Origin of the sequence: Caballeronia fortuita, from assembly GCF_001544835.2 — a bacterium.
Lineage (GTDB): Bacteria > Pseudomonadota > Gammaproteobacteria > Burkholderiales > Burkholderiaceae > Caballeronia > Caballeronia fortuita.
Map to the genome: position 1 here is coordinate 1 of NZ_FCNX02000021.1, position 57,671 is coordinate 57,671.

Below are 57,671 nucleotides of genomic sequence, written 5' to 3' on the forward strand. Positions count from 1 at the left end.
CTGTCTGGCAACGAACCTACGTCAAAACGCGACATCTCTACTTGGCGCAAACACGACATCTGAACTTGGGACCTACACACTTAAAATTTGATCATAAACATTATGTCCACTCAAATGCGCGTTCACGTCCGCATCATGCACACCCATCGCGGCGTTCCTGCGCTTCGCGAACACGTTGAATCGCCGTGCAGACGTCATCGCAACCGCAGCGCAAACGTCGAATAAAAAAGCAGCGGCGAGCGGCTTCAAGAGAAACCGCTCGCCGCCGCAGCAAAACCCGCCGACGTACCCGTTCCTTACTTCTGAACGACGACAGCCTTGTTGAGCGAACCACCCTGCGTGATCGCAGCCGCGTTGCCGATGCCGGCCTGATTCACGTAGCCGTAGTTGGCGCTGCCAACCTGGACGATCGAAGCAGTGTTATACGCACCGGCTTGCGTCGCGTCCGCCGAGTTGAGGTAGCCGACTTGCGCCAGCGCCAACTCTTCGTGCGAGCCCGACTGCTTGCCCTTCGCTTCGTTGAACGTGCCGCCCTGACCGGCCAGCAGCGTCGATTCAACCGCGCCCTGCTGCGTCAGATCCATTTTGTTGTTCGAACCGGCCTGAACCGCGACGGCCACGTTGCTGCCGCCGTCCGTCTGGTGAACGGCCGCCGTGTTGCGGTCGCCTGCCTGAACGATGTACGTGCGATCGTTGGCTTCGCGATACTGATCGACGTATGCCGTGTTGTAGGCCGAGCCGCTTTGCAGGATCGTCGTCGTTTCGTTGGTCGCGTTGCCTTGAGTCACCTGCGCGTAGTGCGGTGCGCCGGCGCCGCTCTGGTCGATCGTGGTCACGTTGCCGCTGCCATTTTCCGAATGGACTTGCGCGCGGGCGAAATCGGCCTGCTTGATCGATACGTTGTCGCCGATTTCCGAAATCTGCTCGATCTTGCCGTCGTTATGATCGCCGCGCTGCTCGATGCGCGCCGCGTTGTTGCCGCCATTCGTCTGCGTCACCGTCGCGATGCCGTTCTCGTTACCTTGCAGAATGTCGACGCGATTGCCGACGGTCGTCGTCTGCGTGACGGTCGCCGTTGCGCCGTTGCTCACGCCCGCGGTCTTGCCCGTGCCTTGATCGATGTTGACCGTGTTCCAGCTCGAGCCGGTGCGGTTGATGGTCGCCGAGTCGTTCTTGCCGGATTGCGTAACCGTGTCCTTGTCGAAAGATGAAGCCGTCTGCGTCACGCTCGCCGTGCTGTTGGTGCCCGTTTGCGTGATGGTGGTCTTCTCGCCGATCGCCTGCTGTTGCGTGAGCGTCGCGCTCAGCTTCGATGCGCCCGTACCGCCCGCATTCTGCAGAATGTCGGTCACATTGCCGCCGCCGTAGCTCGACGTGACGGTTGCAGTCGAACCATCGCCGTTTTGCTGAACCTTCACGCGGTCGTAGCTGGACGCGGTTTGCATGACATTGGCAGTATTGCTGTTGCCGTACTGCTCGACGATCGCGCCTTCGCCGATCGATGCGGCGTATGCCGACGTCGATGCCAGTGCTGCCAGACCCATAGCGATGATGATTGCCTTCACTTTCATTTTTATGCCTCGTTGACTTGATGTTTTATGCACGTAGATTAGCCATCCTAACGGAAGTCAGCCCCCGCTAACGTCCGGCCCTGCACCCTCGCACACTCAAACTTCCAACCTGTACTGCCTGGTCTCCTCGCCTGCCTACTTCATCAGAACCGCAGCCCGGGCGCCGCCCGTCTGCGTAACCGATAATCCTGATCCGTTTCTGCTCTGCAAGATCGAAATCTCGTTGTTGTTGCCGAGCTGCGTCACCGACGACGACATCGAATTGCCGACCTGCGTTACCGATGCTGTGTTGCCGCTGCCGTTCTGCACCGCGATCGATCGGTTGTACTGACCCGATTGATATCCGGCGTATAGATTGGCCGCGCCGCTTTGCTGGAGCACGGTCCAGTTGTCGTTACCCGCCTGCGCCGTCACCGCCGCATTGGCGATGCCGGTCTGGTTCGCCATCAGACCGTTGTGCCCTGCCTGAACGGCGTTGAGCCGATTGCCCTGCCCCTGTTGCGCCACACGAGCGACTTGCGTTGCGCCGCCGAAGCCAGGTTCGGGCGGGCCGAAATCCGACACCGACGACAGGTCCGCCGCATACACCGCGAGCGACACGGCCGCGCCGAGCGCCGCGCAGACAGCGACTTTCGATGCGCGCATGGGCGCACGCGATGCTTTCATGCTGATCTCCTTCGTTGATTCTGCTTAGCTGCCGATGGTCTTCGGCGGATCGATCTTCACCGGGCTATACGGCGGGTTCACGTCTTCCATCGTCTGCGCGTAGCCCTGATTTTCCTGCAGATAGCGCTGCATCGTCGGGTCGTACCAGTCCTTCATGTCCCTGAGCGCCCATGTCTGGTTCGCGACGCCCTGCACGATCAGATGCACGAGCGCCGATTCGATCGCTTCGTTCACGCACAACTGCTGCGGCTCGTTACGCGTCATGCCGGCTTCGGCCTGCAACAGATCCTTGAAGCCGATGAAGCGATACACGCCCGTATCGACCTGAATCGAATAGATGGTCTTGGTCGTCGACACGCTGTTGAGTATCGTGCCATTGCGGATATCCACGGCGCGCAGGTTCACCGTCACCTGATCGATACGATATTGTTGGGATGCCGAAATACCCAGATAAGCGACGCCCGCGCCGCCCGTGCGAATGTTCGTGTCGTATCCGACGATGCCGCCTTCCAGCACGATGCTCGCCGGCGCGAGCGCACCGATCTGCGGTATGGCGTTCTTCTTGTCGTCCGGCGTTTCCAGCGCGCGCATGATCTTGCGCTCGGTCAGCAAGTCCTGGAGGTTTTCGCGCTCGACGGGCGTGAACCAGCCGGAATCGCGCATCGCCTTCACGAGAAACGAAGCACCGCCCTGCGTGACCTGCGACGAGAACGAACTGTCCGGCGACGGCTTGTACTGACCCGTCAGATCGCGAAAGCCGTACACGGCCGCGACGATGCGCCCCTTCGGCGGCGGCAGGTGCGTGAGATCGCGCGTCACGCGCGTCGGCGGCGTGAGCGTCGCATTGCCTGCGGATGGCATCGGCGTCGTGACGCAGCCGGTCAGCAGCGTTGTTGCGATGATCGTGGCGCCGAGCGCCGCGCGCGTTGCCAGTGTCGTGATAGCTTGCCTGTTCATTTCGTATGCGCGCTCGCGTTACTGTCCGTTGCCGACGACGAACGTCGTCGAGGCACCCGTGGTCTTGTCGGTCGTCGTCACTTGCAGATTGCCGCCCGTGACTTGCGTGATCGCAATCGAGAAGTTGCCGGTGTTGATCGTGCCGGGATGCAGCGTGCCATCCGTGCCGACGATGGAACTCGATATCGACGATGCGACGCGCGACAGTATCGCCTGCTGCAATTGCGTGTTGAACTGATCGAGCGTGGACTGGCTGCCGGTGCCGAGGTTCGCGGTCGCCGGATCCTTGTATTTGTTCTGGGCGTTCGCCTCGTTGAGCAAGTTGGTGCCGTTCAGCGGATTGCCGCCGAAATTCGGATTGACAGGCTCATAGACAAGCGATGTAGCGTGCGCGGCGATAACCGGCATCGAAAGCGCGCAAGCGAGCCACGCGCGTTTCAAAAGCGCATTCGTTTTCATTGCGTTTCCCCGTATTTTTTTGGCCTTACTGCATCGATTTTTTATGATGCGTTTTTTTATAACTCGTCCGTCGCCATGTCGGCATCGCGAAACAGCAGGCGAGTCAGGTCTGCCTGCATCACGTTCTGGAAGGCGATCTGCGCCGCCCCTTCGGCAATCGGCTTCACGTTCGAGCGCGCGATCGGCAGAAACGCCTGGAACACGCGACGCTGGCCGTATTCCACCCACACGAGACTGCCGTAACGCGGCGATGGCCGCTCATGCACGGAGACGATATAACGCTCCGAAAGCGGAATGCCGCTCCATGCCTGCGCGAACCACGTATAGAAGTCCTGCCCCGCGAGCGTCACCGTGTCGGTCGTGACGACGCCGCCGAGTGCATCGTCGAGCGACTGCTTGCCTTCGACATCGACGGTGCGCGAACGTGGCGTGCCTGCAAGGGTCGCGCTTTTATCGAGCGACGATGCGGCGTTCACCGTGCCGCGCGGCGTGAGCGGCGCGCCGATCGCGGCAGGCAGCGCGCTGGTGTTGCCGACCGGACCGGGAGTCGGCGTGCTAGGCAGCGAAATGAGCGGTTGAGCCTGGGATGTCGTGCTCACGTGCGCAGCCGATGGCGTTTCCGCATCCTGCGCATGCGCATTGATCGCGACGATCGAAATCCCGATGCACACTGCGATGACCCGCCCTGTGACAGGCGCGTTGTTCTTCTCTCGCTGCATGACTTCCCCGTATGTCTTTGGCTGCTATGGTGCTGCCTTCAGACGGTCTGTTTTAAATGCTTTCTTGTATTTGTACGACGGGATGAATTCTCCGTAATAACTTGTAAGCGCAATGTTGTCTGCACCACGTTCGCATGAAGAAACCTGAAAGCGTGCATGCTTCGCGAACCGGGCTCAGTGCTCGTCTTTCATGTCGTCATCCGTTCAAGCCCGTTCGCGGACGAAGACCGTACTAGCCTGCGCGAGTTGCGTGATCGGTCAAACCGCACAACAGCCGCTCGAGTCGCGAACGTTGCGACGGTACGATTCCCGGTGTCGCGCGCGCATTGACGACGCGATTGCGCCAATAAGTTCGACCGAAGACGGAGCTCGCCGCGTCTCCGGTAAGGACGCGCTCGAGATGCTCGATTTCAGAGTCGAGGTTTCGAGGCGTGAAGTTGGTCGATGCGCGTGAGGCTAAGGTCATATTGTTATCGGTCTCTCAGGTTGATGCTTGCGACGGGCCCCCGAACCATTCCGTTCGATCCGCTGGAAGAGTCGTGCTGGCGTGTGCCCCCATTCGCGTTGGCCACTGCGGCGGGATAGGTCCTTGTTTAATCTCGAAGCTCACCTCCTGGTTTTCGTGACACAGCACAATACCCAGCCGTGAGACGAAAGCGTTGTCTCGTCAAGCTGATAACGATTGGGGCCGATCGAGACTCAAGGCGCAGCGCGTGAGCCTATGAAACGCTCCTTGCGGCGGCTCTCCAGCAGCGTGATCGCGCGTTGCAGCACGCGCTCCGCATTGGTCTTCAGATCGATGAACCGGCAGCCCAGAACGGTTCGGTGCTCACCCGTCGGCGTGACGATCTGCCGGGTTGCGACGACCTCCAGACGGACAGGCACGACGCCGAGCCCGCCCACATGAAGCTTCACGTCGTCCAAGACAGTTCCCGCCGGAGCGATTCGAAGCGTGCGTCACGCGCACGCAGCGCCACTCCGCCGAGCGAAAGATCATGCAGTTCGAGCCGGAAAGCGACGCCCGCCTCGTCGGCTCCGCTCGCGACGAACGGATCGAACATGGGCGTATCGACGCGATAGAAATCCCGGCGCTGCACGTAATGAAGCAGCGCAGGAAACGGCACTTCGAATGCCGGACGCCCTTCGAATGTCACCACTACGGCGCCGCCCGTCACGAAATGCGTGCGAATACCCGAAGGCAGGCCGCGAAACGTGAGCGCGTCCGCATCGACTAGCGCGCGGTTGTCTCTCGCCGTGCTGCCAAAATCGAAGAGAAATTGCGCGCGGCGCGAATCGACATCGAGCAGTTGCGTGACGAACTGAGTATCGCCGAACTCGACTGTCAGGAAATCACCGCGCGCAAGCAATGTCCGCAGGCATAACGCAATCTGCAGCGTATGTCGCTGAGCATAGCGCTCGTCGGCCTCCCACGCGTTCATTGTGGAGGCGCTTGCCCCGCTCGGGGTAGGTTCGGCGATCATGGTGCTTTCGTTATCTTGCCGGGCAGCCTCCCGGCGTATCGTCTTTTGCTCTATCTTATCAAATTGATAAGCAAATGGTAGACTGACGGCATCACGGGCTAACGACCCTGAATCTGAGAGACGAGCGGCGCCCCGGGGACAACGGGGTCCGTCAATGATCCGGCGGGGTGTCTGCTTCCGGGCCGCGCGGCATCGGCAGAAAATGCAGGATTGCCTTGAGCGTATAAATGACGATGACGGTTCCCGCCAGGTCGCCGACGAACATCGCGATGAATCTCGACGTGATGTTCTGCGCATCGCCCTGAAGATAGAACCAGATGTTGTGGAGCAACGAACCGGCGATCGCATACGCGACGGTGAGGATCATCAGCCTGCCCGCCGTCAGGTTTGAAAGCGACGCGTTCAGCCCGTAGATTTCGCGCGCCAGCCGATACACCGCATAAGGCGAGGCCGTCGCGATGATGCCGCCGACGAACGACCGCACCGGGTCATTGGGAAAGAAATAGAAGAAGTCGACGACCCAGCTCGCGAGCAGCAGTCCGAGCGCGCCGTCCGCGCCGAGCAAAAGCGTGCTGAGGAGTCGGATGCCGGCGGGAAGATAGACCCAGTTCACCCCGCGCACGAATTCGGAGTGAACGAAGATTTCCTGATTGAGCCAGAGCGAACCGACGAAGAAGAGCGCCGTTCCGGCGACGGAACACAAGCGAAGCAGAAACGAAGACATTGGCGTGACGAGCCCGTAAGCGGCGGACGTATCTTACCGCAGCACTCGTCCGGCTTCACGGGCGGGCGCGTAGCAAACGTTTATCGCGGCCCCTTGGCGAAAGCCGCGCTCACCGCGTGTGCATCGGCTTGCGGAAGCTCACCGTAGCTCGCGGCGGGATCGAGTTGCGCGGCGATTCGCTCGAGCTCGGCGAGCAGCGAGCGCAGCCGTTCCTGCTGGAGCGGAGCAACGGCAGGAGCGTGCCACAGCTCCTCGATACGCTCGCGCCAGTACGACACCGGCCATGCGGCGCTTCGATGCCAGTGGCGTGAACGGATCATCCTCGCGAGATGATCCATTTCCTGCTCGATGAAAGCCGGCGTGATATGAGTAAAATCGCGTCGTTGAACCACCTCGTGCCCCCGATAGCGGCTCGCGCAAGAGAAAGATCGATGTCTTCTGCAAGCCCTCGCTCGCGAATATCTTAGCACTTACTTATCAGTTTGATGAATAACCGGGCCGTCGTCATGATTCGATTTGGCCGATGCTATGATGAATGCCGTCCTCATTCAATCGCTTCTTCATGGCCAAAAAGCGCGTCTTCGATGCTTACTTTCGCTTCCTGAATCTTGCTCAGGCGGTGCAGGCTTTGCCCTCGGTGCCGAAGCTCGATGCCGCCGAGGAACGCTTGCTGGAAGCCCTCACGGCGTCCTGGCATGCGGGCCACACGCTGACGGTCACGGAGACGATGGCCCTTTCGGTGGCGGGCGCGCCGGCCACCGTGCATCGCAAGCTGACCAATCTGCGAAAGCAGGGCCTCGTGTCCGTGGACGAGAGCAGCGACGATCTGCGCACCAAGACCGTGGTGCCCACGCGCAAGGCGCTCGACTACTTCGAAAAACTGGCAGCGTGCCTCGAAGAGGCCAAAAAGCGCTGAAGGTCGCGGCTCGCATATCACAAACATCGGCAACGAACGTTATAATTCGTCGCTTTCCCGCGCCAAGGCGCAGTAAAATTTTCCACCAGGTCGCATTTCCATCGGAGAGCGGAAACGGCCGGCAGTGTCCGACAGCCTCCGTATCGATCGCAGGTGTTGTGCTGCACCCAGTCTGCGATTGTCATGTCCTTCCTGTGTTTCGAGGCCGCTTCCTGCCGTCGTGATTCGACGTCCGCGCGCCATGTCCGTCTCGTTTTCGTGGGTGCGTTCGGGGCTTGCCTCTTTCCATCGTCGAGTGCGTCGGCCGCTGAAAACGATTTAGCCGCGCAACAACTCACGCCGATCATCGTCAAGGCGGAAAGGCAGCCCGCCCCCGAGCAGCGCACGCCGGTTGCCATGAGCGTCTATGGCGATGCCTTCATCGAAAGCACCGGCGTCAGCGATATCAAATCCCTCGCCACGATCGCGCCCGACCTCAACTATGCGCAGGTGCAGACCGTCGTGCCGGTGCTTACGATCCGCGGCATCTCGAGCCGCGACACGACCGAGATCGCCGATCCGTCGGTGGTCGTCGTGACGGACGGAAGCTCGAACAATCGGCCGTATGCGCTGAACGGCACGCTCTACGATCTCGATCACATCTCCGTGCTGCGCGGTCCGCAAGGCACGCTGTACGGGCGCAACGCGGTGGGCGGCATCGTCGATATCGTGACGGCGAAGCCATCGAGAACATTCGAGGGCCGCGCATCGGTCGATGCGGGCAACTACGCCGCACGCAATCTCGAAGCGATGGTGAACGTCCCTGTGAACGACGTGCTTCAGTTTCGCGTCGCGGCGATCTCGCGCCGCCATGACGGCTACGTGAACAACGCGCCGCAGGCCGACGGCGACGACGAGGACACGCGCTCGGGGCGTGTGTCCGTCGCGCTCGAACCGGTTTCGCATTTGCGCATGCTGTTCACCGCGCAACATACGACGCTGAAGGGCGTTGGGCCGGTTTCGCTCGACATTCCCTATCTCTACGATGCGAACGGCAATCTCTCACACGACAAGCCGCCCTTTCCCGCCGATCCGCGCACTTTCACCTATGCGACCGCTCAATCGCAGAGCATCGAAGACACGGTCGCGCGCTGGAGCATCGCGTACGACTTTCCGGGTGTCGAACTCAGCTATGCCGGCAGCTACGACAACCTCACCTGGCGTCATGCCGCCGATAGCAGCCCGAGCTTCGCCGATCCGGTTTCGTATCGCCAGAACGAGTTTCCGAAGACGCAGACGCACGAAGTGCGCGTGAGCTCGCTGGGCGATGAACGATGGTCGTGGCAGGCGGGCGTGTCGTATTTCCACGAGGCATCGTCGCTGTACAGCGCGAACGAGTCGCCGTTCGATGGCGGCGTCTTTCTGCCTACGCTCGCGTTCGACTACGGCATCCGCACGACATCGACGGCGGCGTATGGCCAGTCGTCGTACTGGGTGACTGACAAGATCAGGCTGACCGCCGGCATGCGCGTCACGCACGATAAAAAGAGCCGCGACGGCGAATACTTCTTCGCGAATTCGAGCGAGCCGCCGTTCGACTATATCCATGTGCCGCAGAACGACTCGGGCTCGTGGTCGAAACCGACCGTCCACCTCGCGGCCGAGTACGCGCCGGCGTCGGCGATGATGAACTACGTGCGCTACGACACCGGCTACAAGTCGGGCGGTTTTTCTTCGTCGGGATCGTATGCGCCGGAGACGTTGCGAGGCATCGAAATCGGCACGAAGTCGTTGTGGAACGCGCAGCGCGTGCAGATCAACGCGAGCATGTTCGACTACGACTACTCAGGCCAGCAGATCGCACAGCTCGTGCCGTTCGCGGACGGGCGCGTGGGCACGAAGATCGTCAATGCGGGACGCACGCACATCTACGGCGCCGATGCGGATGTTCGCGCGCTGATCGATCCGGTCGGGCTCGTGACGCTGTCGGTGGCGTGGCTGCACGCGCGCTTCACCGAGTTCGCCGTCGACAACGGCAGCGGCCAGAACGTGCAACTGGCGGGCAACGCGCCGCCGCAAAGCCCGGCCTTCACGATCGGGTTCGGGCTCGAACATGCGTGGACGACAGACGCGGGAAAGATCGTCGGCCGCGTGAACGCGAAGTTTCAGACGGGCCAGCACTTCACGATCTACAACTACGGCGACGATTATCAGCGGCCGTATCTGACCGTGGACCTGTCGGCCGCCTGGCTACCGAACCGCAATAACGTCGAGCTGATGGCGTATGTGCGCAACGTGACCAACCAGCGGGTCTTCACGGCCGCCGAGGAATACACGTTCGACGACTCGTATCGATACGCTTTCGCGGCACCGCGCACGTTTGGCCTGAAGGCGACGTACTTCTGGTGATCGTCGAAGCGTTGCTCGATCGAAGATCGTCCACTGCGCATAGCGACACGGCACGATCGCCGCGCTGCGGTTGCTTGCGGCCGCAAACGTGCGATTCGCGGTGCGTCCACCGCTGCCGTGATTGCCACGCAGATGGTCGCAGTCTTGATCGATCGACTCGCAGCCTCGACGTTCTGCTCCGTATCGGGTATCGACCGTCGGGCTGCGATTTACCCGGTGCCTTGCAAGCGTCGTTCCTTCGAACCACGGCTGCATCGCGCGATCAGTCTTCTTCGAAAAGATGCCGGTATTGATGCGGCTGCGAGCGCAGATACTGCTTCGGCGCACGCACCTGCGCACCTAGCTCCGCCGCGGCGTGCCACGGCCAGCGCGGGTCGTAGAGCGCCGTGCGCGCGAGCGCGATCATGTCGGCATCGCCCGTTCCGACGATGGCTTCCGCCTGCTCGATGCCGGTTATCAGCCCGACCGCGATGACGGGCATCCCGACCGCCTGCTTGACGGCGCGCGCGAGCGGCACCTGATAGCTCGGTCCGACCGGAATGTTCTGCGACGGATGGAGCCCGCCGCTCGATACGTGAATGGCATCGCAGCCGCGCGCTTCGAGCGCTTTGGCGAACGCGACGGTCTGGTCGATGTCCCAGCCGCCATCGACCCAATCGGTGCCGGACACGCGGATCGTCACGGGCCGATCGGCGGGAAACGCGGCCCGCACGGCCTCGAACACTTCGAGCGGGAAACGCATCCGGTTCTCGAGCGAACCGCCGTATTCGTCGTCGCGCCGGTTCGACAACGGCGACAGGAACTGATGCAGCAAATAGCCATGCGCCGCGTGTATCTGAATGAGATCGATGCCAAGACGCGCCGCGCGCGTGGCGGCCGCCACGAACGCGTCGCGGATGCGCGCGAGGCCGGCCGCATCGAGCGCGACGGGCGGCGCTTCGCCGTCCTCGTACGCCACGCTCGAAGGCGCTTCGGTCTGCCAGCCGTGCGCGTCGGCGGCGGGAAGCTGGGCTCCGCCTTCCCACGGCACATCGGTCGATGCCTTGCGTCCCGCGTGGCTCAACTGGATCGCGACCGGCATGTCCGACCATCGGCGGATGCCGTCGAGCGTGCGTTTTATCGCCGCTTCGGTTGCGTCGTTCCAGAGGCCGACATCCGCATACGTGATGCGCCCCTCCGGCAGCACGGCAGTCGCTTCGATGGTAAGCAGCGCCGCGCCGGACAGCGCCAGTTGACCGAGATGAATCAGATGCCAGTCGTTCATGCAGCCGTCTTCGGCGGAGTACTGGCACATCGGCGCGATCACGATGCGATTGGCGAGGTTGAGACTACGCAAGCGCGCTGGTTGAAACAGAGCAGGCTGTGACATGGATAGACTCCTTGGCAGTTGTGATGTCGCGGGGGGGGCGCGATTCATGTCGTCGTCGCCAGCAATGACTATTCCGTGCGACGTGAGTCGAGCGCGCCACGCGACCATCACAGCAGCTTCGACAACACTGGCAGCAGCACGGGCACGACGAACGCGGTGAATACGCCGTTCAGCCCCATGCCGAGCCCGGCGAACGCGCCCATCTCTTCGCTGACCTGAAAGGCCCGCGCCGTGCCGATGCCATGCGACGCCACGCCGAGCGCGAAACCGCGCGCCTCGACATCGGAAACGCGCAGCACGTTGAGAATGCCCCGCGCGGTGACGGCGCCGAACACGCCCGTCGTGATGACGAGCACTGCCGTGAGCGAAGGCACGCCGCCGATTTCCTTCGCGACGGCCATCGCGATGGGCGTGGTCGCGGACTTCGGCGCGAGCGATGCAATCGACTGACGGGACGCCCCGAGCAGAGCCGCCACGGACACGGCGGAAACGATCGCGGTCAACGAGCCGGCGGCAAGACTGACGAGGATCGGCCATGCAAGCCGCTTCAAATTCGCCCATTGCCGATAAAGCGGCAACGCGAGCGCGACCGTGGCCGGCCCAAGCAGAAAATGCACGAACTGGGCGCCGTCGAAATAGGTTTCGTAAGCCGTGCCGCTCGTCTTGAGTACGACGACGACGATGGCCACCGAAATCAGCACCGGATTGGCGAGCGGATTGAAACGGCAAGCCGCGTAGATGCGTTGCGCGATGAGATACGCGAGCAGCGTGATGGTGAGCCCGAGCAGCGGCGTGGCCGCCAGATAGACCCAGATCGCTCCGAAGCGTGGCGCCGGGATCATGCGCGGTCTCCGTGTTCATGGGCGACGCGGCGCCGGCCGCGCAGCATCGCGCGCATGACGAGTGCGGTGACGATGATCGCGAGTGTGGTGCTGACCGCAACGGAGAGCACGACGGCGAGCACGTCGCCGCGCAGCGCGTGCGCCGACACCATGATGCCGACACCCGCCGGCACGAACAGCAGCGACAGGTGCCTCAGCAATTCGAGCGCCGTGGGTTCCAGCGCGATCGCGGCGGCCGGACGCAAGGCGCAGTATCCGGCGAGCAGAAGCATGCCGATGACCGGGCCCGGGACCGGCAGGCTGAAGAGGTAGGAAAGCCCTTCTCCGAGACACTGGAAAACGAGCAAGGTAGCGATTGCGGCGAGCATGGGAAACACTCCTGGTGCATACGATGTTCATGCCTTGTTTCGGCAGCGGACGAAGCGTACCCGAGATGCTCGGGATGCGTGTGACCGGTCCGCATCGCGTACGGTTGAGACGCTCCAGCATGTCCTTTCGATGCGACGGACTGTCCGTATCGATCTATACAAGCGTCGATCAGGTCGCCTTGTCCACGACATCAAGGTCGATAACGTCGTTAATAGAATGACAGGCCTTCGGCTGCGAACTCGTCGCCTGTTGGTCTGTTCATGGCATATCTGTATGCGCGCACGCTCCACCGCATTCGTTATACCTACCGCGGCGATCAAGCCACGATCAGTGCAACGCGGCGATCGCTTCGTTGAAGGCAGAATGCCGCGAGCGAAATACAACATCGGCATTCCGCAAGCTCACCGGTTCTGACCGCACGCGCAAAAAGAAGCCCGCTGAAACGGCGGGCTGAAGCCACGGAGAACGACGCGCCATTCAAGGCGCATTTGCAGTATCGCGTTTTATCAGCACGTCGCGGCCGTACAGAACGCATCCCTGACTATCGTTCAGCACGCCGCGAGATTTCACGGCATGACGATTGCGGCTCATCGCACATGCGAGATGCATCGCTTCGCTCGTCCGTTCGCACCGATCCGGGAGATGAAGATGGCTCACGAAGCAAAGCTACGCGCGCAGTCCGGGCGCCTCGAACACCATCCGCAACTGAAGGCGTGTATCGATCAGCACCTGGAACACACGCTCGGCCAGCAGAAGACCTTGGCCGAGTGCATCGAGCGGCTCGACGGTCAAGAGTCTCGCGGGAAAGATGATGTTGTTTGGCGCAAAGGCTGCTCGAACTCATCCCTTCCATCTGGACCGCTCCGCGTCCAGACAGGACGCGAAGACGTAAGCCTTGCATGAAGCTTCGAATGTTCATTTATCCAGCCGTCCTTACCTAGCCGGAACACATCATGAGCCAGTATTCCTCCACCGACGATCAGCAAGCGAAGGGCCACTCGCTCGCCCTCGGACTCGGATTCTTCAGCCTCGCATTGGGCACGGCCCAGCTGCTCGCGCCCCGGACCGTCGCCCGCATGTGCGGCGTGCGCGTCAGCCCTGATCTGGTCAGGCTGTATGGGCTGAGAGAGATTGCCTGCGGCATCGGCATACTTTCGTCGCGCGATCCGTCTCCGTATCTGATGGCCCGAATCGGGGGCGACGCGCTCGATCTGATGACGCTTGCGACGGCGCCGCGCGAACGCAGTCAGGGCGCGCATACGCGTGCGCTGGGCGGACTATTGAACGTCGCGGGCGTCACGGCTCTCGATGCGCGCGCGGTGACATCGCTGGCCGATGAGCGGGCGCGGCAGCGCAGCGAACGCTCGCAGTATTACGCCGAGCTTTATAGCGACCGTTCGGGCTTCCCACGTCGACCGGACGAAGTGCGCGGCGCGGCGAAAAGCGATGGCTCATAACGGCTGAAGGCGCTGGCAGCCACATGCCCTTCTCTCAGTAGCCGATCCATCGACAGGCCCGACTGTCGCCGGGCACCGTCCCGCCTTCGCCCAACCGCAACGTCGATTGCCAGGCACATAGGTCGCGCCTTCACTGACGAGCGTGCTGAAAGCCTCCATACGATCGATAGCTTCAGTGATCGACATGTCGTCGCTTATCCGGACAGCCGGCCGCAAAAGCGACGACGAGATGTACGACAACGAGCCGCCGCCGCATCCCGCCGCCCGCGCCATCCGTATGGGTAAAAACGCGGCACCTATCGGAATAGCGATGAAGACAGGGACTGAACGACGCGGCACGATGCTATATTGCGCGACATGCTCAGCCAGGAGCACTGCGCGCCCCTTTATTCCCATGACGGATGACATTTCACGCAGCACCGGTTCTACGGACGACGTCGATCGCCAGCGCCGCGAGCGCGTGAATCGCTTGCTCCTGGACGTCGCCAAAGGTGACGAGCAGGCATTTGCCGCGCTCTACCGGGAGACGTCGGCGCGCGTGTTCGGCGTGATCGTGCGCATGATTTCCGACCGCGGCGAGGCCGAAGACATCCTCCAGGACGTCTACACGAGCGCCTGGCGGCGCGCCGATGCGTTCGATCCCGCGCGCGGCAGCGCGATCACCTGGCTCATCGCGCTCGGGCGCAACCGCACGATCGACCGCATGCGCCAGCATCGCGAGGAACCGCTCGGCGAGGACGAAGCACCCGAACTCGCCGACGAAGCGCCCACGCCCGCCGCAGCAGCCGAACTCAGCGAAGAACGGCGGCGCCTGGAGCGATGTCTCGAACGCCTGGAACCGCAGCAGAAGCGCGCGATCCGCGAAGCGTTCTTCACCGGCGCAAGCTACGCCGAGCTCGCGCAACGCCTCGCCGTGCCGCTCGGCACGATGAAAAGCTGGATTCGCCGTAGTCTCATGCTGCTCAAGACGTGCCTCGAACAATGAACACGCCCATCCGCGACGACGACGATCTGCGCTGCGCCGAGTACGCCCTCGGCGTGCTGGATGCGCAGGAGCGCGCGGCGTTCGAAGCCGACGCGTCGCGCGACGCGCGCCTGCAACGTGCGCTCGAAGCCTGGCAAGCGCGCCTGGCGCCATTGGCTCACGACGTCCGTGCAGTCGAGCCGCCTGCGCGCGTCTGGCTTCGCATACGCCGCGATCTCGGCCTCCTTTCGGCGCCAACCGAGGAAACGGCGCGCACCCGCACCGGTGTCTGGAACAACCTGAGCCTGTGGCGCTGGCTCACGATCGGCGTGAGCGCCGCCGCGCTCGTCCTGCTCGGCGTGAACTTCATGCCTTTGCGAGAGGCGGTCAAAACGCCGGCCACCGCGTCGGCTCCGGCGAGCTACATGGTCGCGACCATCGCCCGCAAGGACGGTGTCGCGCACTGGACGGCGACGCTCGACATGCAAAGCGCGCGCATGGTCGTCGTGCCTGCCGTGCTTTTGTCGATGCCTCGCGACCGCACGACGGAACTGTGGCTCATCCCGCCGAACGCGAAGCCGATTCCGCTCGGCGTCTTCCCATCTGACCATCCCGCGACGATGACACTGCCGCCCGAAATCATGGCGCAGATGAGCGCGCAAGCCGTGCTCGCGGTCTCCGACGAACCGGCGGGCGGCTCGCCGACGGGCGCGCCGACGGGCCCCATCCTCGCCACCGGCGCGATGCACACGACCTGACTGCGCGGCCCGCACCGGCGGCTGTGCGAGCGCGAAGTCAGCGCGCGCCTCCATCATGCTGCATCCATTCATGCGCGACGTCCGTATAGGACGGTGAACGCACGTTCACGGAGTCCGCATGCCCGTCCTCGTCACGATCGCCCTCGTTGCCGCCGGCCTTGTGCTGACGTTCGCCGCTGCATGGCTCTGGCAACTGCGCACGGAAAACGCCGGCATGGTGGACCCGCTCTGGGCCGCCACGCTCGGCGTCGTCGCCTTGCTCGTCGCCGTGTGCGGCACGGGCGCGGCGCTCAACCGCGCGTGCGTCGCGGCGGGCGGGCTGCTGTGGGGCGCTCGGCTCGCGCTGCATCTGTGGCGGCGCAATGCCGGCAAGCCGGAAGACCCGCGCTATCACGCGTTCCGCGAACGCTGGGGCGCGCATGCCGCACGCAACATGTTCTGGTTCTTCCAGCTGCAAGCCGTCATTTCGATGCTGCTCTGCGTCGCGTTCCTCGTGCCGGCCTACGCCTCCCCGGCGCGTCCGGCATCGGTCGCCGCCGCTATTGCAGTGTGGCTCGTCGCCGTGACGGGCGAAGCCCTCGCCGACCGGCAATTGAAGCGCTTCGCCGCCGATCCGGCGAATCGCGGCAAGGTGTGCCGCGCGGGCTTATGGCGTTACTCGCGGCATCCGAACTACTTCTTCGAATGCGTGCACTGGCTTGCCTACGCCGTGCTTTCGATCGGCATGCCGTGGGCCTGGCTCACGCTCGCGCCGCCTCTTTTGATGGCGTGGCTGCTCCTGAAGGTATCGGGCATTCCGATTCTGGAAGCGCGTCTCGCCGATACACGCGACGGCTATCGCGACTACATGCGCACTACCAGCGTGCTGATTCCCTGGCCGCCCAAACGCGCCTGACCGGAGAACGACAACGATGAACGTCACCGCCCGCGAAACTCCCGCTCCCCGCGCCGCACCGGCGACACCCGCCGACATGCCCGCGCTCGACGGGAGCCGCGTCATTCGCGCCTGCGAGCGCGGCTTCGTGCCCGATGCGCTGATGCGCCTCGGCATGCGCGCGCTGATGCGCCGGCGCCTGATCGACGAGCACGCCGACGATCCCGCTCAACGCACTCAGGCGTTCCAGCGATTTCTGGACGAACTCCGCGCGAGTCCCATCGCGATCGATACGCAAGCCGCCAACGCGCAGCATTACGAGTTGCCGGACGCGTTCTTCGAGGCGCATCTCGGGCCGCGTCTCAAGTATTCGTGCGGCTACTATCCGCGCGGCGACGAGACGCTCGCTCAAGCGGAACTCGCGATGCTCGAACTGTATGCAAAGCGCGCGCGGCTCGCCAACGGCCAGCGCGTGCTCGATCTGGGCTGCGGCTGGGGCTCGCTCGCGTTGTGGAGCGCCCTTCGCTATCCGCGTTCGGAGGTCGTGGCGCTCTCGAATTCGCATGCGCAGCGCGCATTCATCGAAGCGCGGGCGCGCGCGCAGGGCATCGGCAACTTGCGCGTGGTCACGGGCGACGTCGTCGATTTCGAATTCGGCCGCGACGGGCCGCCGTTCGACCGGATCCTGTCGGTCGAGATGTTCGAGCACATGAAGAACTACCCGCTGCTGCTCGCGAAGATCGCCCGCTGGCTCGCCGACGACGGCCTGCTCTTCGTGCATCTCTTCGCGCACCAGACGCTCGCGTATCACTTCGCCTCGCGCGACGGCAGCGACTGGATGGCGCGCTACTTCTTCACCGGCGGCACGATGCCCTCGTCGAGCCTGCTGCTCCATTGTCAGGACGACATGCGCGCGGTGCATCAATGGTGGCTGAACGGAACGCACTACGAGCGCACCGCGAACCAGTGGCTCGCCGCACTCGATGCCGCACGCGATCGCGTCATGCCGATGCTGCAAACCGCTTACGGCGACGCCGCCGCCACCTGGTTCCGGCGCTGGCGGATGTTCTATCTGGCTGTCGCCGAACTCTTCGGCTATGCGCACGGTACGCAGTGGGGCGTAGCGCACTATCTGTTCGAAAAGCGCGTACGGAGGGAGATGCCATGAAACGCGCGCTCATCGTTGCTCTGATCGCGGCGGGTGTCGTCGTGGCCGTGGCGAGTTGCTCCAGTCCGCCGAATCCGAACCCGCGCGCCGACCTGCCGCTCGAGACCGTAGCCGTCGACGTGCCGCGCTATATGGGGCGCTGGTATGTGATCGCCAACATTCCGTACTTCGCGGAGCGCGACTATGTGGGCACGTACGTCGAGTGGTCGCTGCGCCCGGACGGCAAGATAGACGACGTCTTCCACGGCCGCAAGAACGGTTTCGACCAGGCGGAAACGACGCACCACTTCGTCGATACGGTCAAGCCCGGCAGCAACGGCGGCGAATGGAGCGTGCAGCCGTTCTGGCCGGTGCGCCTGACGCAGCTCACGCTCTATGTCGATCCGGATTACCGCTACACGATTCTCGGTTATCCGAACAAAAAGCTTGGCTGGATCTTCTCTCGCGAGCCCACGATGAGCGAGGACGTCTATCGTTCGATGCTCGCGCGCCTCGATGCGATCGGCTACGACACCGCGCGCTTGCGGCGCGTGCCGCAGTCGCCCGGGCAGATCGGACAGCCCGGTTTCCAGAGTCCGGGCCAGCGCGATTGAACGCAGCCGCGACGCGTGTGTATTAGCGCGCGCTTCTTTCGTAACGAGCGGATATGGCCGCGCCGGCACGGCGCGAGGAGACCTTTCGGCAATGCACGCATCCATACAGCGGCCAGGGCAGCGCATTGCGGTGATCGGCGCGGGGATCGCCGGTCTCGCGAGCGCCTATTTGCTGTCGCGCGCGCATCGCGTGACGCTATTCGAATCCGCCGATTATCTGGGCGGCCACGCGCACACGGTCGACGTCACGCTCGACGGCGTGCGACATCCGGTGGATACGGGCTTTCTCGTCTTCAACGACCGCACTTATCCGAATCTCGTCGCGCTCTTCGACGAACTCGGCGTAAGCGCGCATCGCACCGACATGTCGTTCTCCGTGTCGCTCGACGGCGGGCGCTTCGAATGGGCCGGCACGAATCTGAACACCGTTTTCGCGCAGCGTCGGCATCTGTTTTCCCCGGCGTTCATCGGCATGCTGCGCGACATTCTGCGCTTCAACGCATCGGCGCAGCGGCATCTGGAAGAGGTGAGCGCGAGCCGCTCCTCGCTCGGCGAACTGCTGATCGAAGGCCGATACGGCGCGCCGTTCCAGCGTCGCTATCTGCTGCCGATGGCCGCCGCGATCTGGTCGAGCGCCGCCGGCGACGTGCTGCGCTTTCCCGCCGCCACGTTCCTGCGGTTCTGTATCAATCACGCGTTGCTGCAGGTGAACCACCGGCCGCCGTGGAAGACGGTCGCGGGCGGCGCGCGCGAATACGTCCGCCGCATCGCCGCCACGCTCGACGACATTCGCCTGCAAGCGCCCGTGCGTGGCGTTCGCCGCGATGCCGCCGGCGTGACGGTGTTGACCGACGATGCCGGTCCCGAGCGCTTCGATGCCGTCGTGCTCGCGACGCATGCGCCGACGAGCCTGCGCCTGCTCGACGACGCCAGCGCCGATGAACGCGCGCTGCTCGGCGCCGTGCGCTATCAGCGCAACGTCGCCTCGCTTCATACGGACCGCGCCTTGTTGCCGCGCCGCCGGCGCGTGTGGTCGGCGTGGAATTACATCGGCGCGCGAACGCGGTGGGCGCGCGAAGCAACCCATCCGGTCTGCGTGAGCTATCTGCTCAATCAGTTGCAGCCGTTGCCGTTTTCGACGCCGGTGATCGTGACGCTCAATCCTGTCGACGATCCGGCGCCCGGCACGGAACTCGGCCGCTATGTCTATGAGCATCCGCTGCTCGATCTCGCCGCCATCGACGCCCAGGCGCGTCTGCCCGCCCTTCAAGGCGCGCGGCGTACCTGGCACGCCGGCGCGTGGACCGGCTACGGCTTTCACGAAGACGGCCTGAAGTCGGCGCTCTGCGTGGCGCGCGACTTCGGCGTCGCGCCGGCGTGGGCCAGACCATGACGAACGTGCAACTACTGACCGGTCGCGTGATGCACGAGCGCGTGCGGCCGGCGCGGCATCGGTTTTCGTATCCGGTGTGCTACGTGTGCTGCGACGTCGCCCGACTCGACGCCTTGCAAAGCGCGTGGTTCGGCATCGACCGTACGCGGCCGTTCGCCCTCTTCTTGCGCGATTACGGGCCGCGCGACGGCAGCAATCTCGAACGCTGGATGCGCGCGCGTCTTGCCGAAGCAGGCATTCCCGCCGACGGCGACATCCATCTGTTGACGATTCCGCGCGTGTTCGGACTCGGCTTCAATCCGGTGAGCTTCTGGTTCTGCCACGACCGGACCGGAAGCTTGCGCGCGCTCTTAGCCGATGTGCGCAATACCTTCGGGGAACATCGCGGCTATCTGCTGAGCGCGCCGGATCACGCGCCCATCGCAGCCGAGACCGTCCTCGTGTGCCGCAAGACGCTGCATGTTTCGCCGTTCTGCGACGTTGCGGGCGAGTATGCGTTTCGGGTGCGCCGGCGCGGCGACCGGCTTGCGATCTCGATCGACTACCGCGACCGCGACGGCTTGCTGATCCGCACCGCGATCGGCCTTGACGCGCGGCCGCTTACGGGCGCGCTCGCACTGCGCACGCTGCTGCGCCAGCCGATGCTCGCGGCCGGCGTCATCGTGCGTATTCACTGGCAGGCGCTGCTTTTGTGGCTCAAGCACGTGCCTTTCCACGGCAGGCATCCGCCCGGTCGCGATGCAATGCGCGAAGCGACCGGCGCCAACGAATCCAACGACGAGGCCCGACCATGAACCTGCTGCGGTCGTTTTCCGCGCAAACGGCGATGCCGCCTTCCGCGCGGATCTTTCTCAATCTGCTGCGGCGAATACGTGTGGGCCATCTCGTGCTCGTCACGCCGGACGGCGACCGCTGCGTGTTCGGCGACCCGCTGATGCAGCCGTCGGCATACCTCGAGATTCACGACTGGCGCGCATGCCGCACGATCCTGCGCGCGGGCGATATCGGCTTCGCACAGGCGTATCGCGCCAATTGGCTCGATACGCCCGATCCGTGCGCCGTGCTGCGGCTCGCCATCCGCAACGAGGCGCAACTGCATCGCACCTTCGCGGGCGGCGTGCTCGCGCAGTGCTGGAACAGCTTGCGGCACCGGCTGCGGCGCAACACGCGCGCGGGCAGCCGGCGCAACATCCACGCGCATTACGACATCGGCAATAGGTTCTACGGACTCTGGCTCGATCCGAGCTGGACGTATTCGAGCGCCTGGTTCGACGGCGACGCGCAACTCACGCTCGAAGCGGCGCAGGCGCGCAAGTACCAGCGGATCGTCGATACGCTGGGCTTGCGTCCCGGCATGCGTGTGCTCGAAATAGGCTGCGGCTGGGGCGGTTTTGCGCAGCACGCCGCGCGGCTCGGCATTCAGGTGCGCGGTGTGACGATTTCGCCCGCGCAGCAGGAATTCGCCGCCGCACGCATGGAACGCGAAGACCTCGGCGAGCTCGCGACTATCGAACTTCGCGACTACCGCGACTTGAACGGCCAGTACGACGCGATCGTCTCGATCGAGATGTTCGAAGCGGTCGGCGAAGCGTTCTGGCCGGACTACTTTCGCACGCTGCGGCGCTGTCTGAGGCCGGGCGCGCAGGCGCTCGTGCAGTCGATCACCATAGACGACGCGCATTTCACCGCGTACCGTGCTTCGAGCGATTTCATCCGCGAGACGATCTTTCCAGGCGGCATGCTGCCAAGCCCGGAGCGCTTCGAGCGCGCTGCGCGGCGCGGCGGCTTCATGTCACGCACGACGCTTGCCTTCGGCGCGGATTACGCGCTCACGTTGCGGCACTGGCGCCGGGCTTTCGAGGCGCGTCTGGATGCGGTGCGCGCGCAAGGTTTCGACGAGAACTTCGTGCGAACGTGGCGTTTGTATCTGGCCTATTGCGAAGCCGGTTTCGACGAAGCGCGGACGAATGTCATGCACTTTGTCGTGACGCGTGATGAGTAGCGGGCACGACACGATCCAGAACCACGCCGATGATGCTTCACGGCGGCGATGCAACGTCCGCGTTGATGGTTGGCACCGGGCTGACTCGTTAGCGCGCGCCTTTGCGTTCGTCTCCCTCTTCCTGCTCGTGCTTTGGCTGGGCTTCAATCTCGCTTGGCACTTCGATCGCGCGAAGGTCTTCAATGGCTGACTTCGATCGCCATACCGAACAGAAAGCCTGCCCTTGACCTTTCGTCATATCGCGCGCCCGGTGGCGTCTCCTTGGGAGGCAGTCGGCTAAGAAGAGGCTGCGATCGGGCAAATAATATAGTTGACTGATCGATCGAACAGTTTTACCATGCCTTCAGATCGCAATGGTGCTTCTCTGCCCTGCCTTAACGCAAGAAGGCTCGGCAGCGCACGTCAAGGTGCGTTTGCGTCAAGACAGTCAAAGCAACATTGCGAAGCGGACCGTTCATCAAGAGTGCCTGCTAGCACCGTCGGGCGTCGACTCGCGCTGATGCAATGTGGATGCGATGTCTTCGGAAAACGATACTGACGCGGCCCACGGAGTGATGGCAGCAAGACGATTTTTCCTGACGGCACGAACATCAACATATTGCAGTATCCATCAACCCATTCATGGCCATATCGATTGGCCGTGTAAAGACTTTCACGCCTTCGCTTCCTTCGCCGGGACATTGTAATGAACAAGACAATCAACGACGCGGACCCGCGCCGATGGGCCGCGCTTTGTGTATTGCTTACCGGAACGCTGCTTCCGCCACTCGATTTCTTCATCGTGAACGTAACCTTGCCCGTCATTCGCTCGCAATTGGGCGCAAGCGATGCATTGACTCAATTGGTGGTATCGGTATATGCCGCAGCGTATGCCGTAACTCTGATCCTCGGCGGACGCCTTGGTGATTTGTATGGACGCCGGAAAGTTTACATCGGCGGCATGCTGGGCTTTGGTCTCGCCTCGGCAGTGTGCGGCCTGGCGACATCCGCGAGTGTCCTGATCGTAGGGCGGCTACTGCAAGGCGTCGCTGCCGCTATCACGGCACCGCAGTCTCTTGCCTCCATCCACGCAATATTTCCTGCCGAAGAAAAAAGTCGGGCACTCGGCTTTTATGGCGCGACATTCGGGCTGGCGTCCGTCGGAGGGCAAATCCTCGGAGGCGCGCTGGTAAGCCTGGACCTGCTTGGACTCGGATGGCGCAGCGTATTCCTGATCAATCTGCCTGTCATTGTCGTTGCTGTGCCCGCAGCGATGAAACTCTTGAGCGAAAGTAAGGCAGCGGACGCGCGGCAACTCGATGTGAAAGGTGCGTTGCTTCTCGCTACGGGTCTGTTGGCGCTCATCGTTCCGCTCATCGAGGGACGCGAACAAGGTTGGCCTTGGTGGTGTGCCGTGCTTCTGTCGGCGAGCCCGCTCCTGCTTTTGCTTTTCTGGCGCTATGAACGGAGGGTCGAACTACGCGGCGGATCTCCGCTCGTGGTGTTCTCGCTGTTCGAATCACGCGGCCTTCGACGGAGCTTGCTCGCGACATTCTTCTTCTACGCACTGGCTTCTTTCTTCCTCATTTTCGCCGTCTTCCAGCAGTCGAGCCTGGGACGAAACGCGTTGTCCGCCGGTCTGGCCATTCTTCCGCTTGGCGTCGGCTTTCTTCTCGGCCCGCTTCTCAGCGCGCGCCTGATTAAATGGCTCGGTGCGGGAACGCCTATCGTCGGAATGGCGATGGAAGCACTAGGACTCTTTGCAACCGCCGGCATGGCGCTTGCAGCGCACGCAAACTGGCTCTGGCTTCCGCTCTTCTTCATCGGCCTGGGACAAGGCATCGCCTTGCCCACGTTAGTCCGATTGAATGTCGACCAGGTTCCGGCGCGCTGGGCCGGCTTGGCCGCCGGCCTCGTCAACTCCACCTTGCAGATCAGCGCTGCGATTTTCGTGGCCGTGATCGGGGGACTCTTCTTTACCCTTGCGCCGGATGGCGCGAGCGTCGAGGCCGTCACTTCCGGCTTTGCAATTTCGTGCGCGGTGATTGGATTGATGCTGGCAATCGCGTCGATCGTTACTCGGAGAAGTCTTGCCGCTTCGTCTTCGGAACACAAGCCCAGGGTGACGCTGAAGCGTGAAACGGCGACTAGTAAGTCGTGAAAGTTTGCCCCATGGCGCTGAGCCACGAATGCTCGATTCGTCTCTGAATCGTTGAAGGCCGGTTCGAGCTTCGGCCGCGGCCCAGTATCGCTGCGATCCTGTTGAGTAGCGACGGCTGCCTTCCGCTCTGCGTCATGCATTGGGAACGCTCGCTGCCCCGATCTCATGCAGATCGAGGCAACAAACAGCGCTCAGAACGAAACTCCGGCACGTGACTCGAATCGTTCACGCGCCGGCAAACTGTCTCCACACTCGCGCGGCGTGAAAGTCGGCCGGTTCGCTACCGCTGCATGCACGCGTCGATGCGCCTATGCCGGCTCGCCATGCGCGGCGCGCCAGATCGCATTGACAATGCTTTCGTATCCGGTGCATCGACAGAGATTGCCGCTGATGGCATGTCGAATCTCGTCGTGACTCGGCGATGGATTGCGCTTCAGCAAGTCGGCCGCCGCAATGAGCATGCCGCTCGTGCAAAAGCCGCACTGAAAGCTATTATCCGCGATGAAAGCTTCCTGGAGCTTCTCTATCCCGTCGCAGCCTTCGATGGTTCGAACGTCGTTTCCCGCAATCGACGCGGCCAGTATGAGACAGGATTTTCGTACTTCGCCGTCGAACAGCACGGTGCACGCTCCGCAGTCGCCGGTGAGACAACCGACGCGCGTGCCTTTCGAATCGAGCGTGTCGCGGATCAGTTCCACCAGCAGCAGCCGGGAGTCCGCCAAGGCCGTATGCGGCTGGCCGTTGAGCGTGAGCTTGACTTCGATGTCAGCTTTCATGTCTCTCTTTCCATGAGTAAGTCTCGCAGATGCCTCTTCACCACGCCTGGCACGACGGCGCGCCGATATTCGGCATCGGCCAATTCATCGCTCCACCCTTCTCCGACGAGATCCAGCATGCACGCCGCCGCTCGCTCGATGAGCTCATCGATCTGGCCAGGCGCTGGATCGTCGATAACGAAGTGGCGATAGGCCGGCCGGCGCCCCGCCGCGCCGACTGCAAGCCGCACGCTCGTCTGCTCGCCGCGATGCAGCGAGCAGGCCACCGTGACGATAGGCCAGGAACTGGAACTCGCTTTGTATTTCTGATAACGGCACGCAACGAGAGTCGAGTCCAGTGGCAACAGAATGCCGGCCAGAAACTCGTCGTCGCGTTTCGCGGTACGGAAAGCATCCACGAAAAATTCGTGAGCGGGAATGCATCGCACGCCTTGCGCCGAGCGCAGCTCGAACACAGCCTCGAGTGCGCTAAGACAGCCCGGCGCATCCGAGGACGGGTTCGCGAAGCTCGCCGAGCCGCCTAGCGTGCCCTGATTGACGATGGAAGCCCCACCGGTTATTTGCGCCGCCATTGCCGCGAGAAGCGGTGCATGGCGCGCGACAAGCGGCGAGGCGAGCAGCTTCGCGTAGGTCGCCATTGAACCGACGCGCAGATGTGCTTCTTCAAGCGTAACGTCGTCGAGACCGAGCGAGGCCAGACTCATTACATGCGCGGGAAGCATCAGGTTTGCCGACATCGACGGTATCAGCATCGTGCCGCCGCCGAGTACCGAAACATCGGCGCCGAAGCTGGCGAGCAACGCAGTGGCCTCGTCGAGATTGCGAGGCAGATGGAACTCGAAGCGTCGTCCGATCACGTGCAGCGCTCCATCAGAGATGCCATCACTCGGGAGGGCGTCGCCGGTACATGCTTCACGTATCCGTCACTACCGAGCGCGTCCGCCACGGCATTGCTGACGGCCGCAAGCGCGCCGCCGACGCCCGATTCGCCGGCGCCTTTCATGCCGAGCGGGTGAAACGGGTTGAGCGTGATTCGATGACCGACGCGGATGGGCGGCAGGTCGTTGGCACGCGGCAAGAGGTAGCTCTTGAAGCGATCCGTGATCATCCGATGCTCGCCGTCGAACTTGATTTGTTCCCAGAGCGCGGCGCCGATTCCCATCACGACCGCCCCTCGGAGCTGGGCTTCGACCAGCGCCGGGTTGACCATCGCGCCGCAGTCGTGCACGACGGCATAGTCGAGCAGCTTGCTGTTGCCCGTCGCCATGTCGAGTTGCAGTGCCACGGCGTGGACCGAGTACGAGAAAGTCGGATAGGTGGCGATGCGGCCCTGCGCGTCCGGCTCGACGCGCACGTTCTTCGGCGCGAAACTACGGGTGACTTCGAGCGGCAAAGTCACGCCGGCGGCGACCGTAAACGGCCGCAGATGCACGCCGAGCGCAAGCTCGGCCACTGAAAGCTTCGCGCCGTCGGCTTCGCGCCATGCGTGGCCATCTCGCAGCACGATGCCCTCTGCGTCGCCGCCGAGCATGTTGGCGGCGCACTGCGCAAGCCGCTGGCGAAGCTCCTGTGCTGCGAGAAACGCCGCCGTTCCGCCGTACATGAGCGCACGGCTGCTCGCATTACCGGTGCCCAAGGGCGTCACGTCCGTGTCGCCTTCGATGACACGCACCTGGTCGGTGCGCAAGCCGAGCTCGCCCGCGACCATCTGAGCGATGCCGGTGTCGCTGCCGCTGCCGGGCGAGGTCACGCCGGTGAGAACCTGCACGTCGCCCGAAGGCATGATGCGGACCGTCGACGTCTCGAAGCCATTCGGGAAATTTCCGGGCCGCGCGCCGCCTTCCGGTGTCAGTTCGAATGCGATGCCAATGCCGATACGCCATTCGGACGTCCTTGCGGCATCCGCCTTCGTCCGCCACGCCGGATAGTCGAACATGGTCAGTAACTGCTCCAGGGCGCCGGGATAGTCGCCACTGTCGACGTTCAGGCCGGAAGGCAACAGACGTGGCAACGCTTCTCGCGGCACGAGGTTGCGCCGTCGCAATTCGACCGGATCCATGCCTGTCTCTCGCGCGAGCAGATCGATGGCGCGCTCGAGCACGAGGTTGCCGATCTCCTTGCCGTATCCGCGTATCGCTTGCCACGGCGGCTGATTGGTGATGGCGAGCGAGCATTCGATTTCGCAATTGTCTATCGCATAGACGGTCGGGAATACGGCTGGCGTGACGAGCGCCATGGCCCAGCTATGACCCGCTCCGACGATGCCGACATCGACCAGCATCCGGTCGCGCCAGCCGATCAGTCGGCCCTCCTCATCCGCTGCGATCTCGAACGTGTGATGCTGCGAACGGGAGCCCGCAAGCAGCGTCTCACGCCGCTCCTCGACCCATGCCACCGTGCGCCGTGTGAGCCTGCTGAAGAGCGCGACCAACACTTCCTCCGGATGTCCAGCCATCTTCAACCCGAATGTCCCGCCGATGCGCGGCGCGATCACGCGCACCTGAGTCTCCTTGACGCGCAGCGCGGCGGCGAGCAGCCACCGGCTCGTGTGAGGATTCTGGAATGTGCCCGTCAACGTGTAGCGCTCGCCGCGTGCGTCCCACTCGGCCACATAACAGAGCGTCTCCATCGGCGCGCTCGTGGAGGATCCGATCGTCAGTTCGCCTCGCGCGACATGCGCCGCGCGCGCGAAAGCAGCATCCGCGTCGCCCGAGCGGATGCGATCGCACACCAGCAGGTTCGTGTCCCAGCCGGGCTGAACGATCGGCGCATCGTCGCGCAATGCGTCGCGTGCGCTTGCCGTTGGCGCATGCACCGCGTATTCCACGCGTATCTTCGCGAGCGCCGCTTGCGCATCATGCACCGAGGTCGCAACGAGAGCCGCCAAAGGTTGCCCGAAGTAAGTCGCCTGGCCGAGCGCGAGACAGCGGCTTTGCAAGGGACCGCGCGCGCCTCGCGCGGGCAGGTCCATTGCTGGCGGCATCGCGTCGCTCATGCGCGCCGCCTCTTCGCCGGTGAGTCCCGCGACCACGCCCGGCATCGCAAGCGCCTCGGACAGGTCGATCGAGACGATGGCAGCGCACGCGTAAGGGCTGCGCAGTATGGCGAGCTGAAGCGAACCGGCGGGAATCAGATCGGCGCTATAGTCCACGCGCCCCGACACGAAACGCGCGCCATCCAGCCGTGTCTCGTTCTTTCCGAGCAAGCTTCCCGCGGATGCATCTTCGAAAGGGTGTTCCATGTCTGCAGCATCCGGTCCCGCCTGCGCGGGCGTCATGATTGATTCGTGCATCATTGTTCGACCGGGCGTCCGATCCGCACACACAACATTGCGCATGCGCCAAGCGCCAGCAACGTCGTCATCAGATAGAGCCCGCTGCTAAGCGTGCCGCTCATCGCCTTGAGCCAGCCCATCGCGAACGGACTGAAGAATCCGCCCAGCAAGCCGAGGCTGTTGACGAATCCGATCGCTCCGGCGGCCGCGGGCGACCCGGCGAAGTAGTCCGATGCGAGCGACCAGATCAGCGGTATCGTAACGAATATGGTGGTCGATGCAATCGAGAGCAGTGCCATGATGAAAATCAGGTCTCGCTGTAGAAGCGGAAGCAGCGAGAGCGCGACAGCGCCCACGATCGCCGCGATAGCGCCGTGCCAGCGGCGCTCCAGCAACCGGTCCGAACTGCGGCAGATCAGCACCATTCCAATGGCCGCGATACCGTACGGCAACGCCGAGAGCCAGCCGATGTGCTCCACGCTCGTTGCCCCGGCGTTCTTCAGCACCGTCGGCAGCCAGAAGCTAAGCGCATAGGTGCCGCAGATGAACGTGAAATATGCGAAGCTCATCAGATACACCTTGGGGTCGCCGATCACTTGCCGAAGCCCTCCGGCGTGCAACGTCTCGACGTTCTCGCCTTCATTGCGCAACGCCCGGCGCAAGCTCTCGCGTTCCGGCTCGCTGAGCCACTTCGCGCCTTCTATGCCATCTGACAGTGAGAACCAGGTAACCATTCCCAGCAGCACCGCGGGCGCCGCTTCGACGATGTAGAGCCATTGCCAGCCCGCGAGATTCGCCACGCCGCCGAGATGCGACATCGCCCAGCCCGATACCGGCCCGCCGATCATGCCGGCGATCGGAAAGCCCGTCATGAAGAGGCCGAGAATCTGGCCGCGCCGCTGACGAGGAAACCACAGGCCCAGATAGTAGACGACACCTGGAAAGAAGCCGGCTTCGAAAACGCCAAGCAGAAAGCGCAGCACGTAGAACGCGGTGGGGCTGGACACTGTCGCCATCGCGCATCCGGTAATACCCCACAGCACCATGATGCGCGTGATGGTCTTGCGCGCGCCGATGCGTTGCAGCAGCAGGTTGCTGGGCACTTCGAACAGAAAGTAGCCGATGAAGAAGATACCGGCGCCCAGACCATACACCGCGTCGCTGAACCCCAACGCATCCTGCATCTGCAGCTTGGCGAAACCGACGTTGATGCGATCCAGATAGGCCACTACATAGCACACGATCAGGAGCGGCACGAGCCGAAACGCGACTCTCAGATAAAGCGCGCTTTGCGCGTCGTCCCCGGCCCTCATTTCGGCTGGCGTGTCTGCATCGAAAGCGATTTTGCGGGACATGATGACTCCCTCAACGAAGATGGAGGGAACAGCCGGCGACCGACGGAAAGCAATTCATGAAAGTGTCTCCCTGATGCGTCGACGCTTGCGCTCAGCCAGCGTCTGCTCTTGTTGGACCGTGCCCGGAGGCGGAGGATCGTTCACATCGAAAACTGACTGATTGAACAGTTAGTACGGTAGCGGAGCAGGAAGTGTGCGGTCAATGACGAGAACGATAGGACAAACCCTCGTTGACTGATCGATCAGTCAATCATAATCTTCACGTTGAAGACCTGTCCGGCGACGCGTCGCTTCCAGTCGCGTAGCCGGTGCAAATCCTGGACGTTCATCATGAGGACAGAGCCGTGAGCAATTTCAATGAATACGCAGACAAGTTCGAGACCATCCGCATGACGCGCACCGATGGCGTGCTGGAGATGCACTTTCACACGCATGGAGAGCCACTCGTATGGAACCTGACCGCGCATCGGGAGTTCGAACAGGCGTTTCTCGATGTCGGCCGCGATCGTGAAAACGAAGTCGTCATCATGACGGGCACCGGCGACGCCTTCAGCGGCCCTGCCATCGCGCCCGGCATGCACCAGAACCGCAATTCGATGACGCCCACGATTTACGATCCGATCTACTGGGAGGCGAAGCATCTGCTGATCAACCTGCTAAATATCGAAGCGCCCGTGATCAGCATCATCAACGGGCCGGCGGTGCGGCACTCGGAGATTCCGCTATTGGGCGACATCGTGCTGGCATCGCACACGGCGACGATTCAGGACACCGCGCACTTCCAGGGCGGCATGGTCCCGGGCGACGGCATGCATCTGATCATGCCGCTGCTGATGGGACGCGCGCGCGGTCACTATTTCCTGCTGACGGGTCAGGAGATTTCCGCCGAGAAAGCACTGGAGATGGGTCTCGTCAACGAAGTGTTGCCGCAGGCGGAACTCTTGCCGCGCGCGCGTGAACTCGCCAGACTGATGCTCAAGCAACCCCGGCTCGTGCGACGTTATACGCGCACTTGCCTGAATCAGGAACTGAAGGCGCGCCTGCATGACGTACTGGGGTACGGACTTGCGCTCGAGGGCATCGCCCGAATGAAGGAACCGGCGGCCTGAGGCAGCCACGTCGAACACGCATATTCTTCGAAATCAGGATGAAGGAGGTTACATGACTGTCAACAGCATGACGAGACCCATCGATATGGTGGGTTCGGTCGTCGACGTGATCGACTCGGCACCCGACGTGCTCGGCGAATCGATCATCTGGGATGAAAAGACGCAACTGCTCTGGTGGGTCGACGGGATCGGTCAGGCGATCCATCGACTCGACATATCGAGCGGATCGAAGAAAAGCTGGCCGATGCAGGAAGAGATCGGCAGCATCGGACTGCGTGCCAAAGGTGGATTGATCGTCGGCATGCGTTCGGGCTTTTATTTCTTTTCCCCCGAGACTGGCGAACTGACTGAAATCGCCCGGCCCGACGCCGAGCGGCCCAGGAACCGCTTCAATGACGGAAAGTGCGACAGGTACGGGCGTTACTGGTCCGGCACCGTGGAGGCGGCCGCCTACACGCCGCGCGGGCGCCTGTTCCGGCTCGACCCCGATCTCCAGCCCAAACTGATCATGGAGGGCATCACCTGCATCAACGGCATCAGCTTCAGCCCGGACAACCGTCTGATGTACATGACGGATTCGTTCAGTTGCCAGATCGACGTGTTCGACTACGATTCCGTCGATGGCGCTATCTACAATCGCCGCAAGTTCGCCGATGTGCCGCTCGGGCGCGGCATCTGCGACGGCTCGACAGTCGACGCCGACGGCTGCTTCTGGAGCGCGAACATGGATGGCTGGTGCGTGACGCGCTACGATCCGCGTGGTCGCATCGACATGGTCATCAACCTTCCGGTGCGACGCGTGAGCAGCCTGTGCTTCGGCGGCCCCGATCTGGACACTCTCTTCATCACCACGGCGCGCCGCCGGATGAACGAGAAAGAACTGACGCAGCAGCCGCTTGCCGGCAACGTGCTTGCCGTGCGGCCCGGCGTGAAGGGGCTGCCCGAGCCCGAGTTCCTGGGTTGAGACAGTGCTGCGGACCGGTTGCGCTATACTGATCGATCGATCGAATAGCTTCATGAGGATACGGAGATGAAGGTCCAACGTGGAAAGCCCGTGAAGCCCCCCATCGCGAATCAGGAGCCCGACCGGGCCCAAGGCTCACGTCTCTCGGCCATCCTGAATGCGGCGGAGCGCGCATTCGGCGAGCACGGCTATGCTGGCGCAAGCATGCGGACCATCGCCGAAGGAGCCGGGGTGGCGCAAGCGCTCGTGCATTATCACTATGCAACGAAGGACAAGCTCTATGAAGCGGTCTTCGAACGCCGCTCTGCGGCGATCAATCAATATCGCGGCCGGTTGCTCGACGCTCTGTTCGCGGGTAAGCGGACCGCGACAGTCGAGGACGTGCTGACGATTGCCTTCACGCCACTGTCCGAAATCTTCCACGATGAGGACGCCGATAACCTTGCGTTGTACGTGCAACTGGTGGCGTCTGTCAGTCTGGGCAGTGACGAGCGCTCGCGGCACATCCGCGAAACTTACTATGATCCGATCGCCGAGCGGTTCATCGATGCGCTGCATACGGTCGTGCCGGGCATAGCGCGTGAACAGGCGGTTTGGGCCTATCTGTTTTCCGCCGGGGCGCGGCAGCAAGCGCATGCGATCAACGGTCGTGCAATGCGGCTGGGCGCAAAGGATCGTACGAAGGCGTCAACGGCGCATTATTCGGATCTGGTTCGCTTCGCAGCAGCAGGGGTCCGTGAGCTGGCACGCGCGGGACAGCAGACGGGCAAGCCTCCCAGTAAGTCGGGTGGCCGGGCCGCGAAGTCTTCGACCAGCCGTGCAAAGACACCGCTGAACGGCGCGACTTGATGGCAACGGGTGGCGATCCGCTCGTACACCTGCGATCGTTGAGCAAGACCAGTGCGCCGCAGCACGTCACTGTGCGGCGCACTTCGCACATTCAGCGCATGCCTCCCGAACCGAAGATTGTCTCGCCGGTCACCCAGCGCGCATCGTCCGATGCGAGGTAAGAGACGATCGGCGCAATGTCTCGCACCTGTCCGATGCGGCCAAGAGGTGTCCGGGCCTCGTTCCACGCGTGGAACTCCGAACCGATCGCTCCCGCAGCATGGGTGCCTTCCGTTTCGATCAAACCAGGATTCACTGCATTGACCCTGACTCCGCGTGGGCCGAGTTCCCGCGCGAGCACACCCGTGATCGCGTTAATGGCACCTTTCGTGCCGCTGTAGATAGCACTCTCGGCCGGCAGAACAGCGGTAACGTTCGAACTGATGTTGATTATGCTGCCGCCCTCACGCAGGTACGGCGCTGCCGCACCCGCGACTAATAGCGGACCGAGAACGTTGATGTCGAACTGCATGCGATAGCGCTCTTCCGTGGTCTCTTCTATCTTCGCGAACTGGTAGACGCCGGAGTTGTTCACCACGATATCCAGACGCCCAAAGGAGTCGATGGCCGCTCTTATCAGCGCGTCTACGTCGGCCTTGCTGGTGACATCCGCGCGCACCGCCACCGCCTTTCCACCAGCCGCTTCGATGTCGGCGACGACCTTGTCGGCGCCGCTCCTGCTCGAGGCGTAATTGACGACGACCGTCGCGCCGTCTGCGGCAAGCTGCCGGGCGATACCCGCGCCGATGCCTTTCGAAGCGCCCGTCACGATGGCGACCTTGTCTTTGAGCTTGTTCATGATTGATTTCGGGATGAGCCGAATACGGTGATCAGAGCGGCGAAAAGATCGTGCGCATAACCAAGGGCGAATCCGTAAAGTTATTCACGTCCGCCATGATCCGTTCCATCTCCGGTGAGGCAAGAGCCGCATCGATCGACGCGTGGTCCCGAAATCGATACACCCCGATAGACACCCATCCGTCGCCTTCGCCAGCGGGATAGAACGCGTCAGCCGCCTCGAGGCCATACTGTCCCCAACACTCCATCGCCAACGAAAGGTGCCTGGTCGCGTAGTAGTTCCGGTCGAACCGGGTGGTCTTGTCGCCGGTACATACGACGATCAGCTTGGTCATCACTTTTCCCGATCAGGTAAAGATTGAAGATAAACGCGACGTCAAAAAACGTGCTCGTGGAACTCCGTTGGCCTCCGTTCACGCATTGCCTCATGCCGACTAAAGAGTCGGCGGCCCGACGCTCAGCGCAGCCATCGCCGACCAGTCCCGGTCGCCCATGCCGGCCTCGACCGTCTCAGCCATCCGGCCATGAACCGCTGTCAGCATCGGCAGCACGCGCCCTGCTTCCAGAGCCGCTTCGGATGCCAGGCGCAAATCCTTCAGGCCGAGCGTCGCCTTGAAACCGGGCTCATAGTCCGAATGCATGATCTTCGACGAGTAAACCTGATAAGAGCGGCTGCCGAAGAGCGTGTTCAGAATCACGTCGAAGAAACGCTCGCGCGGCAAGCCGTTCGCTTCCGTCAGCACGACGGCTTCGGCCATCGCCTCGATCGCCATCGTGATCATCATGTTGCAGGCGATCTTCGCGGCGTTCGCCGTCGGCGCTTCGATGCCCATGTCCCAGATCCGTCCGCCGATTACTTCCAGCAACGGACGCGCATGCTCCACGGCATCGGGCGCGCCGCCCGCCAGCACGTTCAGCTCGCCCTTCTCGGCGACATCGGGACGGCCCAGCACGGGCGCCGCGACATAGCGAAGGCCTGCCTGTTCATGCAACGCGACGAGTTCGCGCGAGAAGGCCACCGAGATCGTCGACGTGACGACGTGCACGAGTCCGCGCTTCGCCTGCGCCAGCATGCCGGATGCGATGAGCGACGAGCGGATCGCGTCGTCGTCGGACAGCATCGTGAGCACGGCGTCGCCTTGCAAGGCATCGACCGGCGACGCGACCATCGTCACGCCGTCGACCGAACCGCCCGAGCGATTCCACGCTTTCACGTCATGTCCCGCGCGCGCCAGATTGCGCGCCATGGCGCGTCCCATCGCGCCTAGTCCGATGATCCCTACTTCCATGATGTTCGATCCTGCTCAATTGAGAGATGCGAGCCATTCGAGCACCGGCGCGTGCGCCCAAGGCTCGAATGTGTGCTCATGCGTATCGCCCTTTCATAACGGCATCGCGCGCAGGCGGCGCGGTGCGATATCAGTGAAGCGCGGCAGATCAGCCATCACTTCCGCAGCTTCGGGCGAGGCGAACGCGTTATCGACCGCGGCATCGTCGCGAAATCGACATTCGCAGATCGCCAGCGTCCCGGGCTGCTCCATCGCCGGAAAGAAGGCGGCGACGCTGGTCAGGCCGTATTGCGCCCAGTGACGCATGACCAGGGGCAAGTGAAGATCGACGTAATACGCGCGATCGAAGCGCGCGCCGGGCGCGCCTCCATACGTGACGTAGAGCGTGACGGTGGAATCGTTCGACATCGTGTGCTCCTTCGTTCAGGCGCCGAAGCCGCCGTCGATGGTGTGCATCGCGCCCGTGATGCCGCGCGCGGGCGGCGAGGCGAGATACATGACGAGGCTCGCGACTTCGTGCGCGGTGCCGTGACGACGGATGGCCATCTGGTCGTGCATCGATTGCACGAGCGGACCGTCGGCGGGATTCATGTCGGTATCGGTCGGACCGGGCTGCACCACGTTCACCGTGATGCCGCGCGGGCCGAAGTCGCGCGCAAGACCGCGCGCCATGCCTTGCAGCGCCGACTTGCTCATCGCGTAGGCAGCGAGGCCGTCGAACGGCATGGTGTCGCCATGCACCGAACCGATTGCCACGATGCGTCCGCCCTCCGGCATGCGGCGCGCCGCTTCCACCGATGCGTGATACGCGCCGCGCAGATTCACGTCGATCAGGCGATCGACCGCGTCGGCATCGAGCGCAAGCGGATCGCCGCTCACGAGCACACCCGCGTTATAGACGAACACATCGAGCGGACCGGCAGCCTTGACGGCATCGAGCAGCGCCGTGCGATCGGCGGCATCCGCGTGCACGGCCGCCGCGCCGGTCTTTTCGGCGAGCGCGCGGGCCGCATCGTGCGATCCCGCATACGTGAAGCGGACCTGCGCGCCGGCCTCCGCGAAGGCCGCCACGATGGCCGCGCCGATACCCCGGCTACCGCCGATCACCATCGCTGTCTTGCCGCGCCAGTGCGCGTCGTTCGAAAGCGTCACGTCGTGCTCCTTGAATTAAACTAGTGGTCACTATATATTTGACAAAACGACGGCGCAAGGGAATTTTATAGTGGTCACTAATTTAAAAAACGAAGCGAAGCCTGGCCGCGGCCGTCCTCGGTCGTTCGATCCAGAAACCGCGCTTGCCATCGGCCAGCAGATGTTCCACGCAGCGGATTACGATGCGGTGGGCCTGAGCGCGTTGACGAACGCGCTCGGCGTCACGCCTCCGAGCTTCTATACCGCGTTCGGCAGCAAGGCGGCTTTCTTCGCGAGCGTGCTGGAGCGGTACGCGAGCACTGAACTGGCGCTCGCCGAGATCCTGCGGGAGGGTCGACGGCCGGAAGAGGCGCTGACGGACCTGTTCGTGCGGGCGGCCAGGACTTACTCACAGGACCCCGGCCGGAGAGGCTGCCTGGTGCTCGAAGCGGCTCGTGGTCATGGCAACAGCGAAAGCGCCGTGCTGGCACGACGGGTTGCGGAACGTCGCCGTGCGCAGGTTCGTGAATTCATCGCGCGGACTCATCCTCGCGCGGCAGGCCTCGTGACGGATTACGTTTCGAGCGTCATGTCGGGCCTGTCAGGCAGCGCGCGCGAGGGAATGAGCCAGGCGCGGCTGGTGAAGGTCGCCCGAGCGGCAGGCGAAGGATTGGCACGGTTGCTGGGCTGAGCTGGCGAGTTCGACGTCATTGCTATCGATCTTGCATGACCGGGCTTCGCATCGACGATAACAACCGTGCCGCCGATGCCTCCGCTAACTCACCCCACGATACCCCGTGAGCACCGTCGCGGCGATGATCCGCATATCCAGCCCGAACGACCAGTTCGCGAGATAGTAAAGATCATGCGCGACGCGCGCCTCCATCTTCTCGATCAAATCCGTATCCGCACAGCAGCCATGCACCTGCGCCCAGCCGGTTATGCCCGGCTTGACCCGATAGCGATGCACATAACCCGACGCCGCTTTCAGATACAGATCGTCGTCTTCGAGAGGATTCGGGCGCGGGCCGACCATCGACATGTCGCCACGCAACACGTTCAGGAGCTGCGGCAATCCATCGAGGCTCATGCGGCGCAGCAAGGCACCCACGCGCGTCGCTCCGGCTTCCGAACGCGTCGAGCGGAACTCGTAGAGGGTAAAAACGCGGCCGTCCGGACCTCTGTGCCGCCGTCCATCGAGGATAGGACCGCGCGATTCGAGTTTCATCGCAACTGCGATTGCGATCAGGAACGGCGCGAGCGAGAGCAGGGCGAGCAATGCGAAAATGCGATCGAAGAGTTCCTTCTCCAGCCGCGCCCCTCGCGAAAACGGCGAGGCGATGAGATCGATCGCCGGAACGCCGAGCGTTTCGCTCACGCCGCTTTGACGAAGCGTCAGGCCGTGCATGTCGGGGATATAGCGCACGTTGACCAGGTCTTCGCGGAACGCGTTCACGAAGCGCTGGAGATTGTTGTTTTGCGACATCGGTAGCGCAAGCCATACCTCCTTCGCGTCCTGCTCGCGCACTTCGGTCACGAACGCGTCTAGATCGTCGAAAACGGGCACGCGGGATTCGATATGCAAACCCGGCGACGCGTTGAACAGCGCGATCGCACGAAAGCCCGGATGACTCGTCCGCTCGATACTCTGCATGACGGTTTCGCAATGCCTGCCACAGCCGACGATCGCCACGCGTTGCGATTTCACGTCGGCTCGTCCCATGCGCGCGAACACTGCTTGCGCGACGACGCGTCCCACGATGATCTGCGCGCCCGAGATCGCGGTCCAGCACATGAACCATGCGCGCGACGTCTGATCGAGCGGATGCAGCGAAAACATCAGCGCGAACACGCAGGCCTGCACGGCCAGCCACGCGAACGACACGCGGCTCGCGAGCAAGAGCTTGCTCGATCCGAGCCGCGATTCATATACGCCGAGCCCTGGAAAGAGCAGAAGCGTCGACGCGACAGCGAACGCAACGAACGGCATGTAGCTGCTCGCCTCGGCCATGAACTCGACCTTGATCCGCGATGCGATGACCGCGCCCGACGCCACCATGGCGACATCGAAAAGCCGCGGCAAAAGACCCTCGCTATTGCACATGTCATGTCCCCTGCTCTGATTGCCAACTCGAATACGTCCTGCGCGACGCTCAGGCGCGACCGTAACAATCGTCGAGGCGCACGATGTCGTCCTCACCGAGATAGGCGCCCGATTGAACCTCGATGATCTCGAGTTCCACCTTGCCGGGATTTTCCAGCCGGTGCCGTACGCCAAGCGGAATGAACGTCGATTGATTCTCGGAGAGCAGAAACTTCTCGTCGCCACGCGTCACATATGCCGTGCCGCGCACGACGACCCAATGTTCCGCTCGATGATGATGCATCTGCAACGAAAGCTGCCCGCCCGGTTTGACGACGATGCGCTTCACCTGATAGCGCGCACCGTGCTCGATCGAATCGTAGTAACCCCACGGGCGACGCACCTTGCGATGCATCTCGGCCTCTGGCGCATGCTCTTCGCGGATGCGCGCGACGAGCCGCTTGATGTCCTGCGCGTGCGAACGATCCGCAACGAGCACGGCGTCGTCCGTATCGATGACGACGATGTTGGCCGTGCCGACGCACGCAACGAGCCGCCCTCCTTCAGAACGTGCATAGCTCGACGTCGCGCCTTCGAACACGACGCGTCCGCTCGCCACGTTGCCGAGCGTGTCTTTTTCCATCGCTTCCCATACCGCGTCCCATGACCCGAGATCCGACCATCCCGCACACAGCGGCACGACCGCGCCTTCGCATGGCGAACCGGCGGCGCCGATGTGCTCCATCACCGTGTAATCGATGGAGTCGGAAGGCACGCGCGCGAAGCGATTCGGGCACGGCCGGATGAGATGACCGTCCACCTTGCCTTCTTCGAATGCTGCAGTGCATGCCGCGTGCATGTCGCCGTTGAGATGACGCAACGCGTCGAGCCACACGCTCGCACGCACGATGAAGATCCCGCTGTTCCACCAGTAGCGTTGCGCGGCGACGTATTGCGCGGCGAGTTCCGCGGCGGGCTTCTCCACGAAGCGCTCGATGCGATGAGCGCCATCATCGAGCGGCTCGCCGATGCGGATATAGCCGAAGCCGGTATCGGGGCGCGTCGGCGGAACACCGAGCGTGACGATCATGCCGCGCTGCGCGTAACCGGCGGCGATGTCGATTGCTGCGTGCAGCGCCTGCAGGTCCGCGATCGAATGATCGGACGGCATCGCCACCATGATCGCGTCGGCGTCGGCGTCGGCGTCGGCGGCGATAGCGAGCGCGGCGAGCGTGAGCGCCGGCGCCGTGTCCCGCCGTGCCGGCTCGACGATGATTCTTGCCCCGACGCCGCACAGCCGCACCTGCTCTTCCGTCGCAAAGCGATGCTCTTCGCCGCACACGATCAAGGGCTGGGCATCGACTTCGAAAGCGCCGGTGAATCCCTCCATCCGCGCGACCGTGGCCTGCAATAACGAGTCGCTCCCGACTACGCCGATCAACTGCTTCGGGAACTGCTCCCGCGACATCGGCCATAGCCGCGTGCCCGATCCGCCCGCGAGAATCACCGGAACGATGCGATGGCACGACGTCCTTGCGCGCGTCATCACGATGGCATCTTCAGAACTCACTGCGTTTTCCATGACTGTGCTCCGTGGTTTTCACACGCATGCTATGCAGGCGACGAACCGAAGGGCGAATCGTCCAGGGTCAGTCTGTCCTCGCACGGCCGGCCGCACGTCTTGCAAAGCACGGCCAGATACTCCGTCTGGAGCGTGTCCCACATGACGTCATCGAGCGGTTCCGACAGCGTTGCCAGATAAGCATGGTGAATTTCGGTCCTGTCCACACGTGTACGACAGATAGAACAATTCGCCATCCGGTCTGCGCCGGGATGAGTGACCGGTATCCTTTCGCGGGCCATCACCCGATCCACACTGGATTCGAGGCAAGCGCGGGAGCAGTAACACTCGAGACCGCGCAGATTCAGGCTCTCGACGTACGGCACCCTCTCTTCGAAGTGCAAGCGACATCGCTCGTGAACGATCTCGTACACGCCACCGCGGAATGTCCTGCGGCAACGAAAGCACTCGAACCGGTCTGACGGCATGGTTTCCACGGCGAATCCTTATTGATTAGGTTCCCTTACTGCTCCGGCGGATCGACAATGCCATGCCGCAAGCCAGTTATTGCGTCTCTGGCTTCAGTTAGTTCGAAATGCCCTGATTGCTGCGCAGGACGCTGACGCTGCTTCGCGCGCCATGATCCTCTTTTCTGTAAACGCCGCTGCCGAACGTATTTCCCTGAATCGTGAAGTAACTCGTCTTCGTGGGATTCGTGCTCCAGCTATCGGTCACGAGGTCGATCGGAAAACCGCTCGTCTGATTGTCCACAACCTGGAATTGCGAGTCCGAAGCGGGATCGTCCGACCAGAGATAGAGCGCCACCGAATCGGGCGGCTGCGTTGCCTTCGATTCGACGATGTTCCGTGCCGCTACGCCGAGCCCGTTGCCATAGAGCGATCCGATCTCGATCGCGTTCATCGGGTCGGCCGCGGCGCGTGTGAAGACGAGCCGGTTATCCGCGACGGTCACGGAGCGGAGCGTGTTGTCGCTGAAATCGATTCGTGTGTCCGTCAACTGGTTGTTGCTGAACTCGAGCGTGTCCACGCTGCCGTAAGCCGTGTCGATGACGCCGATCGTCTGATCGGTGATGAAGGTGTTTCCATTGATCGTAATGGAGCGGTTGCTCGTGGCCTGCGATGCGTTGTACACGCGCAAGTGCGGATAGTCCGCGCGACTCTGGCGCGATGTGTTGCCGACGATGGAAACGTCCACGTTCCACCAGAAACACGCGAAGTTCCCGTTGACGCAATTGCTCACGGTGTTCTGACTGGCACTGCTGTTCGTGCAGCCTTCGAAATCGATGCCGACATCCGATGCACTGTCGATATTGCAGCCGGCGATCTTCACGTTGGACCCCATCGAGCCCCACACGCCGGCTGTGCAATTCGAAACCTGGACGTTGGTGATCGTTCCGTCCGCGCATTTGCGGGCGTTGGTCAGCGCGCCGTTGACATTGGGATCGGAATCGCCGCCCCACCATTGCACGCCGAAAGGTGTGTTCGTGAATTTGCAGTCCGTCACCGACCATCCGACGCAGAAGGCAAACAGCGCGGCCGCCCGTGGTTCGTCGCTGTTGGCGATATTCGTCGCGCTACAGCCCGTGACGTGCACGTCCGAACTGACGTTGGACGTGCCGCTCGCCAGGTCGCTCGACACGCTGGCGTAAGTTTGACCATCGGACGGGTTGAACATGGCGAGCGCCATTCGATCGGCGCTTATCTGCTCGACATTGACATTGACCACGCGTACGCCGGAGAACACGTATCCGCCTGCCGAACCGCTGGTATCGACGGCCGAAAAACCTTGTAGCCGAATCGCACTGGAATTCGCGGCGCGAAACATGGCGAAGCGGTCGGACGGATTTTCGCGTGTCCAGGTAAGCACCGTTTCCGTTCCGGCGCCCTGGACTTCAGTGTTGCTTCGCACGGACAGCGTATCGCTTATGCGGAACTTTCCTGCGGGCAAGCGGACTTTCGTACTAGCGTCGAGCGCCGCCTGGATCGCGCATCCGTCGATCTCGGAGTCGAGTCTCGTGACGAACGGATAAACGGCTTGCGCCTGTTCCAGCGTCGCATAGCGCGCCGACAGCGGATGCGCAGCGCCGTCGGCGATTGCGCCGAGTTGCGTGGGATCGACCCAGCCGTCCGAGGAACTCACCTGGGCGGCAGCGCGCTCCGAGCCAGAAACGGCGGCAATGACGGCTGCCGCCCCGGACCGAGCCAGGGTGAACAACGTATCGCGCTTACGCTTGTCCATGCTGCTCCCGCATCGAACGAGATCGAGTCTTCAATCAGACGTAAAACCGCAACAACAACGAACGCCCCATGTTTCGCAATGCGGGCGACATGGCCAGCGACCACGTTACATCGGCAAGAATCAGCAGCGCACCCACGATGTAAGTCATCAACGTGTTCTCGAAAGAACTGGTCAGCCACAGACAAGCGATCAGGAAGGTGATGTGCGCGGACATGCCTCGCAGCGTCGAGCGCAATGGAGTACGCGCGAGACGCAACAGGACCACGTAATCGAGCGACACTCTCAAGACGTTCGCCACTGCCGCGCCCATCAGACCGAACTGATGAATGGCCATAAAGAGAACGGTCACATAAACCGGAAGCTGAAGGACGCAGGCCCGTGCCGCCTTTCCCACGCTGACGTGCGACTGCACGAGCAGGCGCACGACGTCCGCCTGTCCCGCGATCCACATCGTGATGATCAGGACTCGCGCGAACGGCGTCGCCACTGACGCTACTTCGTTACCCACCCAGACATGAAGGAAAGGCCCGACCGCGAGCATCGCCAGCAACACGATCGGCGTGAGCACTGCTGCGAGAAACTGACTCGACTCTTTCATGAGCACGGCGGCGGATGCGGTATCGACGGCCGATAGCCGCGGAAACAATACCCGCTCCACCGCGAAGGCCAGAATGTTCAGGCGCGTCACGAGATTCTTCGGAACTGAATAGAGCGCGACGAGCCGCGCGCCCAACGTCGACGCGATCAACACGCGGTCGATCGACTCCGAGACCATCGACGTCACCGTGCCGACGAACATCCATCCTCCGAAACCGAACAGGCTCTTCACGACGTCGCGTCGCGGTCCGTTGACGCGCGAGACGCCCAGCACGCGCATCGACTGCCATGCAAGCTGCACGGCGGTCAGAAGCCGCATGAGAATGGCGGCGGCCAGCACGTGTTGAAGCGCCGGACCGATGGCGAATGCAACGCCCAGCGGGACCAATTGAAACAGCATCGTTCCGATCGTCTGCGTCGTGTTGAAAATGCCGAATCGCTCGGCGCCCGTCAGTGCCGCACCGAAGGCGCAACTCACATTCGCCACCGGCACCGCGAGTGCAAGCCACGGCAGCCCCATAAGTACTTCTTGCCGCAAGCCATTTGCAGTGTTCATCCAGAAGGACACGTAAAAGAGCCCGCACGCATAGACCGCAGCCCCGATCAATACGCCGATCGTCAGGTTAGCCCAGACGACGCTCCAAAGGACTTCCGCGCAACTGCGCGAATCGCCCGTCGAGTGCGCCTTGCTGATCCTGTTTTGCGCGGCCATGCTCATCGTGAAACCCAGAATGCCGAAGTAATCGATCAAGACCCACAGCAACGCCACGACGCCATAGCGCTCGAGCCCCAGCGCGTGAATATAGGCGGGCACCGTAGCGAGCGAGACGAACGCCGGTACGATAAGCCCCGCGAAATTGATGACGATGTTCTTGACGATGACTTTGTCCATGACGTACGTTCGGCTGTCAGTTATTGGTTTTCCGCCGGTCTCGTGAAGGGTGACATCGAATCGAATCCCGACAAACGACCGCCTGCTAGCTCCTCGCCTCTGCACGATCATTCAATTCCGCAAGCACTGCCTCGATCTTCCTTGCGACGTCTTCCCATTTGAAATCGCGCGCCCGAACGATGCCCTTTTCGCCCATGACGCGGCGCAATGCATCATTGCCCGAAAGTCGCCGGATAGCCTGCGCGATCTGTTCCGACGACGACGGGTCGACCATGATCGCCACGTCTCGGCCAATCTCCGGCATCGCAGTGCAATTCGAAGTTATGACAGGCGTACCGCACGCCATGCTCTCCACGATCGGCAAGCCGAATCCCTCATACAGGGAAGGAAAGATCAACGCTTGCGCACCGCGATACAGCGCGGCAAGTTCCTCCTCCGATAGCCGTCCCAAGAATCTGATTCGATCATGGGCCTTGCGCTCTTCGACATGCGACAGTATTGCAGCGGAAGGACGTCCAAGGAAAAGCAGTTTCACGCGATCTCCGAGATCGGCTGCAATGAAACCGTCGATCGTTTTCTCGTTGTTCTTGTGGCCTTTCCCGTTCGATATCCCAAGGAAATAAGTCTCGCCGTCTTCCAGCTCGAAGACCGGACCATCTTTTTTGAACGCATCGGATACGCCGTTGCCCACGACTCTGATCTTCGCCGGGACAATGCCCGTGAATTCCGCGAGTCTTCTCTTGGAGAACTCGGAGACAGTCAACACCGCGCTGGCGCGTCGGCATACCGTTCTCAGAATCAACTCGCAGTAGAGCTTCTTCAGGAACCAGAAGGAGCACGGCACATCGACGTGAATCAAATCATGCACGACCAGCACGCCGCGTCCGCGGTAGAACAAAGGGTAGCTATAGCCCGGAGAGAAAAAGATGGTCTTCGTTCTGGATGTCAGCTTCACGCTGAGATAGAGCCAGTCGAAAGGAGATGCCGGATTGCCGCGAAGCTCGGCTTGCGTGAGCCGAAGACAGTCCGACACTTCCGTCGCGAAGCGGCCGATTCCGTGCATGCCCTTCCAGCGTCCGTCGAAGATCACGCCTTCCATGTCTCTTCCTCGCTTACATCCGGCACCCGGGACTCGACCGCTCTCTGTGAATCAATCTCCGCGTGAAGCGATGAGATCCGCATTCAGACGAACATATCTGTCGACCCAGCCTCCGATGTTCGAGTAATCGCCCGCCGATTCCTTGACAGCGCATCGCATGCGGTCGAGATCCTCTTCGCCTTGCAGGAAGCGGGTCATGATCTTGTTGAGCTCGCCCTGATTTCCGGGTTCGAAGAGGCGTCCATTGCATCCATCGCTGATCATTTCCGGAATCCCGCCTCGCTTCGCGCCGATAACCGGCAAGCCGAAGCCGAACGCTTCGGGTATGACCGTCGGAAGCGTGTCCTGACAAAGGCTTGGCACGATCAAGGTATCTACGTGCGGAAAGAAGTCCGCCGGCTTCTGATAGCCGAGAAAGCGAATTCGCGAAGTCGAGCAACGGCTCTTCAACTCTGCCTCGTATTGCGATTGCCCTCGTCCGGCGATCCACAGTTCCGCGTTCGTATCGCCGAGCGACTGGAATTCATCGATCAGGACGCCCACGCCCTTGACCGGACTAATGCTGCCGATATAACCGAACACGAACTTGTGCTCCTCGTTCGGAATCTTTGGACTCCGCTCGGTAGCGCCGAAATCGAGGTTCCGCACGTTGTGGATGGTCACGCGACGTTTCGCTCGCGCGAAATAACCTGCTGAAAGATGACGATCGAGCACGAACTGACTGACGCCGACCACCGCATCCGCGTTATTCGATATCGACCTGTGCGCGACGCGAAGCACCTTGCAACTGATGCACTGCGTCTCGCAGTTGCGCTCGTTGCGGCACATGTTGGAGTTCGGGCACATGAAGTTCGCGCTGTGCAGCACCTGCACCGTCGGAATGCCGAGCGACTTGCCGACCGCGAGCACGCCTGCCGACCATCCTTCGACGACATGCACGTTCATCACATCGGGGCGTTCCTCTTTCAATATGTCTTTCGCAATCGATAACATGCGCAGATTCACCGAATCCATCGCGTGCCAGATCATCTTCTTCCATAGCTTTCGGGGCGCCTTGCTTCCGTGCCAGTAGATGTTCTTGATCGGCACGCGAATCACGGATACGCCATTCACCATATCGCGCTCGATGTCTCCACTTTCTTTCGTGGTCAGCACCAGCACATCGTGGCCACGGTCACGAACGCCTTCGGCCAGCGTCTGCAAGACGATTTCCGCTCCGCCGATGATCGCCGGTGGATAGAGCCCGCTAACGAAAGCTATCTTCATGTCGGCCGCCTGTGCATTGCTGTGGTTGATCCTCGGAGACGGCTTACCGGTCACGCCTTTTTGGGGATCTTCAGTTCATAACTTTCCGCGGAGTACCGATATCTGCCATAGCCATAACTGCGGCGTCCCGATCTCAGCTTCATTCCGTTGACGACGACGCCGTGCACGGACAGACCGATGCGCTCGAGTCTGCGCATCGACTCGCGCAGTTCGCCAACGCCGGTCACGCCTTGTTGCGCCACGAGGAAAGTCGTGGCCGCGAGACTGGCGAGTTGCAATGCCGCGTCGGTCGGAAGGATGGGCGCCGCATCGAGGAGCACGACGTCATAACCGGCGCCGAGACGTTCGATGACGGAATGAGCCTTCGGACGCGCAAACAGATCGCTGGGGCTCGGAAACTGCGTTCCCGACGAGACGAAATCGACACCCGCGCATACGTCGAGGTGAATGACGTTTTGCGGCTGGCAAGAGCCGTACAGCAGATCGGACAAGCCGAGCCCCGACTTGATCGCGAAATGCCGATGCAGGTCGCCTCGGTGCAGGTCAGCGTCGACGAGCAGAACACGCTTACCCGCCGCGCCAAGGATCGCCGCGAGGTTGACGGTAATGAACGACTTGCCGATTCCAGGCGTAGGCCCGGTGATAAGAACCACGCGATTTCGCGCATTGGTCAGCGCGTGATCCACCGCGGTACGGAATCCGCGAATACTTTCGATGGCCGGATCGATGACCGACGATGTCGCAAGCAGGCCGCCCTTCGACCGCGGCGCGCGTATTGTCTTCGTCAGGCGGGCTTCGTGAGGGCTATAAGGGACCGTCGCGTACACTGGAAGGCCGATGTTCTCCTCGATCTCCGAAGGCTCGTTGACTGCATCGAAAAGCTTTTTGCGCGTCAACGCAATGGCAACGCCGGACAATATTCCAAAGAACAATGCTATGACCATCACGAACCAGGGCTTTGGCCAGAACGGCTGATCCGGTACTACGGCAGAATCCACGAGCCGAGCATTGCCGAGTTTGCCAGCCTTGACCACGCGAAGCTGCTCATAGGTATTCAGCAACGACGTGTACAAGGTGCTATTCACCTGCACATCGCGTTGCAAAGGCAACATGTCCTGCTCTATCGGCGGCAGCTTGCGCGACTGGTTAGCCAGCGAATCCAGTTCCTTCTGCGCCACGCGTAACTGCGAGTCGACTGCGCGCACGGCCGGATGATCGGCCGTATAAAGTGCGAGCAGGTCGTTGCGCTTCTGTTCCAGATCGACGCGCGCCTTTTGAACTTCGACGGTGCGCTTCAACAGGCTCGCCGCCTCGTCGCCGAGATTCACCGTGCCGTGGCTTGCGCGGAATTGATTGAAGCGCGCTTCGGACTCCTCGACCCGTTGCTTCAAATCCGGCAGTTGCGTTTCGAGAAACTGGATCGAGCGTGCGGCCTCACCCGATTTGCGCTCGATCTCGCGTTCGACATAAGCGCTCGCGACCGCGTTGAGAATGGCCGCGGCCCGGATCGGGTCGGCGTCGTCGAGCGATGCCTTGATGATGTTCGAGTCTTTTCCTCTATCGCTGATGGATAGCTTCTTGCGCAACGACTCGACCGCCGCCACGGGCGAATTGCGGGTGAGATCGAAGGTTGCCCCGGGGTTCGCGTCCATGACATCGACGCGCAACAGAATCGGCCCCAGAGGCGTCGGCGCCTCCGTCGTTTGTCCGATCACCCCTTGAAATCGAAGATCGCGATAAGAGGCCTCGTAGCGTCGGGCATCGAGCTTCTTCAGCTTGAACTTCCGCCCATAGAACTGCGACGGAGTCTCGAATTCGCCGACCTCGATGCGTTCCGCGCCCCAGACATAGCCGCGTGGGCCCGGCGCGGAGACCGTGTCGCTCCAGTTCGCAATCGGCCGCCCGATCAGCGGAAAGTATCTTGGTGTCGCCACGACCGCGAGATTGAGTTTGTCCACCGCCTGTGCAACGACGAGCCGCGAGCCGAGCACCTCCATCTCTCCCGGAGAATCCGACTTGCTGTCGAACATCGACGAGACATCGCTCAATATGTTCTTGGGGCCGCTCGTGCTATCCGTCTTTTGAAGTTGAAAGAGGATGTCCGCCCGATAAACCGGTGTCGCGAGAAACAGGTACGCCGCCGCGATAAGCAGCGCAACCCCCGTCACGATGGCGATCAGCTTCTTGCTGTCGTATATCGCGTCGAGATGAAGCCCTATATGCGAGGATTGCTTTCCTCCCGCGCCGGACATTCCGATGACATCGATATCCTTTCTCATGCTTTCCCCATCGCATGCAAATTTGTCGGACCACCCGCCGCCTGAACCGAGCATGAGACCAAAGGCGTTTCGATTTCTTATGACACGTCGACGTCATGAATTGTCGATCGCTCAACGAGGCTCCAACGTCATCTCGCCGAGGCGGCTGTCCGATGGATCGTAGAAGACCCGAACCGCTCGCGCACCCGCAACGCTTTCAAGGTCTCTCGAAGCATTGAACTGCGCCCAGCATGCATCGACGTACGACCGAAATTCGTCTTTGAATCGGGCAGCAGAAAACTTTTCAGCGTGAGCACGGCACACCGCCGGCGATATGCCGCCGGGCAGCTCCTCGAAACGCGTGACTGCATCTATGATGGATTCGACTGTCTGCTGTCCGAACCAGATACCTGTGCGCCGGCGCTCGTCGCCAGTATCCACGACCGTTTCCCGCGATCCGCCCTTCCCGTACGCGATCACAGGCGTTCCGCAAGCCTGCGCTTCGACCGGCGCGATGCCAAAGTCCTCCTCGGCTGCGAACACGAAGGCGCGCGCGCGTTGCATGTATCGTTTCAACTCCGAAAGTGGCTGATAGCCGAGAATCTCGACATTAGATCCGGCAAGTTTCTTGATCTTGTTCATTTCCGGCCCGTCGCCGATCACCACCAGCCGCTTGTCCGACATCGCGGAGAATGCTGCGACCACCAGATCGACGCGCTTGTACGGCACAAGCCTCGAAGCAACGAGATAGAAATCGTCCTTCTGCGTACATAGCTCGAACGTGCGAACATCGACGGGAGGATAGATAACAATGGCATCCCGCCCATAGACTTTCTTGATGCGCCTGCTGATGAACCCCGAGTTGGCGACGAAGTGGTCCACGCCAGCCGCAGTCCGATAGTCCCAGATTCGCAACTTGTGCAACATCCATCGCGCCAGCATGCTTTTCAGACCCTTCGTCAGACCCGATTCACGAAGGTATTGGTGCTGCAGGTCCCATGCATAACGCATCGGCGAATGCACATAGCTGATATGGAGTTGGTCCGGTCCGGTCAGCACGCCCTTGCTAACGGCGTGCGCACTCGATATCACGATGTCGTATTCCGAGAGGTCCCATTGCTCGACCGCCATGGGCATCAACGGAAGATAACGTCGATACGAATCCCCGGACCCCGGCAGCCTTTGAATGAAAGAGGTAGTGACTTTTCGGCCACGGAGAAACTCGGAGCGTTCGACAGTATCGGGCTTCGCGACGATAAAGAACACGTCGGCTTGCGGAAATATATCCAGCATCTGCCTGACGACCTGCTCCGCGCCCGCGACAACGGCGAACCACTCGTGGACAATCGCTACTTTTCTAATGTTCATAGCTTCAATCCGGTTTAATAACATCTTCGACCAACATTGAGGAGCCTTGCACTACTCAGTCGATTCGCGCTTATAAGCTCTCCACCTCGGAGTCGACGAAGATCTTCCCGAAGCTTGATGTTCAATCAGCGTTTCTACCAACCCGAGATCATCGAATGCACGATCGCGTTCGAACCTTGCCGTCCATTCGTATTCCTAATTGCATAGCTGTGATTGCGCAGGCCCCTGTGACAGATGTCTCTATCCCGGGACAGCCGGCTTCGATAGCATGATCCGAACGACTTCGATAAGCGCGCTCGCGCTTATGTGTGTAAGTGAGATCTGGACAATTTCACGCTTAGCAGCGTTACGTCAGCGGCATTCGCTATGCATCTTTCTCATAGCATACGTTATGGACGAAAATTTTCTCGCCAACTCCTTGGCTAATCCTGCCAATCATAACGATCCGGGATCAGACGACCGTTCGTGATGGATCGTTTCCAATGCTTTCGCCCGATGAATCGCATCCGCGGTAAGAGGATGGCGAACAATGGCCGCTTACCGCGGATTGGAGGACTCGAGATGATGTCAGAATTGCGGTGAGTACCCCGAGAGATTGCGAGCGTGGCGGACGTATCGAAGGAAGACAGGGATTCCCGTCAATTGTGCCGCGAACCACGGCAATGTAGCGTCGTCGTCGATGACTATGGTTTTGAGGCGAAACGGATCGCTGCGGCTGTCGTTCCAACCGAGATCGCATGTACGCGCTGTTTTATAACCTGCGGCTTTCACGAATCGGACTTCGCGGTCGCCGTAATTACCGTTGGGATATGCAAAATGCTCGCATTCGATGCCGAGCATGGATTCGATTTCGGCTTTGCAAACGGATATTTCCTGCTCGCATTCCTGTTCGTCGCAACGAGTCAGGATCGGGTGAAAACGTGTATGTGCCTGGAAATCCACGAACGGCCGCATCTCCTCGAGCTGTTTGGCACTCAAGCCAGTTGCGTCCTCTTCGAGATAGTTATCGACGTGATATTGCTCGAGTTCGGCCAGGCGCTCCCGGTTACTCAGGCGCTTGAGTCGCTCGATTCCAGCCTTTTTCGCGGCGGGCAGCAGCCACCAGTGCACCGCCGGACGGCCAACGAACTGACTGCAGAGGAAAATCGTCGGTCGAACCTTGTGTTTGACGAATACCGGCAGCAAGTCCGCGTTGCCCGCTACGCCGTCGTCGAATGTGATGGCAGCTCTCGGACGTCCGTTTCCTTCCGAAGCCACCTCGCTGAGCGGGATAACATCGCAAAGCGTTTTCAGATGCGTCAGATGCTCATCCAGTGTCTCGGGCTTCGGATCGTGATACAGCAGGACCGCAACACGGTCACGCCATAAGAGGCGGCGCGACGCCACGTCGATGCCGAAAGTCGTGATGCCTCGTGCCAGTACATTTTGCAGGACTGCCTTCGCGACCATGTGTGCCCTCACCCATTCTCGAAGGTTGGCGCTCGCTTACGCTCTACTCCCGCGTTCGCGCACGGAATTCAGCGGGCGACATGGAGAACTGCTTTCTGAACAACTTCGATAGCCGCTCTCCGCTGCTCAGGCCCGTGCGCCGCGCGATCTTATCGATGGGAAGCTCGCTATTCGTCAGCAAATCGCAACTCAGCTTCATGCGCGCGTTCAACAAGTATTGCGACGGCGTAAGCCCCATTTCGCGTTTGAAATGGCGTGAGAAGTTCCGGCCACTCATTGCTGCGGTATGAGCGGCGTCCACCACCGAGACGGGTTTGCCGCAATTTTCTTCCAGCCAACGCGCCGATTCCTGAGCCTTCTCGGCCGCGCTCGGCGTGGTCAATTCGCTCAACATGATAGACATGTGTTGATTGTCGAGCAGACGCTCGACAATCAACGACGCAATGTCATAGCCAAGATCCCGCTTTATCAGGTCGAGCGCATAAGTCAATGCATGGCTGCGTTCATCGCGAGGCCGAACCGGGTAGTCGTGCGCGAACGCATCGCGCCCTTGTGACGCGCAGGTGTGGCACGGCAGCCCCGCAGCCGCCAGAAGAGCATGGCCGCTGCCCAGACCATTGATGGCTGCGTGCAATGAAGGCACGGTCTTCAGCAGTTCAATGAGTCGATCATCCCCCAAAGCGTCTCTCACCCCGCTTCCACCCGCGATATACAACACATCGCCGGCGCCGAAGCGCTGTTCATCCAGGCACCCCGTGCCGACGCAGATGGACGAAGAACTCGTCACCATCCCTCCGTCAATCGACAGGAGAGAAATGTTATATGCGAGATGATCTCCTCTCGTGGACCGCTGCAATTCGTTCGATATCTTCAGGGTTTCTATCAGGGTGCCCACTCCCATGATAGAGAATCCATCATATAGAACGATGCCTACGTGCCTGATGACGGGCCGGCCAGGCATGCCGAATCTGCCGCTCAGGCTTGCATCGCGAAGCGCGATAGTGCGTGACATAGCCGTATGTTCCTCTTGGATTCTTGTTCGCAGATTTGCATCCGCTGCACTCTGCCGCGGGCGCTCTGGCGCATTGAAGGAAGAGGCCACTGCTCGAAGCGTCGCTACCGGACCGATAACCTGTCGGCAAGGAACGGTCCGATACTGCGCGCTCATATTTCGCGTATCCGTGGGGAAACGCACATTTCGGGCAACGTGCACGCCTGCGGATAAGTAATGTTTGCAGGCTATCCGCGAATGCGAATATTCCGTATGACGTATCAAATCGGTTTAAGCTGGAATCGGATGCCTGTCAGAATGGTTATTTCGCGATCTTCCATTTCCGCAATACGTGACGAAGCGGATTGACGACGCAATAATGCTGTAATGCGGGCAAGGGATCGTCCCATCGAAAGTATCCGTCTATCAGTACGCTGCCTAGCGTGCGGAAATGTCTCGGGACGCGATCGATGAACGTCGCTCGCCATGCCATGTTCGCGCCGTGGCGCGCTTCGCTCATCGGCGACAATCCCAATTCATGCCGATAAGCCGCTGCGGGAATATTTATGCCGCACAACGTGGCGATCTCCTCTTGCCAGTCCGTTCTTCCGACGGTGGGCTCGATCATCGTGAATCTCTTATGTCTGTCGTCCCACTTGTATTCCATGCTTCCCATACCATCGAGACCGGCGCACTCGGCGAATCGCAAGGTCATCGGCTCGAGCACATCGCGCGCTTCGTCGGCCGCTACGCAAATCGCAGTGCTCCCGACGTGCCGCGGAAAGCTGAGCAGCTTGCGCCCCGTAAAGGCAGCTACTCTGCAGCCCTCCGAACCACGGTAGAACAGCGTGAAGTAGATGTTCGAGTCCGCCCCTTCGATCCACTCCTGCGCGACGATTCCTATTCCGGCATTCAACATCGAGATCGCATGCATGCGCGCCTCATGCAAAGACTCGGCCTTCACAACGCGTATCGCATTGCCTCTCAGAACCTGACGCTTGTCGTCCGGTTTGATGATGCACGGAAAGCTCATCGTCTCGAGCTTGTCCACGTCCTGCTCAGTTTCGAGAATGATGGAGCAAGGGACCGGGAAGCCGTGCTTCCAAGCGAACTCATGAAAGCTGCCTTTATCGCTCGCAGTATCGATGCACTGCTTGCTCGGTAACCGAAAAATGAACCAATCAGCGAGGTCATTGCGATTCTCGGATACCGAACGGACGCACTCCTCATCGGTGAGAAAGAGGACCGGTCGCTGCGAAAAAGTCCTTCCTAGCTTTATCATGTCCGCGGTAAAGTCCTCGCCGATGTACTCCCTCACCAGGCGCGGCGATGCATGACGCGACCACAACGCTGCTCCTGTGAATCGCGTACCCACTACGGTGACGGGAATGCCAGCACGCGCCAATGACCGTACGACACCAAGTCCATTGAGCGTTCCTCCGAGTACCACTGCCTCGGCGGCCTGGCCGATAGTCGCCTTGTTTGCCATGAATTCACCTCGTATCTGGTTATTCTTTGCGCTCCGCTATGAGAGCAACGCCTCGAAGTCGCCCGCTTACCCACGAGTCGCTCGTGTAATAGAAATCGTTTTGTCGCGACTCTGATGTTATCGATCGAATGTAACCGGAAGTCACACCGGGCACATTTGTTCGGTATGCTAATCGAATAGGCGTGCCGACGATTCGCTTGAAGATTTTTCGTAAGGGAAAGCCTAGGTCAAAACAATGGCATTCGCCAGATCAAAAACGACGAATGTGGCGTAGCGCACGTAACTCCACAGCGCACGCCGATGCCTTTTTTCCGGGCTCATTGGCACAGCGAACGCCGACTATTCGGCATTGCGGTTCTGGATGCGAAACTCTGAAGGTGACATCGAGAATTCCTTCCGAAAGAGCTTCGATAGCCGCTCCCCGTTGCTAAGACCTGTCCTGCGTGCAATCTTGTCGACCGGAAGATCGGTGCTCTTCAACAGTTTGCACGTGAGCTCCAGCCGCGCACGCAGCAGATATTGCAGAGGCGTCACGCCGATTTCCCGTTTGAAAAGCCGCAGGAAGTTGCGTTCGCTCATCGCGGACATTCGCGCAGCGTCGACGATCGATATCGGCTTGGCACAATTCTGCGTGATCCAGCGCGCCGACGCGCACACCTTTTCTCGCAACGTCGTGGCTTGCAGTTCTTCCATTTCACCGTTAGGCGAGATGTCGGTGCCCACACCAAGACGCTGCGCTACGCGTACTGCAATTTCGGGCCCCAAATCCTTTTTCAAGAGCGCGAGTGAGCTCATCAATGCCTGATCGCTATCGTGCTTCATCGTCTGCGCTTCGCGCTGCTGCACTCCCGCAGCGGACAGCAGGATGTGACCATTTCCGATCGCCGCAATGCTGACACTTTTATCACGGAGCTTGCGCAGTAATCCCACGAAGGCGTCGTCGGCCAGGGCGCGCGCGACGCCGTTTCCACCGGCGACGAAAAGCATGTCGATATAATCGAACTGGTCCTCGCCGCCCGATTCGGTCCACACTGATATCGACGATGAGCAGGAAACCGTACCGCCGCCCGCCGATATGAGGATCACGCGATAAGTGAACGCATGTTTCGAACCTTCGGCTTGCAACTCGTTCGCGGTGTGAAGGGCTTCCGCCAGGGTGCCGGCCGCAAGCAATGAGAATCCGTCGTATAAAACGATTCCGACGCGCTTGATGGTTGCCGAAGGCTGTCGAGAAGGAACGTCGCGGCTGGTGCTGGCTGCATTCTTGAGGGCAGGACGTAGCGTCGACATGACGTAGCCTCCAGTTTCACTTATTGATTCTTCGGATAGAACGCGGATAGCTTTCTCAACGCAGTCAGGAAGAGTTGGTCTCAACCGGCAGATTAAAGGTTAGGAAACTTTTAGAGATAGGTCACCCTATGGATGTCTGCATAACTTCCGACCTATCTTATCTTCGGATCAAATACGCAGTTCATACCCCTTCAGCCAGATAACTTTTGTTATCCATTGAATAAAAGCAAGCGAAGGTTATCACCGGGAAGATGTCAAATCGAGCGTCAGATAACCTGTCACCGTTTGCGAGGTTATCCCTTTGATTCTGATAATTTCTCCCGAGAACGATGCGTAACGGGCCGTGCTCGCGCCAGCGCCGGAGCCCGCACCCGAGCCATTGCGCGAGATGATTGCCGCGCCCGCTTGCCGGGTCATCTCGTAGGCATTGCCCGGCGCACCTGTCGACGAAACCTGCAACGTCATGCGTGCATGCGTCAGCGGACCGCCCAAGGCCGTCAACGTCGAAAGATCGAGGCTCGCGGCGCTTACACCCGAGAAGGAGATCAACAATCGCTGGCCGCGGTATTGCGGATATCCATTCGCGGTGGCATGAACGCCCCCATTCTCCTGCCAGGTGTCGGAGAAAGCATTGTCATGGACGATAGCCGCGACACCTGACTTGTAGGGATCGTGTTCGAACGCAAAGGCGCCGCAATTGTGACAGGCGTTTCCTGCGATCGTCGGGTTCGTCTTGATGGGTGCGTCGGTGTAATAGCGCAGCGCGTAGCCCTTGCTCTTCGTGACATCGTAGTTAAAGGTGTTGTTGAGGAATGCGCCGCCATCCGGATTTTTCCACTCCCCTTCATAAGCCTCGGACCCGGGCCGGCCATGAAAATGGTTCTCGCTGAGCAGGGCGCCCGACGCGCGTTGAAACGTGAAGAGCCTGTCATCGCTCGTGAACTCGTTGTGCGAGATTTCGATGCCCGTTTTTACGCCTGCGCCCTGATCGTTCGCCCACAGCGCGGTGCGGCCGGTTGCATGAACCGTGTTATTGCTGAATACGATGCCCGTCTGGCCGTCGGTCGAACTCGCCAGCATGATGCCGCCCGCCTCCGTGCTCGTCGGCGCAGATGTCTGTGCCGCGCCCGCGCGATAAGCGGGCGAGCGATATGCAACGTTGTTCACGAACACGATGTTCCTCGGAATCCGTCCAGATCCCGTGCCGTTTGCGAAGTAGCTCAGTTCCCCGAATTTCGCGTTTCGCACGGTGTTCCCGATCAGAATGACGTCCACACCGCCTTCTGCGTCCAGGCCTACATCGCCGCAATCCGAGATCATATTGCCGTAGACGAGCAAATCCTCGCTATCGGCCTCGAAGAATCCGCCCTCAGCCGCCGTTTCGATCACATTGTCGGCATATTGGCCGTGCGTAACCTGCCAGATTTCCATGCCATGCATCGTGTTGAAGATGTGATTGTTATAGACATACTGATAGCTCGAACCTGATTGAAGAATGCCCTGCGCGCTGCTCCCGCAATTCCTGATCGCGTTGCCGCCGATAAAGTTATTCGAAGAGTACCAGACACCAATTCCGCAGCCACGGAAACCAGCCGCGTCGATCTGCAGGTTGAAAACGCCCGCGTTGTCGCCGTTTATCAGCATGATTTGATATTGATCCTGGGCGCCCCACGCCGCGTAGAGCGCGACATTCGCGCTCAGTCGAACGATCGTTTCGCCGGGGCCGTCGCCCGTGACGAACGTGTTGGCCGGCACGAGCAGATATGACGAGATCTTGTAGATGCCAGCCTTCAGGCGGACATTCCCGCCTGTGGCGAAGCATCTGTTGAGCGCTTTCGTCGCGTCGGTCCTGCCCGTGTTATCGGCTGCGAATTCGGCGTGGCAATCGACGTTCGAGCGGAATCGCCGGGCGACCTTCTGAGCGATCGCATTCGCCGCCGCCGATCGATAGCCGGCTGTGCCCGCCTCCGAAGACGACGAAACGCCTTTGGTCGCGCCAATGCCGGGCGTGGCGGTGTCCCGCGCGAAAGCGACATTGCCATACGCGAGCGCTGCGATCAGGAACCAGTGCCATAACCTTTTCATAGCTGCATAGACCTGGATGCGGCGAGACGCACATCAGACCAGCGGGCGGGGTCGTTCGGTATATAAGTCGCCGCGAAACCCTTCGAGCCCTTCGTGATCTTGCAGCTTGTCGAGCATGAAAAGGGAGACGAACAACATCAGCATGAAATTGATCGGGAACACGGTCAGAAACGGCAAGTTCAGCGATGCGCCCACGACATATAGCGAAAACAACAGTACGGACAAGCTGACACGCTTGACCCTCTGGCTATGCGCCTCGTTGAACGTGATGTAGAGTTTCCACATGAACGCCGTCAGCATCGACAAGAGCGCGCCCGACCAGATCAGGCCATAGTTGTTCAACGCAGTCACCCACCAGGATTCCGATATCAAGTATTCGTCTCCGCCCAGAATCCATACCGAGAAGTCAGCGAGCTTATCCAGATTAAACGACTCGAAATGGGCATCGGAACTCGCCTGCTTCGATGTGAAGACGACATCCAGCAGGCCGTTCCCGCCGAGACTGAAGCCGTTGAAAAGGTAGGGCAGGAATATCGCAAGACCACCGATCAACAGAACGAATAGCGTTGCCTTGAAATGATTCGTGAGTCCCCATAGGACGATCAGAAGTACAAGGAAGCTGATGGCGGTAAGTGACTGCGAAAGGAAGATGCACAGGATCACACCGAGGATACACAGACGGTTCATCATCGTTCTCGGCAAAGAGTAGGCATATCCGAGCAGAAGAAACGATAGAGCCGCAAAACCATTCGGATCATCGAGGAAGCTGCCGAACCTGACGGCCAGCGTATCTTCGTATGCGAGGGCGGGAAGCCGGCCGGTCACATGAAACAAAATCATCTGTATCAGGTCCACGAGCAGTGAGAAGTACAGCGTGAACCTCATGAACGTATCGACTGCCGTCAGCGTGACGCTGCACACCGATAGCGAAATGAAGAAGGCAACGCCTGCGACGATTGGAAAGGTTAGATGTTTTGCATCGCCGTCGAATGCGAAATGAACGATTGGCCACGCTACCAGCATGAGATAGAGCGTGATGAAGCCCAACCTGCGTCGTGGAACATATAGACCGCCCGCTACAAATGCCATCACCGCGCACGCAACCACCAGAATCAGGTATTTCGCCGCCTGCAACAGCGGCGGCGTATCCGAATAGGTCGGACTGGTTTGCGCGGAGTTGATCTGCAACGGATAACGATAAGACGAGTACAACAGTGCAACGATCACCGTTGCCCAGAAGATGGATTGCGCTAGTTTCGATCTGGCCATGGCTAGCTGCCTTACTCCGATTGTCGTCTGAACATTGCGTCGAGACGCGTCACTGCACGATGTCCGTCTCGCGCCGCCGATAACTCTGGTTCGAATAGCGGTAACGTCCGTAGTCGTAGCTGTAGCGGCCCGGCCGCAGGCGTTGCCCGTTGAAGATGACACCGCGAACTGCAAGTCCAAGCTTCGCGAATCGGCGTATCGACTCGCGCAGTTCGCCGAGCCCGGTCACGCCTTGTCGAGCGACGAGTAGCGTCGTCCCCGACAAGCAAGCCAATTGTGACGCATCGGGCGCGGACAACACGGGCGGCGCATCCAGAAGAA

53 protein-coding genes and 1 pseudogene (1 of these 54 running past the window's edge) are annotated in these 57,671 nt (G+C 61.3%); 17 read left to right on the top strand and 37 right to left on the bottom strand.

What is annotated here, in order from left to right:
* Positions 1–296 precede the first annotated feature (296 nt).
* From AWB77_RS30010 to AWB77_RS30045, 9 genes are all read right to left on the bottom strand, one after another.
* Positions 297–1,571 (bottom strand): hypothetical protein, encoded by a 1,275-nt coding sequence (locus tag AWB77_RS30010; RefSeq protein WP_061138123.1) that lies wholly within the window; start codon positions 1,569–1,571, stop codon positions 297–299.
* 135 nt (positions 1,572–1,706) lie between these two features.
* Positions 1,707–2,237, bottom strand: a complete 531-nt coding sequence (locus AWB77_RS30015) for a hypothetical protein (protein WP_061138124.1) — start codon at positions 2,235–2,237, stop codon at positions 1,707–1,709.
* Positions 2,238–2,261: 24 nt separating this feature from the next.
* Entirely contained in the window at positions 2,262–3,194 is a 933-nt protein-coding gene (locus AWB77_RS30020) for a CsgG/HfaB family protein (protein ID WP_061138125.1), read from the bottom strand.
* 18 nt (positions 3,195–3,212) lie between these two features.
* Positions 3,213–3,653, bottom strand: a complete 441-nt coding sequence (locus tag AWB77_RS30025) for a curli assembly protein CsgF (RefSeq protein ID WP_063936579.1) — start codon at positions 3,651–3,653, stop codon at positions 3,213–3,215.
* Between the two features lie 56 nt (positions 3,654–3,709).
* Positions 3,710–4,372, bottom strand: coding sequence for a CsgE family curli-type amyloid fiber assembly protein (locus AWB77_RS30030; protein ID WP_082852784.1), 663 nt, complete (start codon positions 4,370–4,372; stop codon positions 3,710–3,712).
* A gap of 699 nt (positions 4,373–5,071) precedes the next feature.
* Positions 5,072–5,296, bottom strand: a complete 225-nt coding sequence (locus AWB77_RS37095; protein ID WP_244158702.1) for a PilZ domain-containing protein — start codon at positions 5,294–5,296, stop codon at positions 5,072–5,074.
* Complete coding sequence (locus AWB77_RS30035; RefSeq protein WP_244158703.1) at positions 5,284–5,853, bottom strand: flagellar brake protein; 570 nt, start codon at positions 5,851–5,853, stop codon at positions 5,284–5,286. Before AWB77_RS30035 ends, AWB77_RS37095 begins: the two co-directional genes overlap by 13 nt.
* Positions 5,854–6,004: 151 nt before the next feature.
* Positions 6,005–6,577 (bottom strand): hypothetical protein, encoded by a 573-nt coding sequence (locus AWB77_RS30040; RefSeq protein ID WP_061138127.1) that lies wholly within the window; start codon positions 6,575–6,577, stop codon positions 6,005–6,007.
* 80 nt (positions 6,578–6,657) lie between these two features.
* Positions 6,658–6,915 carry a hypothetical protein gene (locus AWB77_RS30045; RefSeq protein WP_061138128.1) on the bottom strand — a complete coding sequence of 86 codons (258 nt, stop codon included), beginning with the start codon at positions 6,913–6,915 and terminating at the stop codon, positions 6,658–6,660.
* A 224-nt stretch (positions 6,916–7,139) separates the two neighbouring features.
* Between AWB77_RS30045 and AWB77_RS30050 the strand changes: the two genes are divergently transcribed.
* A complete protein-coding gene (locus AWB77_RS30050; protein WP_063936583.1) occupies positions 7,140–7,493 on the top strand; it encodes a hypothetical protein in 354 nt (117 codons plus the stop codon).
* 183 nt (positions 7,494–7,676) lie between these two features.
* Positions 7,677–9,881, top strand: coding sequence for a TonB-dependent receptor (locus AWB77_RS30055; RefSeq protein WP_061138130.1), 2,205 nt, complete (start codon positions 7,677–7,679; stop codon positions 9,879–9,881).
* Positions 9,882–10,143: 262 nt separating this feature from the next.
* On the opposite strand, the gene AWB77_RS30060 is transcribed toward AWB77_RS30055, so the two are convergent.
* The 3 genes from AWB77_RS30060 to AWB77_RS30070 all read right to left on the bottom strand — a co-directional run bounded on the left by AWB77_RS30060 (position 10,144) and on the right by AWB77_RS30070 (position 12,460).
* A complete protein-coding gene (locus AWB77_RS30060; protein ID WP_061138131.1) occupies positions 10,144–11,250 on the bottom strand; it encodes an NADH:flavin oxidoreductase/NADH oxidase in 1,107 nt (368 codons plus the stop codon).
* Between the two features lie 107 nt (positions 11,251–11,357).
* The gene (locus tag AWB77_RS30065) at positions 11,358–12,092 is read right to left on the bottom strand and encodes an LrgB family protein (protein WP_061138132.1); all 735 of its coding nucleotides are present in this window, start codon (positions 12,090–12,092) and stop codon (positions 11,358–11,360) included.
* Complete coding sequence (locus AWB77_RS30070) at positions 12,089–12,460, bottom strand: CidA/LrgA family protein (RefSeq protein WP_061138133.1); 372 nt, start codon at positions 12,458–12,460, stop codon at positions 12,089–12,091. Before AWB77_RS30070 ends, AWB77_RS30065 begins: the two co-directional genes overlap by 4 nt.
* Before the next feature lie 649 nt (positions 12,461–13,109).
* On the opposite strand from AWB77_RS30070, the gene AWB77_RS37100 reads away from it, so the two are divergent.
* The 10 genes from AWB77_RS37100 to AWB77_RS30120 all read left to right on the top strand — a co-directional run bounded on the left by AWB77_RS37100 (position 13,110) and on the right by AWB77_RS30120 (position 21,670).
* Positions 13,110–13,364, top strand: coding sequence for a DUF892 family protein (locus AWB77_RS37100; protein WP_244158704.1), 255 nt, complete (start codon positions 13,110–13,112; stop codon positions 13,362–13,364).
* Between the two features lie 50 nt (positions 13,365–13,414).
* Positions 13,415–13,918, top strand: coding sequence for a hypothetical protein (locus AWB77_RS30080; RefSeq protein ID WP_061138135.1), 504 nt, complete (start codon positions 13,415–13,417; stop codon positions 13,916–13,918).
* A gap of 394 nt (positions 13,919–14,312) precedes the next feature.
* Positions 14,313–14,903 (top strand): sigma-70 family RNA polymerase sigma factor, encoded by a 591-nt coding sequence (locus AWB77_RS30085; RefSeq protein WP_061138136.1) that lies wholly within the window; start codon positions 14,313–14,315, stop codon positions 14,901–14,903.
* Positions 14,900–15,640 carry an anti-sigma factor gene (locus AWB77_RS30090; RefSeq protein ID WP_061138137.1) on the top strand — a complete coding sequence of 247 codons (741 nt, stop codon included), beginning with the start codon at positions 14,900–14,902 and terminating at the stop codon, positions 15,638–15,640. The genes AWB77_RS30085 and AWB77_RS30090 overlap by 4 nt, the downstream gene beginning before the upstream one ends.
* Positions 15,641–15,758: 118 nt before the next feature.
* Positions 15,759–16,535, top strand: coding sequence for a DUF1295 domain-containing protein (locus AWB77_RS30095; RefSeq protein ID WP_061138138.1), 777 nt, complete (start codon positions 15,759–15,761; stop codon positions 16,533–16,535).
* A 16-nt stretch (positions 16,536–16,551) separates the two neighbouring features.
* On the top strand, positions 16,552–17,682 hold the full coding sequence (locus AWB77_RS30100) for an SAM-dependent methyltransferase (RefSeq protein WP_061138139.1): 1,131 nt from the start codon (positions 16,552–16,554) through the stop codon (positions 17,680–17,682).
* Positions 17,679–18,275, top strand: coding sequence for a lipocalin family protein (locus AWB77_RS30105; RefSeq protein ID WP_061138140.1), 597 nt, complete (start codon positions 17,679–17,681; stop codon positions 18,273–18,275). Before AWB77_RS30100 ends, AWB77_RS30105 begins: the two co-directional genes overlap by 4 nt.
* 91 nt (positions 18,276–18,366) lie before the next feature.
* Positions 18,367–19,668 carry an NAD(P)/FAD-dependent oxidoreductase gene (locus AWB77_RS30110; RefSeq protein WP_061138141.1) on the top strand — a complete coding sequence of 434 codons (1,302 nt, stop codon included), beginning with the start codon at positions 18,367–18,369 and terminating at the stop codon, positions 19,666–19,668.
* Positions 19,665–20,462, top strand: coding sequence for a DUF1365 domain-containing protein (locus AWB77_RS30115; protein ID WP_061138142.1), 798 nt, complete (start codon positions 19,665–19,667; stop codon positions 20,460–20,462). Before AWB77_RS30110 ends, AWB77_RS30115 begins: the two co-directional genes overlap by 4 nt.
* Positions 20,459–21,670: an SAM-dependent methyltransferase gene (locus AWB77_RS30120; protein WP_061138143.1), complete on the top strand. Its 1,212-nt coding sequence runs from the start codon at positions 20,459–20,461 to the stop codon at positions 21,668–21,670. Before AWB77_RS30115 ends, AWB77_RS30120 begins: the two co-directional genes overlap by 4 nt.
* A gap of 88 nt (positions 21,671–21,758) precedes the next feature.
* Here the strand turns inward: AWB77_RS30120 and AWB77_RS36200 are convergent, their stop codons facing one another.
* Entirely contained in the window at positions 21,759–21,908 is a 150-nt protein-coding gene (locus tag AWB77_RS36200) for a hypothetical protein (RefSeq protein ID WP_157694945.1), read from the bottom strand.
* A 447-nt stretch (positions 21,909–22,355) separates the two neighbouring features.
* On the opposite strand from AWB77_RS36200, the gene AWB77_RS30130 reads away from it, so the two are divergent.
* Positions 22,356–23,810, top strand: coding sequence for an MFS transporter (locus tag AWB77_RS30130; protein WP_061138145.1), 1,455 nt, complete (start codon positions 22,356–22,358; stop codon positions 23,808–23,810).
* Between the two features lie 308 nt (positions 23,811–24,118).
* On the opposite strand, the gene AWB77_RS30135 is transcribed toward AWB77_RS30130, so the two are convergent.
* The 4 genes from AWB77_RS30135 to AWB77_RS30150 are packed head-to-tail and all read right to left on the bottom strand — an operon-like array spanning position 24,119 to position 29,215.
* Positions 24,119–24,586, bottom strand: a complete 468-nt coding sequence (locus AWB77_RS30135; RefSeq protein ID WP_061138146.1) for a (2Fe-2S)-binding protein — start codon at positions 24,584–24,586, stop codon at positions 24,119–24,121.
* Entirely contained in the window at positions 24,583–25,443 is an 861-nt protein-coding gene (locus AWB77_RS30140) for an FAD binding domain-containing protein (RefSeq protein ID WP_061138147.1), read from the bottom strand. The genes AWB77_RS30135 and AWB77_RS30140 overlap by 4 nt, the downstream gene beginning before the upstream one ends.
* Positions 25,440–27,827: a xanthine dehydrogenase family protein molybdopterin-binding subunit gene (locus AWB77_RS30145; RefSeq protein WP_061138214.1), complete on the bottom strand. Its 2,388-nt coding sequence runs from the start codon at positions 27,825–27,827 to the stop codon at positions 25,440–25,442. Before AWB77_RS30145 ends, AWB77_RS30140 begins: the two co-directional genes overlap by 4 nt.
* Positions 27,828–27,877: 50 nt before the next feature.
* The gene (locus AWB77_RS30150) at positions 27,878–29,215 is read right to left on the bottom strand and encodes an MFS transporter (RefSeq protein WP_061138148.1); all 1,338 of its coding nucleotides are present in this window, start codon (positions 29,213–29,215) and stop codon (positions 27,878–27,880) included.
* 344 nt (positions 29,216–29,559) lie between these two features.
* Between AWB77_RS30150 and AWB77_RS30155 the strand changes: the two genes are divergently transcribed.
* The 3 genes from AWB77_RS30155 (at position 29,560) to AWB77_RS30165 (ending at position 32,137) form a co-directional block, all read left to right on the top strand.
* Entirely contained in the window at positions 29,560–30,324 is a 765-nt protein-coding gene (locus AWB77_RS30155; protein ID WP_061138149.1) for an enoyl-CoA hydratase/isomerase family protein, read from the top strand.
* Positions 30,325–30,376: 52 nt separating this feature from the next.
* Positions 30,377–31,288, top strand: coding sequence for an SMP-30/gluconolactonase/LRE family protein (locus AWB77_RS30160; RefSeq protein WP_061138150.1), 912 nt, complete (start codon positions 30,377–30,379; stop codon positions 31,286–31,288).
* A gap of 66 nt (positions 31,289–31,354) precedes the next feature.
* Positions 31,355–32,137: a TetR/AcrR family transcriptional regulator gene (locus AWB77_RS30165; RefSeq protein WP_061138151.1), complete on the top strand. Its 783-nt coding sequence runs from the start codon at positions 31,355–31,357 to the stop codon at positions 32,135–32,137.
* A gap of 91 nt (positions 32,138–32,228) precedes the next feature.
* Here AWB77_RS30165 and AWB77_RS30170 read toward each other — a convergent pair whose 3' ends face one another.
* The 5 genes from AWB77_RS30170 to bdcA form a co-directional block, all read right to left on the bottom strand.
* On the bottom strand, positions 32,229–32,975 hold the full coding sequence (locus tag AWB77_RS30170; protein ID WP_061138152.1) for a glucose 1-dehydrogenase: 747 nt from the start codon (positions 32,973–32,975) through the stop codon (positions 32,229–32,231).
* A gap of 31 nt (positions 32,976–33,006) precedes the next feature.
* Positions 33,007–33,309: an EthD family reductase gene (locus tag AWB77_RS30175; protein WP_063936580.1), complete on the bottom strand. Its 303-nt coding sequence runs from the start codon at positions 33,307–33,309 to the stop codon at positions 33,007–33,009.
* Positions 33,310–33,408: 99 nt separating this feature from the next.
* The gene (locus tag AWB77_RS30180; RefSeq protein ID WP_061138153.1) at positions 33,409–34,263 is read right to left on the bottom strand and encodes an NAD(P)-dependent oxidoreductase; all 855 of its coding nucleotides are present in this window, start codon (positions 34,261–34,263) and stop codon (positions 33,409–33,411) included.
* 93 nt (positions 34,264–34,356) lie between these two features.
* The gene (locus AWB77_RS30185) at positions 34,357–34,671 is read right to left on the bottom strand and encodes an EthD family reductase (RefSeq protein ID WP_061138154.1); all 315 of its coding nucleotides are present in this window, start codon (positions 34,669–34,671) and stop codon (positions 34,357–34,359) included.
* Between the two features lie 15 nt (positions 34,672–34,686).
* Positions 34,687–35,415 (bottom strand): SDR family oxidoreductase, encoded by a 729-nt coding sequence (bdcA, locus tag AWB77_RS30190; protein ID WP_208601585.1) that lies wholly within the window; start codon positions 35,413–35,415, stop codon positions 34,687–34,689.
* Positions 35,416–35,485: 70 nt separating this feature from the next.
* Here bdcA and AWB77_RS30195 point away from each other — a divergent pair, with 70 nt between their 5' ends.
* Entirely contained in the window at positions 35,486–36,085 is a 600-nt protein-coding gene (locus tag AWB77_RS30195; RefSeq protein WP_063936581.1) for a TetR/AcrR family transcriptional regulator, read from the top strand.
* A gap of 84 nt (positions 36,086–36,169) precedes the next feature.
* Here AWB77_RS30195 and AWB77_RS30200 read toward each other — a convergent pair whose 3' ends face one another.
* From AWB77_RS30200 to AWB77_RS30275, 15 genes and pseudogenes are all read right to left on the bottom strand, one after another.
* Positions 36,170–37,498 carry an exopolysaccharide biosynthesis polyprenyl glycosylphosphotransferase gene (locus AWB77_RS30200; protein WP_061138156.1) on the bottom strand — a complete coding sequence of 443 codons (1,329 nt, stop codon included), beginning with the start codon at positions 37,496–37,498 and terminating at the stop codon, positions 36,170–36,172.
* A 49-nt stretch (positions 37,499–37,547) separates the two neighbouring features.
* Positions 37,548–39,023 (bottom strand): mannose-1-phosphate guanylyltransferase/mannose-6-phosphate isomerase, encoded by a 1,476-nt coding sequence (locus tag AWB77_RS30205; protein ID WP_061138217.1) that lies wholly within the window; start codon positions 39,021–39,023, stop codon positions 37,548–37,550.
* 600 nt (positions 39,024–39,623) lie between these two features.
* Entirely contained in the window at positions 39,624–41,297 is a 1,674-nt protein-coding gene (locus tag AWB77_RS30215) for a right-handed parallel beta-helix repeat-containing protein (protein WP_061138158.1), read from the bottom strand.
* Positions 41,298–41,331: 34 nt separating this feature from the next.
* Positions 41,332–42,786: an oligosaccharide flippase family protein gene (locus tag AWB77_RS30220; RefSeq protein WP_061138159.1), complete on the bottom strand. Its 1,455-nt coding sequence runs from the start codon at positions 42,784–42,786 to the stop codon at positions 41,332–41,334.
* Positions 42,787–42,871: 85 nt separating this feature from the next.
* On the bottom strand, positions 42,872–43,885 hold the full coding sequence (locus AWB77_RS30225; RefSeq protein ID WP_061138160.1) for a glycosyltransferase family 4 protein: 1,014 nt from the start codon (positions 43,883–43,885) through the stop codon (positions 42,872–42,874).
* Positions 43,886–43,936: 51 nt separating this feature from the next.
* Positions 43,937–45,151 carry a glycosyltransferase family 4 protein gene (locus tag AWB77_RS30230; RefSeq protein ID WP_061138161.1) on the bottom strand — a complete coding sequence of 405 codons (1,215 nt, stop codon included), beginning with the start codon at positions 45,149–45,151 and terminating at the stop codon, positions 43,937–43,939.
* Positions 45,152–45,201: 50 nt separating this feature from the next.
* Positions 45,202–47,430 carry a GNVR domain-containing protein gene (locus AWB77_RS30235; RefSeq protein WP_063936584.1) on the bottom strand — a complete coding sequence of 743 codons (2,229 nt, stop codon included), beginning with the start codon at positions 47,428–47,430 and terminating at the stop codon, positions 45,202–45,204.
* 231 nt (positions 47,431–47,661) lie between these two features.
* A pseudogene (locus AWB77_RS30240) lies at positions 47,662–48,765 on the bottom strand (glycosyltransferase family 4 protein); the annotation flags it as partial.
* A gap of 579 nt (positions 48,766–49,344) precedes the next feature.
* A complete protein-coding gene (locus AWB77_RS30245; protein ID WP_061138164.1) occupies positions 49,345–50,226 on the bottom strand; it encodes a polysaccharide deacetylase family protein in 882 nt (293 codons plus the stop codon).
* A gap of 43 nt (positions 50,227–50,269) precedes the next feature.
* Positions 50,270–51,127: a GlxA family transcriptional regulator gene (locus AWB77_RS30250; RefSeq protein WP_244158705.1), complete on the bottom strand. Its 858-nt coding sequence runs from the start codon at positions 51,125–51,127 to the stop codon at positions 50,270–50,272.
* Positions 51,128–51,539: 412 nt separating this feature from the next.
* The gene (locus AWB77_RS30255; RefSeq protein WP_244158706.1) at positions 51,540–52,706 is read right to left on the bottom strand and encodes a carboxylate--amine ligase; all 1,167 of its coding nucleotides are present in this window, start codon (positions 52,704–52,706) and stop codon (positions 51,540–51,542) included.
* Positions 52,707–53,045: 339 nt separating this feature from the next.
* Complete coding sequence (locus AWB77_RS30260) at positions 53,046–53,996, bottom strand: GlxA family transcriptional regulator (RefSeq protein WP_061138166.1); 951 nt, start codon at positions 53,994–53,996, stop codon at positions 53,046–53,048.
* Positions 53,997–54,236: 240 nt separating this feature from the next.
* Entirely contained in the window at positions 54,237–55,751 is a 1,515-nt protein-coding gene (locus AWB77_RS30265) for a right-handed parallel beta-helix repeat-containing protein (protein ID WP_341845018.1), read from the bottom strand.
* A gap of 363 nt (positions 55,752–56,114) precedes the next feature.
* Complete coding sequence (locus tag AWB77_RS30270; RefSeq protein WP_157694946.1) at positions 56,115–57,350, bottom strand: hypothetical protein; 1,236 nt, start codon at positions 57,348–57,350, stop codon at positions 56,115–56,117.
* 49 nt (positions 57,351–57,399) lie between these two features.
* Positions 57,400–57,671, bottom strand: partial view of a GNVR domain-containing protein gene (locus tag AWB77_RS30275; RefSeq protein WP_061138219.1) — the final stretch only. Its footprint extends 1,963 nt past the window's final position; 272 of the gene's 2,235 nt are visible here — the last part of the coding sequence; its start codon lies beyond the right edge, outside the window — the gene reads right to left on this strand; the stop codon is at positions 57,400–57,402.

Coding starts and splice junctions, on each gene's coding strand:
- AWB77_RS30255 (WP_244158706.1), bottom strand. CDS start 52,706: ATGGCAAACAAGGCGACTATCGGCCAGGCCGCCGAGGCAGTGGTACTC.
- AWB77_RS30025 (WP_063936579.1), bottom strand. CDS start 3,653: ATGAAAACGAATGCGCTTTTGAAACGCGCGTGGCTCGCTTGCGCGCTT.
- AWB77_RS30010 (WP_061138123.1), bottom strand. CDS start 1,571: ATGAAAGTGAAGGCAATCATCATCGCTATGGGTCTGGCAGCACTGGCA.
- AWB77_RS30145 (WP_061138214.1), bottom strand. CDS start 27,827: ATGGAACACCCTTTCGAAGATGCATCCGCGGGAAGCTTGCTCGGAAAG.
- AWB77_RS30250 (WP_244158705.1), bottom strand. CDS start 51,127: ATGGGAGTGGGCACCCTGATAGAAACCCTGAAGATATCGAACGAATTG.
- AWB77_RS30270 (WP_157694946.1), bottom strand. CDS start 57,350: ATGGCCAGATCGAAACTAGCGCAATCCATCTTCTGGGCAACGGTGATC.
- AWB77_RS30020 (WP_061138125.1), bottom strand. CDS start 3,194: ATGAACAGGCAAGCTATCACGACACTGGCAACGCGCGCGGCGCTCGGC.
- AWB77_RS30060 (WP_061138131.1), bottom strand. CDS start 11,250: ATGTCACAGCCTGCTCTGTTTCAACCAGCGCGCTTGCGTAGTCTCAAC.
- AWB77_RS30130 (WP_061138145.1), top strand. CDS start 22,356: ATGAACAAGACAATCAACGACGCGGACCCGCGCCGATGGGCCGCGCTT.
- AWB77_RS30035 (WP_244158703.1), bottom strand. CDS start 5,853: ATGATCGCCGAACCTACCCCGAGCGGGGCAAGCGCCTCCACAATGAAC.
- AWB77_RS30180 (WP_061138153.1), bottom strand. CDS start 34,263: ATGGAAGTAGGGATCATCGGACTAGGCGCGATGGGACGCGCCATGGCG.
- AWB77_RS30225 (WP_061138160.1), bottom strand. CDS start 43,885: ATGGAAGGCGTGATCTTCGACGGACGCTGGAAGGGCATGCACGGAATC.
- AWB77_RS30065 (WP_061138132.1), bottom strand. CDS start 12,092: ATGATCCCGGCGCCACGCTTCGGAGCGATCTGGGTCTATCTGGCGGCC.
- AWB77_RS30215 (WP_061138158.1), bottom strand. CDS start 41,297: ATGGACAAGCGTAAGCGCGATACGTTGTTCACCCTGGCTCGGTCCGGG.
- AWB77_RS30110 (WP_061138141.1), top strand. CDS start 18,367: ATGCACGCATCCATACAGCGGCCAGGGCAGCGCATTGCGGTGATCGGC.
- AWB77_RS30245 (WP_061138164.1), bottom strand. CDS start 50,226: ATGGTCGCGAAGGCAGTCCTGCAAAATGTACTGGCACGAGGCATCACG.
- AWB77_RS30185 (WP_061138154.1), bottom strand. CDS start 34,671: ATGTCGAACGATTCCACCGTCACGCTCTACGTCACGTATGGAGGCGCG.
- AWB77_RS30200 (WP_061138156.1), bottom strand. CDS start 37,498: ATGTGCAATAGCGAGGGTCTTTTGCCGCGGCTTTTCGATGTCGCCATG.
- AWB77_RS30100 (WP_061138139.1), top strand. CDS start 16,552: ATGAACGTCACCGCCCGCGAAACTCCCGCTCCCCGCGCCGCACCGGCG.
- AWB77_RS30165 (WP_061138151.1), top strand. CDS start 31,355: ATGAAGGTCCAACGTGGAAAGCCCGTGAAGCCCCCCATCGCGAATCAG.
- AWB77_RS30105 (WP_061138140.1), top strand. CDS start 17,679: ATGAAACGCGCGCTCATCGTTGCTCTGATCGCGGCGGGTGTCGTCGTG.
- AWB77_RS30160 (WP_061138150.1), top strand. CDS start 30,377: ATGACTGTCAACAGCATGACGAGACCCATCGATATGGTGGGTTCGGTC.
- AWB77_RS30080 (WP_061138135.1), top strand. CDS start 13,415: ATGAGCCAGTATTCCTCCACCGACGATCAGCAAGCGAAGGGCCACTCG.
- AWB77_RS30220 (WP_061138159.1), bottom strand. CDS start 42,786: ATGGACAAAGTCATCGTCAAGAACATCGTCATCAATTTCGCGGGGCTT.
- AWB77_RS30090 (WP_061138137.1), top strand. CDS start 14,900: ATGAACACGCCCATCCGCGACGACGACGATCTGCGCTGCGCCGAGTAC.
- AWB77_RS30120 (WP_061138143.1), top strand. CDS start 20,459: ATGAACCTGCTGCGGTCGTTTTCCGCGCAAACGGCGATGCCGCCTTCC.
- AWB77_RS30045 (WP_061138128.1), bottom strand. CDS start 6,915: ATGGATCATCTCGCGAGGATGATCCGTTCACGCCACTGGCATCGAAGC.
- AWB77_RS30175 (WP_063936580.1), bottom strand. CDS start 33,309: ATGACCAAGCTGATCGTCGTATGTACCGGCGACAAGACCACCCGGTTC.
- AWB77_RS30205 (WP_061138217.1), bottom strand. CDS start 39,023: ATGACGCGCGCAAGGACGTCGTGCCATCGCATCGTTCCGGTGATTCTC.
- AWB77_RS30235 (WP_063936584.1), bottom strand. CDS start 47,430: ATGAGAAAGGATATCGATGTCATCGGAATGTCCGGCGCGGGAGGAAAG.
- AWB77_RS30040 (WP_061138127.1), bottom strand. CDS start 6,577: ATGTCTTCGTTTCTGCTTCGCTTGTGTTCCGTCGCCGGAACGGCGCTC.
- AWB77_RS30085 (WP_061138136.1), top strand. CDS start 14,313: ATGACGGATGACATTTCACGCAGCACCGGTTCTACGGACGACGTCGAT.
- AWB77_RS30150 (WP_061138148.1), bottom strand. CDS start 29,215: ATGTCCCGCAAAATCGCTTTCGATGCAGACACGCCAGCCGAAATGAGG.
- AWB77_RS30070 (WP_061138133.1), bottom strand. CDS start 12,460: ATGCTCGCCGCAATCGCTACCTTGCTCGTTTTCCAGTGTCTCGGAGAA.
- AWB77_RS30260 (WP_061138166.1), bottom strand. CDS start 53,996: ATGTCGACGCTACGTCCTGCCCTCAAGAATGCAGCCAGCACCAGCCGC.
- AWB77_RS30050 (WP_063936583.1), top strand. CDS start 7,140: ATGGCCAAAAAGCGCGTCTTCGATGCTTACTTTCGCTTCCTGAATCTT.
- AWB77_RS30030 (WP_082852784.1), bottom strand. CDS start 4,372: ATGCAGCGAGAGAAGAACAACGCGCCTGTCACAGGGCGGGTCATCGCA.
- AWB77_RS36200 (WP_157694945.1), bottom strand. CDS start 21,908: ATGACGAAAGGTCAAGGGCAGGCTTTCTGTTCGGTATGGCGATCGAAG.
- AWB77_RS30230 (WP_061138161.1), bottom strand. CDS start 45,151: ATGAAGATAGCTTTCGTTAGCGGGCTCTATCCACCGGCGATCATCGGC.
- AWB77_RS30095 (WP_061138138.1), top strand. CDS start 15,759: ATGCCCGTCCTCGTCACGATCGCCCTCGTTGCCGCCGGCCTTGTGCTG.
- AWB77_RS30055 (WP_061138130.1), top strand. CDS start 7,677: ATGTCCTTCCTGTGTTTCGAGGCCGCTTCCTGCCGTCGTGATTCGACG.
- AWB77_RS30170 (WP_061138152.1), bottom strand. CDS start 32,975: ATGAACAAGCTCAAAGACAAGGTCGCCATCGTGACGGGCGCTTCGAAA.
- AWB77_RS30015 (WP_061138124.1), bottom strand. CDS start 2,237: ATGAAAGCATCGCGTGCGCCCATGCGCGCATCGAAAGTCGCTGTCTGC.
- AWB77_RS37100 (WP_244158704.1), top strand. CDS start 13,110: ATGGCTCACGAAGCAAAGCTACGCGCGCAGTCCGGGCGCCTCGAACAC.
- AWB77_RS30135 (WP_061138146.1), bottom strand. CDS start 24,586: ATGAAAGCTGACATCGAAGTCAAGCTCACGCTCAACGGCCAGCCGCAT.
- AWB77_RS30115 (WP_061138142.1), top strand. CDS start 19,665: ATGACGAACGTGCAACTACTGACCGGTCGCGTGATGCACGAGCGCGTG.